The sequence below is a fragment of the Clostridium pabulibutyricum genome (assembly GCF_058242705.1).
This window is the reverse complement of sequence record NZ_JBZAYZ010000018.1, coordinates 1-57671: the sequence shown is the minus strand read 5'-3', so window position 1 is coordinate 57671 and position 57671 is coordinate 1. Positions and strand designations below refer to the sequence as shown.

At 34.1% G+C, this 57671-nt stretch carries 51 protein-coding genes, 6 tRNA genes and 1 rRNA gene (1 of these 58 running past the window's edge); 15 read left to right on the top strand and 43 right to left on the bottom strand.

What is annotated here, in order from left to right; translation table 11 throughout:
- The 37 genes from AC4CVH_RS14890 to purR form a co-directional block, all read right to left on the bottom strand.
- Nucleotides 1-1426: ribosomal RNA gene (locus AC4CVH_RS14890) — 16S ribosomal RNA — on the bottom strand; it reaches 85 nt to the left of the window's first position.
- 411 nt (nt 1427-1837) lie between these two features.
- Nucleotides 1838-1913 (bottom strand) — tRNA-Ala (locus AC4CVH_RS14885).
- A gap of 3 nt (nt 1914-1916) precedes the next feature.
- A tRNA-Ile gene (locus tag AC4CVH_RS14880) sits at nt 1917-1993 on the bottom strand.
- A gap of 156 nt (nt 1994-2149) precedes the next feature.
- Nucleotides 2150-3526, bottom strand: a complete 1377-nt coding sequence (gene murD / locus AC4CVH_RS14875) for a UDP-N-acetylmuramoyl-L-alanine--D-glutamate ligase (protein WP_490788524.1) — start codon at nt 3524-3526, stop codon at nt 2150-2152.
- A gap of 261 nt (nt 3527-3787) precedes the next feature.
- Nucleotides 3788-5176, bottom strand: coding sequence for a glycine--tRNA ligase (locus AC4CVH_RS14870; protein ID WP_490788523.1), 1389 nt, complete (start codon nt 5174-5176; stop codon nt 3788-3790).
- 259 nt (nt 5177-5435) lie between these two features.
- Nucleotides 5436-6938, bottom strand: a complete 1503-nt coding sequence (lysS, locus tag AC4CVH_RS14865; protein ID WP_490788522.1) for a lysine--tRNA ligase — start codon at nt 6936-6938, stop codon at nt 5436-5438.
- Between the two features lie 17 nt (nt 6939-6955).
- On the bottom strand, nt 6956-7426 hold the full coding sequence (gene greA / locus AC4CVH_RS14860) for a transcription elongation factor GreA (protein WP_490788521.1): 471 nt from the start codon (nt 7424-7426) through the stop codon (nt 6956-6958).
- Nucleotides 7427-7621: 195 nt separating this feature from the next.
- Nucleotides 7622-8587, bottom strand: a complete 966-nt coding sequence (gene dusB / locus AC4CVH_RS14855; protein ID WP_490788520.1) for a tRNA dihydrouridine synthase DusB — start codon at nt 8585-8587, stop codon at nt 7622-7624.
- Entirely contained in the window at nt 8578-9375 is a 798-nt protein-coding gene (locus AC4CVH_RS14850) for a type III pantothenate kinase (RefSeq protein ID WP_490788519.1), read from the bottom strand. Before AC4CVH_RS14850 ends, dusB begins: the two co-directional genes overlap by 10 nt.
- Before the next feature lie 211 nt (nt 9376-9586).
- Entirely contained in the window at nt 9587-9976 is a 390-nt protein-coding gene (locus tag AC4CVH_RS14845; protein ID WP_490788518.1) for a thioesterase family protein, read from the bottom strand.
- 179 nt (nt 9977-10155) lie between these two features.
- Entirely contained in the window at nt 10156-11958 is a 1803-nt protein-coding gene (gene ftsH, locus AC4CVH_RS14840) for an ATP-dependent zinc metalloprotease FtsH (protein ID WP_490788517.1), read from the bottom strand.
- A 78-nt stretch (nt 11959-12036) separates the two neighbouring features.
- Nucleotides 12037-12582, bottom strand: a complete 546-nt coding sequence (gene hpt / locus AC4CVH_RS14835; RefSeq protein WP_490788516.1) for a hypoxanthine phosphoribosyltransferase — start codon at nt 12580-12582, stop codon at nt 12037-12039.
- The gene (tilS, locus tag AC4CVH_RS14830; RefSeq protein ID WP_490788515.1) at nt 12583-13959 is read right to left on the bottom strand and encodes a tRNA lysidine(34) synthetase TilS; all 1377 of its coding nucleotides are present in this window, start codon (nt 13957-13959) and stop codon (nt 12583-12585) included.
- 108 nt (nt 13960-14067) lie between these two features.
- On the bottom strand, nt 14068-16455 hold the full coding sequence (gene spoIIE / locus AC4CVH_RS14825; RefSeq protein WP_490788514.1) for a stage II sporulation protein E: 2388 nt from the start codon (nt 16453-16455) through the stop codon (nt 14068-14070).
- Nucleotides 16456-16820: 365 nt separating this feature from the next.
- Nucleotides 16821-16896 (bottom strand) — tRNA-Met (locus AC4CVH_RS14820).
- 34 nt (nt 16897-16930) lie between these two features.
- Nucleotides 16931-17007 (bottom strand) — tRNA-Met (locus AC4CVH_RS14815).
- A 13-nt stretch (nt 17008-17020) separates the two neighbouring features.
- Nucleotides 17021-17096, bottom strand: a tRNA-Met gene (locus tag AC4CVH_RS14810).
- Nucleotides 17097-17101: 5 nt separating this feature from the next.
- Nucleotides 17102-17190, bottom strand: a tRNA-Leu gene (locus tag AC4CVH_RS14805).
- 127 nt (nt 17191-17317) lie between these two features.
- Complete coding sequence (locus AC4CVH_RS14800) at nt 17318-17728, bottom strand: S1 domain-containing RNA-binding protein (protein WP_490788513.1); 411 nt, start codon at nt 17726-17728, stop codon at nt 17318-17320.
- 56 nt (nt 17729-17784) lie between these two features.
- Complete coding sequence (locus tag AC4CVH_RS14795) at nt 17785-18060, bottom strand: FtsB family cell division protein (RefSeq protein ID WP_490788512.1); 276 nt, start codon at nt 18058-18060, stop codon at nt 17785-17787.
- Between the two features lie 105 nt (nt 18061-18165).
- On the bottom strand, nt 18166-18570 hold the full coding sequence (gene yabQ, locus AC4CVH_RS14790; protein WP_490788511.1) for a spore cortex biosynthesis protein YabQ: 405 nt from the start codon (nt 18568-18570) through the stop codon (nt 18166-18168).
- 29 nt (nt 18571-18599) lie between these two features.
- Nucleotides 18600-18890 carry a sporulation protein YabP gene (yabP, locus tag AC4CVH_RS14785; RefSeq protein ID WP_490788510.1) on the bottom strand — a complete coding sequence of 97 codons (291 nt, stop codon included), beginning with the start codon at nt 18888-18890 and terminating at the stop codon, nt 18600-18602.
- 50 nt (nt 18891-18940) lie between these two features.
- Complete coding sequence (locus tag AC4CVH_RS14780; protein WP_490788509.1) at nt 18941-19198, bottom strand: RNA-binding S4 domain-containing protein; 258 nt, start codon at nt 19196-19198, stop codon at nt 18941-18943.
- Nucleotides 19199-19263: 65 nt separating this feature from the next.
- Nucleotides 19264-19539: an HU family DNA-binding protein gene (locus tag AC4CVH_RS14775; RefSeq protein WP_490788508.1), complete on the bottom strand. Its 276-nt coding sequence runs from the start codon at nt 19537-19539 to the stop codon at nt 19264-19266.
- Nucleotides 19540-19625: 86 nt separating this feature from the next.
- Nucleotides 19626-21077, bottom strand: coding sequence for a bifunctional methyltransferase/pyrophosphohydrolase YabN (gene yabN / locus AC4CVH_RS14770; protein WP_490788507.1), 1452 nt, complete (start codon nt 21075-21077; stop codon nt 19626-19628).
- A gap of 14 nt (nt 21078-21091) precedes the next feature.
- Nucleotides 21092-22627: a putative polysaccharide biosynthesis protein gene (locus tag AC4CVH_RS14765; RefSeq protein ID WP_490788506.1), complete on the bottom strand. Its 1536-nt coding sequence runs from the start codon at nt 22625-22627 to the stop codon at nt 21092-21094.
- Between the two features lie 214 nt (nt 22628-22841).
- Nucleotides 22842-23387 (bottom strand): stage V sporulation protein T, encoded by a 546-nt coding sequence (spoVT, locus tag AC4CVH_RS14760; RefSeq protein ID WP_490788505.1) that lies wholly within the window; start codon nt 23385-23387, stop codon nt 22842-22844.
- A gap of 155 nt (nt 23388-23542) precedes the next feature.
- Complete coding sequence (locus tag AC4CVH_RS14755; protein WP_490788504.1) at nt 23543-24568, bottom strand: peptidylprolyl isomerase; 1026 nt, start codon at nt 24566-24568, stop codon at nt 23543-23545.
- A 148-nt stretch (nt 24569-24716) separates the two neighbouring features.
- On the bottom strand, nt 24717-28238 hold the full coding sequence (gene mfd, locus AC4CVH_RS14750) for a transcription-repair coupling factor (protein WP_490788503.1): 3522 nt from the start codon (nt 28236-28238) through the stop codon (nt 24717-24719).
- 88 nt (nt 28239-28326) lie between these two features.
- Nucleotides 28327-28890 (bottom strand): aminoacyl-tRNA hydrolase, encoded by a 564-nt coding sequence (gene pth, locus AC4CVH_RS14745; protein WP_490788502.1) that lies wholly within the window; start codon nt 28888-28890, stop codon nt 28327-28329.
- Between the two features lie 210 nt (nt 28891-29100).
- Entirely contained in the window at nt 29101-30300 is a 1200-nt protein-coding gene (locus AC4CVH_RS14740) for a S1C family serine protease (RefSeq protein ID WP_490788501.1), read from the bottom strand.
- Between the two features lie 83 nt (nt 30301-30383).
- Nucleotides 30384-31799 carry a sensor histidine kinase gene (locus AC4CVH_RS14735; protein ID WP_490788500.1) on the bottom strand — a complete coding sequence of 472 codons (1416 nt, stop codon included), beginning with the start codon at nt 31797-31799 and terminating at the stop codon, nt 30384-30386.
- A gap of 2 nt (nt 31800-31801) precedes the next feature.
- The gene (locus tag AC4CVH_RS14730) at nt 31802-32488 is read right to left on the bottom strand and encodes a response regulator transcription factor (protein ID WP_490788499.1); all 687 of its coding nucleotides are present in this window, start codon (nt 32486-32488) and stop codon (nt 31802-31804) included.
- A gap of 228 nt (nt 32489-32716) precedes the next feature.
- Nucleotides 32717-33676 carry a ribose-phosphate pyrophosphokinase gene (locus tag AC4CVH_RS14725; protein WP_490788498.1) on the bottom strand — a complete coding sequence of 320 codons (960 nt, stop codon included), beginning with the start codon at nt 33674-33676 and terminating at the stop codon, nt 32717-32719.
- A gap of 29 nt (nt 33677-33705) precedes the next feature.
- A complete protein-coding gene (glmU, locus tag AC4CVH_RS14720) occupies nt 33706-35082 on the bottom strand; it encodes a bifunctional UDP-N-acetylglucosamine diphosphorylase/glucosamine-1-phosphate N-acetyltransferase GlmU (protein ID WP_490788497.1) in 1377 nt (458 codons plus the stop codon).
- A gap of 133 nt (nt 35083-35215) precedes the next feature.
- The gene (gene spoVG / locus AC4CVH_RS14715; protein WP_490788496.1) at nt 35216-35506 is read right to left on the bottom strand and encodes a septation regulator SpoVG; all 291 of its coding nucleotides are present in this window, start codon (nt 35504-35506) and stop codon (nt 35216-35218) included.
- A gap of 99 nt (nt 35507-35605) precedes the next feature.
- A complete protein-coding gene (purR, locus tag AC4CVH_RS14710; protein WP_490788495.1) occupies nt 35606-36424 on the bottom strand; it encodes a pur operon repressor in 819 nt (272 codons plus the stop codon).
- Nucleotides 36425-36633: 209 nt separating this feature from the next.
- On the opposite strand from purR, the gene murC reads away from it, so the two are divergent.
- The 12 genes from murC to AC4CVH_RS14650 all read left to right on the top strand — a co-directional run bounded on the left by murC (nt 36634) and on the right by AC4CVH_RS14650 (nt 47465).
- The gene (murC, locus tag AC4CVH_RS14705; RefSeq protein ID WP_490788494.1) at nt 36634-38013 is read left to right on the top strand and encodes a UDP-N-acetylmuramate--L-alanine ligase; all 1380 of its coding nucleotides are present in this window, start codon (nt 36634-36636) and stop codon (nt 38011-38013) included.
- A gap of 82 nt (nt 38014-38095) precedes the next feature.
- Entirely contained in the window at nt 38096-38407 is a 312-nt protein-coding gene (locus tag AC4CVH_RS14700) for a hypothetical protein (RefSeq protein WP_490788493.1), read from the top strand.
- Between the two features lie 111 nt (nt 38408-38518).
- Nucleotides 38519-39865, top strand: coding sequence for a [Fe-Fe] hydrogenase large subunit C-terminal domain-containing protein (locus AC4CVH_RS14695; RefSeq protein ID WP_490788492.1), 1347 nt, complete (start codon nt 38519-38521; stop codon nt 39863-39865).
- A 207-nt stretch (nt 39866-40072) separates the two neighbouring features.
- Nucleotides 40073-40525 (top strand): PTS sugar transporter subunit IIA, encoded by a 453-nt coding sequence (locus AC4CVH_RS14690; protein WP_490788491.1) that lies wholly within the window; start codon nt 40073-40075, stop codon nt 40523-40525.
- A gap of 69 nt (nt 40526-40594) precedes the next feature.
- Nucleotides 40595-40903, top strand: coding sequence for a PTS sugar transporter subunit IIB (locus tag AC4CVH_RS14685; RefSeq protein ID WP_490788490.1), 309 nt, complete (start codon nt 40595-40597; stop codon nt 40901-40903).
- A 30-nt stretch (nt 40904-40933) separates the two neighbouring features.
- Complete coding sequence (locus AC4CVH_RS14680; RefSeq protein ID WP_490788489.1) at nt 40934-42223, top strand: PTS sugar transporter subunit IIC; 1290 nt, start codon at nt 40934-40936, stop codon at nt 42221-42223.
- A gap of 33 nt (nt 42224-42256) precedes the next feature.
- Nucleotides 42257-42652, top strand: a complete 396-nt coding sequence (locus AC4CVH_RS14675) for a hypothetical protein (protein ID WP_490788488.1) — start codon at nt 42257-42259, stop codon at nt 42650-42652.
- Nucleotides 42653-42696: 44 nt separating this feature from the next.
- Nucleotides 42697-43563 carry a class II fructose-bisphosphate aldolase gene (locus tag AC4CVH_RS14670; protein WP_490788487.1) on the top strand — a complete coding sequence of 289 codons (867 nt, stop codon included), beginning with the start codon at nt 42697-42699 and terminating at the stop codon, nt 43561-43563.
- 107 nt (nt 43564-43670) lie between these two features.
- Nucleotides 43671-44291 (top strand): P-loop nucleotide/nucleoside kinase family protein, encoded by a 621-nt coding sequence (locus tag AC4CVH_RS14665; RefSeq protein WP_490788486.1) that lies wholly within the window; start codon nt 43671-43673, stop codon nt 44289-44291.
- A 46-nt stretch (nt 44292-44337) separates the two neighbouring features.
- Nucleotides 44338-46479, top strand: a complete 2142-nt coding sequence (locus AC4CVH_RS14660; RefSeq protein WP_490788485.1) for a BglG family transcription antiterminator — start codon at nt 44338-44340, stop codon at nt 46477-46479.
- 90 nt (nt 46480-46569) lie between these two features.
- The gene (locus AC4CVH_RS14655; protein ID WP_490788484.1) at nt 46570-47244 is read left to right on the top strand and encodes an HAD family hydrolase; all 675 of its coding nucleotides are present in this window, start codon (nt 46570-46572) and stop codon (nt 47242-47244) included.
- Nucleotides 47245-47315: 71 nt separating this feature from the next.
- A complete protein-coding gene (locus AC4CVH_RS14650; protein ID WP_490788483.1) occupies nt 47316-47465 on the top strand; it encodes a septum formation initiator family protein in 150 nt (49 codons plus the stop codon).
- A 16-nt stretch (nt 47466-47481) separates the two neighbouring features.
- On the opposite strand, the gene mnmL is transcribed toward AC4CVH_RS14650, so the two are convergent.
- Together mnmL and AC4CVH_RS14640 are read right to left on the bottom strand one after the other, a co-directional pair.
- Entirely contained in the window at nt 47482-48405 is a 924-nt protein-coding gene (gene mnmL / locus AC4CVH_RS14645) for a tRNA modification radical SAM protein MnmL/YtqA (RefSeq protein WP_490788482.1), read from the bottom strand.
- Between the two features lie 51 nt (nt 48406-48456).
- Complete coding sequence (locus AC4CVH_RS14640; RefSeq protein WP_490788481.1) at nt 48457-49572, bottom strand: hypothetical protein; 1116 nt, start codon at nt 49570-49572, stop codon at nt 48457-48459.
- Nucleotides 49573-49698: 126 nt separating this feature from the next.
- Here AC4CVH_RS14640 and AC4CVH_RS14635 point away from each other — a divergent pair, with 126 nt between their 5' ends.
- Nucleotides 49699-50745, top strand: a complete 1047-nt coding sequence (locus AC4CVH_RS14635) for a YkvI family membrane protein (protein ID WP_490788480.1) — start codon at nt 49699-49701, stop codon at nt 50743-50745.
- A gap of 60 nt (nt 50746-50805) precedes the next feature.
- Nucleotides 50806-51705, top strand: coding sequence for a radical SAM protein (locus AC4CVH_RS14630; RefSeq protein ID WP_490788479.1), 900 nt, complete (start codon nt 50806-50808; stop codon nt 51703-51705).
- Nucleotides 51706-51747: 42 nt separating this feature from the next.
- On the opposite strand, the gene AC4CVH_RS14625 is transcribed toward AC4CVH_RS14630, so the two are convergent.
- The 4 genes from AC4CVH_RS14625 to murI are packed head-to-tail and all read right to left on the bottom strand — an operon-like array spanning nt 51748 to nt 55462.
- Nucleotides 51748-53547 carry a heme NO-binding domain-containing protein gene (locus AC4CVH_RS14625; RefSeq protein WP_490788478.1) on the bottom strand — a complete coding sequence of 600 codons (1800 nt, stop codon included), beginning with the start codon at nt 53545-53547 and terminating at the stop codon, nt 51748-51750.
- A 33-nt stretch (nt 53548-53580) separates the two neighbouring features.
- Nucleotides 53581-54252, bottom strand: a complete 672-nt coding sequence (locus AC4CVH_RS14620) for a S24 family peptidase (protein ID WP_490788477.1) — start codon at nt 54250-54252, stop codon at nt 53581-53583.
- A 5-nt stretch (nt 54253-54257) separates the two neighbouring features.
- Nucleotides 54258-54650, bottom strand: coding sequence for a DUF3783 domain-containing protein (locus AC4CVH_RS14615; protein ID WP_490788476.1), 393 nt, complete (start codon nt 54648-54650; stop codon nt 54258-54260).
- 26 nt (nt 54651-54676) lie between these two features.
- Nucleotides 54677-55462 carry a glutamate racemase gene (gene murI, locus AC4CVH_RS14610; RefSeq protein ID WP_490788475.1) on the bottom strand — a complete coding sequence of 262 codons (786 nt, stop codon included), beginning with the start codon at nt 55460-55462 and terminating at the stop codon, nt 54677-54679.
- Between the two features lie 263 nt (nt 55463-55725).
- Between murI and AC4CVH_RS14605 the strand changes: the two genes are divergently transcribed.
- Nucleotides 55726-57618, top strand: coding sequence for a glutamine synthetase (locus tag AC4CVH_RS14605; RefSeq protein WP_490788289.1), 1893 nt, complete (start codon nt 55726-55728; stop codon nt 57616-57618).
- Nucleotides 57619-57671: the final 53 nt, after the last annotated feature.

Below are 57671 nucleotides of genomic sequence, written 5' to 3'. Positions count from 1 at the left end.
CTCTTACGTTAGACTGCGGACTTCGGGTGTTGCCAGCTCTCATGGTGTGACGGGCGGTGTGTACAAGGCCCGGGAACGTATTCACCGCGACATTCTGATTCGCGATTACTAGCAACTCCAACTTCATGCAGGCGGGTTTCAGCCTGCAATCCGAACTGAGGGCAGTTTTCTAGTTTGGCTCCACCTCGCGGTTTCGCATCTCTCTGTTCTGCCCATTGTAGCACGTGTGTCGCCCTGGACATAAGGGGCATGATGATTTGACGTCATCCCCACCTTCCTCCGCGTTAACCGCGGCAGTCTCGTTAGAGTGCTCATCTTTACATGTTAGCAACTAACAACAAGGGTTGCGCTCGTTGCAGGACTTAACCTAACATCTCACGACACGAGCTGACGACAACCATGCACCACCTGTCTCCCTGCCCCGAAGGGCTTCGCCTGTCTCCAGGCTATGCAGGGGATGTCAAGTCCAGGTAAGGTTCTTCGCGTTGCTTCGAATTAAACCACATGCTCCGCTGCTTGTGCGGGCCCCCGTCAATTCCTTTGAGTTTTAATCTTGCGATCGTACTTCCCAGGCGGAGTACTTAATGTGTTAACTGCGGCACAGAAGGGGTCGATACCTCCTACACCTAGTACTCATCGTTTACGGCGTGGACTACCAGGGTATCTAATCCTGTTTGCTACCCACGCTTTCGTGCCTCAGCGTCAGTTACAGTCCAGAGAATCGCCTTCGCCACTGGTGTTCTTCCTAATCTCTACGCATTTCACCGCTACACTAGGAATTCCATTCTCCTCTCCTGCACTCCAGATGTCCAGTTTGAAATGCAGCCCCCGGGTTAAGCCCGGGTATTTCACATCTCACTTAAACATCCGCCTACGCACCCTTTACGCCCAGTAAATCCGGACAACGCTCGCCACCTACGTATTACCGCGGCTGCTGGCACGTAGTTAGCCGTGGCTTCCTCCTCTGGTACCGTCATTATCTTCCCAGAAGACAGAGCTTTACGATCCGAAAACCTTCATCACTCACGCGGCGTTGCTGCATCAGGCTTTCGCCCATTGTGCAATATTCCCCACTGCTGCCTCCCGTAGGAGTCTGGACCGTCTCTCAGTTCCAATGTGGCCGATCACCCTCTCAGGTCGGCTACGCATCGCTGCCTTGGTAGGCCTTTACCCCACCAACTAGCTAATGCGCCGCGGGTCCATCTCAAAGCGGATTTCTCCTTTCATCCCGGATCCATGTGAATCCAGGTCTTATGCGGTATTAATCTCCCTTTCGGGAGGCTATCCCCCTCTTTGAGGCAGGTTACCCACGTGTTACTCACCCGTCCGCCGCTAGATTGTCCCCGAAGGGACTCTCTCGCTCGACTTGCATGTGTTAGGCACGCCGCCAGCGTTCGTCCTGAGCCAGGATCAAACTCTCATATTAAAAGTTCTTTCTGCTCATTACTGTTTATTTCAAAAGAATTGCTGGTTTGTTTCTTCAAGTTTCTGCTTGCTTTTTACTCTGTTTAATTTTCAAAGATCAAACAACTCATTCATATTAGCATATTAAGTTTAATATGTCAACATAAATAATAAAGCTAATTTTGAAAACACCGAATGATAACTTACAAGTTCAAATTTCGCATGTCCTCAAAACGACAAGTGATATTGTATCATCATTATAAAATATATTTTATATCTATTTATACAAATATAGCAATTTATTTGATATTTGCTCCATAAATCTATATATTACTACATATATTTCATAACGATACACCTGGATTAGTTATCTATTATTTTATGATGAATTCCCAATAATATAAGAAAGTCCATGATAAATATCATGGACTTTTGGTGGAGATAAAGAGACTCGAACTCTTGACCCTCTGCGTGCAAGGCAGATGCTCTCCCAACTGAGCTATACCCCCATATGGTGGACCTTCAGGGACTCGAACCCCAGACCTACCGGTTATGAGCCGGTTGCTCTAACCAACTGAGCTAAAGATCCTCGTTTAAATTTTCCAAGCTCCTCAAAAGGCACTCTTGGCTGACTACATTTTTATATTATACGTGCTTTTTTTATAACTGTCAACACTTTTTTCACTCTCGAAAGACATTCCACGAAAGACTTTTTCGAGAGTGAAAAGATGTATTATAAAATTAATTACAATGCTCTAACAATTTCCTTAAACTTATTTCCACGTATCTCAAAATTATCAAACATGTCAAAGCTTGCACATGCAGGTGAAAGAGTTACAATATCACCACTTTTTGCTATATCACGTGCTTTAAGCACAGCTTCCTCAAGCGAATTGGCAATAACCATGGGTACTTTGACATTATTCAATGAACTTAACTTGTCAAAAGCAGCTTTTATTTTGTCTTTAGTCGCCCCGAGTAAAATCAAAGTCTTTATTTTAGAATATCCTTCCTGTGCGAGAACATCAAAAGGTATCTTCTTATCATACCCTCCTGCTATGAGTATGACTGGTTTTTCAAATGCATCAAGTCCTGCCAGTGTTCTAGTTGGACTCGATGCTATAGAGTCATTGTAATACTTAACATCATCTATAACCCTTACAAGCTCGCATCTATGTTCCACACCTTCAAATCCAACAGCTACCTTCTTCATATTTTCAATACTTACATCATCACATACAGCACAAAAAGCAGTCAGTAAATTGGCTACATTATGAATTCCCATAAGCTTTATATCATTTCTTTTACAAACCGCCTTACCATTTATAAAAAGTGTATCTCCACCTAGACATCCGCCAAAAGAAAGCTTTTCTTTCACACTGAATTGCCTTACCCTTCCATTAGCTTCTCCTGCCATATTATCAGTACACTCATTGTCTCTATTGAGCACTACTATATCCTGCTCTTCCTGATATTTGAAGATGTTTTTTTTAGCATCTATATACTCTTCCATATCCTTGTGAATGTCAAGATGATTTGGACTAATATTTGTAACTACCGCTACTTCTGGAGAAACCCGCATAGTCATAAGCTGAAAACTTGAAAGTTCAAGAACGACCTTGTCTTCCTGTGAAATGTTTTCTATCTCTGCAAATAATGGTGCGCCGATATTCCCTCCAACCCAGCTCTTATACCCTTCTTCTTTGAGCATATTATATATCAGGGTTGTTGTAGTTGTCTTTCCGTCACTTCCCGTAACTCCAAATATTTTAGCAGGGCAATATTTAACAAACTCCTCCATTTCAGATGTAATATATGCACCACTTTCTTTTGCTTTCAAAAGAGCAGGACTGTCTATTCTCATAGACGGAGTTTTGAATATTACATCAAAACCATTTAATTTATCCAAATATTTTTCGCCAAGTACAAGTTTTACACCCTTATCTCTCAATATATTTGCAATATCTCCCAGCGTGCTCTCATCTTTCCTGTCAAAAGCACTTACATTTGCACCCAACTTCAACAAAAAATCAATTAATGGTCTATTGCTTACTCCTATACCTACAACCGCAGTATTTTTATTTTTTATAAACTTTTTAAATTCACTAAAATTCTTTTTCATAGAAACCTCCACAACAAACTGCACATATAATATTCATATCAATTAATTATAGCACTTATATCAATTCATATTTAGTCAATTTAATATTTTTTTGTTCATGCTATTGAAAAATAATATTACTATATGCTATACTAAAATTGTGCCGTAAGGAAACATTAATATAATTCCCCAAGTTTTAATTAAACATATAACATATCCCCATGATTAAACCCTATTTACCGAATGCTAGGCATTCGGTAAATTTTTTGGTTAATTTATTATTTAAAATTGTGTCTTCTCTTTTAAGAAACCAGCAAGTTCATCAACTTTTATTCTGAATTGGTTCATCGTATCCCTGTCTCTTATAGTTACAGAATTATCTTCAAGTGTATCAAAATCAACTGTTATACAATATGGAGTACCTATTTCGTCTTCTCTTCTGTACCTTTTTCCAATACTTCCAGCTTCATCATAATCTATGTTAAATTGACTTCTCAAGGAATCATATATTTCAACAGATTTATCTGTAAGCTTTTTAGTAAGAGGAAGTACTGCTGCCTTAAATGGTGCTATAGCCGGATTAAAGTGCATAACTGTTCTGACCTCGCCTCCATCTAGTTCTTCTTCATCATAGGCATCTACAAGGAATGCAAGTACTGCCCTGTCGGCTCCAACTGATGGTTCAATACAATATGGTACATATTTCTCATGAGTGGTTGGATCCAAATAGCTCATATCTTTTCCTGAATGTTCCTGATGCTGCTTTAAATCATAGTCTGTTCTGTCTGCTATGCCCCAAAGTTCACCCCATCCAAATGGAAATTGATATTCTATGTCGGATGTGGCACTGCTGTAATGTGAAAGTTCTTCCTTGTCGTGATCCCTGAATCTCAAGTTATCTTCTTTTAATCCCAACTTTATAAGAAAACTCCAGCAATAGTCCTTCCAATATTTATGCCACTCTAAATCCGTACCTGGCTTACAAAAAAATTCAAGCTCCATTTGTTCAAATTCCCTGGTTCTAAAAGTAAAATTTCCCGGCGTTATTTCATTCCTGAATGATTTTCCTATCTGGGCTATCCCGAAAGGTATTTTTTTTCTACTTGTTCTTTGTACATTTCTAAAGTTTACAAATATTCCCTGAGCCGTTTCAGGTCTTAAATAAATTTCTGATTTAGTATCTTCTGTAACTCCCTGATACGTTTTAAACATTAAATTAAATTGTCTTATATCCGTAAAATTGCTTTTTCCACAGTTAGGACATACTATGCCATTATCCTTTATGTATTTCTCGAGCTTTTCATTGCCCCATCCATCTGCGCTTGCCTTTTCTACTCCTTTTGATACCATGTCTTCTTCAACAAGTTTATCAGCTCTAAATCTTGACTTGCAATCTTTGCAGTCCATAAGTGGATCCGAAAAATTCCCAACATGTCCGGAAGCTACCCATACCTCATTGTTCATGAGTATGGCACAATCTATACCAACATTGTACTTGCTTTCATGGACAAACTTCTGCCACCACGCCTTCTTTACATTGTTTTTAAGTTCAATCCCTACAGGCCCATAATCCCAGGTATTTGCAAGTCCTCCATATATATCTGAGCCAGGATATACAAATCCTCTGTTCTTTGCAAGTGCAACAACTTTTTCCATACTTATCTTACTCATATTTTTTATCTCCTTCTATATTTATTTTTAGAAATTATCGACATCTTTTAGTCAATAAAAAAAGAGCATATTAAAGGGACGGATTTTATCCGCGGTTCCACCCTTCTTAGCATATGCTCAACTTTGACTATCATGGTTCAAAAGTTCCCTTCATAATTCCATCCAGCCATTTCCCACCATATACGGCCTCTCTTTTGGATTTGGAACTATTACTATTCTTTATCATAACCTTAATATTAAATTTAAAAAAACTCGAATATTAAAGCGGCTTCATAGTAGGGAACAATATAACATCCCTTATTGAAGATGAATTCGTAAGGAACATTATAAGTCTGTCTACTCCTATTCCAAGTCCGCCAGTTGGAGGCATTCCAATTTCAAGAGCATTTATAAAATCTTCATCCATCATATATGCCTCATCATCACCAAGTTCTCTCTCTTTAAGCTGCTGCATGAATCTATCTCTCTGAACTATAGGATCATTCAACTCAGAATATGCATTACATATTTCTCTTCCATAAATAAATCCTTCAAATCTTTCAGTAAAGGCATCATTTCCCCTCTTTTTCTTTGTAAGAGGTGATACTTCAACAGGATAGTCCACTACGAAAGTCGGCTGTATGAATTTTTCTTCGCAGAATTCTTCAAAAAGCATATCAAGTATATAACCTTTTGTACAATCTTTTAACTCTTTCTTAAGTTTTATCTCTTTTTGTCTAGCTATATCCTGAGCCTCTTCATCTGTTTTTATTTCATTGAAATCTATTCCTGTAAATTTCTTCACGGCATCTACCATGGTAATTCTATTCCAAGGTGGTTTGAAATCTATCTCTGTATCTTCATAAACTACAGTTGTAGTTCCAAGTACCTTTTCACATATATATGCAACCATGTTTTCTGTAATTTCCATCATGTCATTATAATCTGCAAAAGCTTCATAAAGTTCCATTGAAGTAAATTCAGGGTTATGTCTTACATCCATTCCTTCATTTCTAAAGTTTTTACCTATTTCATAAACTTTTTCAAATCCACCTACAACAAGTCTTTTTAAATACAACTCAGTTGCAATTCTAAGATACATATCCATATCAAGAGAATTATGGTGTGTTATAAATGGCTTTGCTGCAGCTCCTCCAGCTATTGGAGACAATACAGGTGTTTCAACTTCAATAAAATTCCTATTATCTAAGAACTCTCTCATGCTTTTAATTATAGCGGTTCTCTTTAAAAATGTTTCTCTGACATTTTGATTTATTATTAAGTCTACATACCTCTGTCTGTATTTCAAATCAGGATCTTTAAGTCCATGCCACTTTTCAGGCAAAGGTCTAAGCGACTTGCATACAAGTTTAAAATCTTCAATACGTATTGTAATTTCTTCAGTTCTTGTTTTGAATACTTTACCTGTTACAGATAGTATGTCCCCTATATCATAGGTCTTGTATTCCTTTAGCTTTTCTTCTCCTACATCATCTATTTTTATATACAGCTGAATCTTACCATATCTGTCATTTAAATCTGAAAATCCGGCTTTTCCATGAACTCGCTTTGACATAAGTCTTCCTGCAATAGTTACAGTTTTATCTTCAAGCTCTTCATAGTTATCTTTTACCTGGCTTGATGTATGAGTCCTGTCAACTTTGTATACTTCAAAAGGATCATTACCATCTGACTTTAGCTGGGCAAATTTATCTAATCTCTCTTCTATAAGTGCATTAAACTTTTTCTCTTGTTTATTAAAATTATCCTTATCCTTTGTCATTAAATTCTGCCCTCCAATTATTTTCTTATACTGACTATTTCATATTTGCTAATTCCATCAGGAATTAACACTTCAACCGTGTCACCAACTTTTTTGCCCATGAGACTCCTGCCTACAGGTGATTCATTTGATATTCTATTGTTCATTGGATCCGCTTCAAGTGATCCCACTATATTGTATTCGACTTCTTCGTTGAAATCATAGTCCTTGATTTTAACGATGGATCCAACACTTACTATATCCGACGATATTTCATCCTCATCTACTATAGTAACATTTTTAAGTATATTTTCAAGTTGCACTATTCTGCCTTCAGTAAAGGCCTGCTCATTTTTGGCATCATCGTATTCTGAATTTTCGCTTAAATCTCCGAAAGAAAGTGCAGACTTTATTTTTTCCTTTATTTCTCTTCTCTTAACCGTTCTCAGAAATTCCAGTTCATCCTCAAGTTTTCTTACTCCTTCATACGTCATTACATGTCTATTCATTCATATTCTCCCCTTTAAACTATTTAATAAAACTCATATCCCTATAGTTTTATAAAAATACCCAAACAATTATTTAAGTTATTATAAGACAGGTACATTTTATTGTCAACTACTTGAAAAACATATCATGGCAAGCACATTTCCCCAAATCACTCACAATAATATATTATTTTCAAAGTTTAATTAACATACCTCTTATGAAAAAGAATTTTTATATTTATAAAGAATATCAAAAACTTCTCCGGCATCTCTTTCACAATTTACTTTATCTTTTACATCTTTGCTGTTTTGCATTCCTTTCAGATACCAACCCAAATGTTTTCTCATTTCAAGAACTGCCTTCAATTCTCCCTTGTATGCAATAGCTCTCCTATAATGTTCAAGGCACATGTCTATTTTTTCAATATTATTGGGGCAGAAGACTTCTTCCCCATGTAATTTCTGGCGTATTTGTTTAAATATCCATGGATTCCCGAATGACCCTCTTCCAATCATTACTCCATCACATCCTGAAGTTCTAAGCCTGAATTCCGCATCCTCAGCTGAAATTATATCTCCATTTCCTATAACGGGTATTGACAGCTGCTCTTTTACCTCTTTTATTAAACTCCAGTCTGCATTTCCCGTATACATCTGTTTGCTTGTCCTTCCATGTACTGTTATTGCATCAGCACCTGCCTGCTCCATTCTCTTTGCAAAGTCAAGCACATTTACATTTTCAGAATCAAAACCAGTCCTCATCTTTACAGTAACAGGTTTTGCTGACACTCTTTTTACACTTTTAACTATGTCTTCTGCAAGCCCAGGATTTTTCATAAGCGCGGAGCCATCACCATTTTTTATTATTTTAGGTGCGGGACATCCCATGTTTATATCTACAATACATATATTATCTTCATCATTAAAGGAGTCACATGCTTCCGACATTATATACGGATCATTGCCAAATATCTGAACTGCAGTAGGTGCTTCAATTTCAGATATTACAAACATATCTCTGGTTTTCTGGCTTCCATGAAAAAGTGCCTTTGAACTTATCATCTCAGTACAGGCCAAACCACATCCCTGTTCCCTGCACAGTTCTCTGAAAGCAATATCAGTAACCCCTGCCATAGGAGCTAAAAGTACATTGTTTTTCATCTTGAAGGATCCTATTTGCATTTTAATACATGCTCCTTATTTTTGTAGTATATTATCCTAAGCCCAGTAAGTGTTAATATAGGATCTACCATATCTATATAATCCGATTCAGCATTTATAAGCTTTGCAAGTCCTCCAGTCGCGACAACAAATGGTTCTTTTTCCCCTGCACTGATCATTTCATTTTTCATCTTTTTTATTATGTATTCAACTTGCCCGACATATCCATATATTATACCTGCCTGTATACTCGTAACCGTGTTTTTACATATTATATTTTGGGGTTTCACAAGCTCAACTCTTGGTAATTTTGCCGCCCTTTCGAACAACGCATCTGATGATATTTGAACCCCCGGGCAAATTGTTCCGCCAAGATAATCTCCTCCTGCAGTAAGTGCACAGAACGTAGTAGCTGTTCCAAAATCTATTATAATTGAAGCTCTCTTATATATTTCATGTGCCGCTACTGCATTTACTATTCTATCAGCTCCAACTTCCCTAGGATTATCATACTTTACATTTATTCCAGTCTTTACTCCAGGTCCCACTACAATAGGTGCAATTTTAAAATATTTCATTATCATATGTTCCAAAGAATACATAATATTTGGAACTACAGAAGAAATTATGGCGCCCTTAATATCCGACGGATTTAAATCGTTCTTTATAAATAATTGAATGGCTTGAATACCATATTCATCAGCAGTCCTCTTAGAATCAGTAGACAATCTCCACACAGATACCAAATCATCATTATCATAAATACCTACCACAATGTTAGTATTTCCCACATCCAAAACCAAAATCATAAAGCCAACACCGCCTTTAGAAAACTAATAGAATATTTTTAAATTGAAGTTACATAATTAAAGAGCAGCTCTAAGGCTGCTCCAATTTACAAGACTCTGTTAATTAATATCTTAATTGTATCAATAAAATATTATTTGTCAAGAGCTGCAATATTTGCATTATAAAATATAATAATAAGATAATTTACCTAGGAATATGTTAAAATTTTAGCTATTTTCTGTTGGTTTTTTCCATAAAATCATCTGAATTTACTATATATCTTATATGAGAACCTCTTCCTATGATATCATTGCCATCACTAGCCTCAACATCAAAAAACAACTTCTTTCTGTCGACTTTTGTGAGAGTTGCAGTACATTTTATATTTGCTCCAACCGGTGATGATTTAACATGTTTTACATTCATCTCTATACCAACTGTAGTATAACCTTCTGGAAGTGCTTTTATGACGGAGCTTTTAGCTGCATTCTCCATAAGCGCTATCATTGCCGGAGTTGCAAATACTTTCAAATCTCCAGATCCCATTTTTACTGCAGTATTGTTGTCCGTAACCTTGATTTCACTAGTGAACTGACATCCTTGTTTTAAATCAAATTCCATTAAAAATTTCACTTCCCTCTACTAAAATATTATTCATTGTAATCTTAAGTATAAAAGTATGTTAAAAATTAAATTTTTAACATACTTTTATACTACTAAAAATCAAGTAACTTTTCAAGTAAAAAAATATTAAAAGTCCCACTTACAAGCATGTGCCTTCAGTGAAACTTTTAATATCTTTAAGCTTCGTTAAATATTCTCAGAAAATCATCTGCATCCACTTTTTCTTTTTCTATAAGTTCTTTTGCCACAGCATGAAGTTTACCAATATTCTCCGTCAAAATCTTCTGGGCTTTCTTATAACTGTCATCAATAAGCTTTCTTATTTCCTTGTCTATTTCAAATGCAACTTCTTCACTGAAATTACGTCCTTTTCCAAGGTCTCTTCCAAGAAATACTTCATCATGTCCAGATCCAAAAGCTATTGGACCAAGATCACTCATTCCATAATCCATTACCATTTTTTTTGCTATTGTAGTAGCTCTTTCAATGTCATTTTTTGCTCCTGTACTTATGTCTCCGATTATAAGCTTTTCAGCTACCCTTCCACCAAGAAGGCCTACAATTTCCTCCTCAAGTTTTGTTCTTGACATATAGGAAGTGTCCTTCTCAGGCAAATGCATTGTATAACCTCCAGCCATTCCTCTAGGAATTATACTTATTTCGTGAACTGGATCTGCCGTTGGTAAAAGCTGCATTACAACTGCATGGCCGGCTTCATGATATGCCGTTAATTTTTTGTCTTCATCATCTATTACCCTACTCCTCTTTTCAGGTCCAGCAACAACTCTCGTAACTGCTTCTTCAAGATCATCCATTTCAATCTGAGCTTTGTTTTTCCTAACTGCAAGAAGTGCAGATTCATTCATTAAGTTTTCAAGATCAGCTCCTGTAAATCCAGGTGTTCTCTTCGCCAGAATGTCAAGTTTGACTTCATCTGCCAAATGCTTATTTCTCGAGTGAACTTTAAGTATTTCTTCTCTTCCCTTCACATCAGGTGCACCAACTAGTATACGCCTGTCAAACCTTCCAGGTCTTAAAAGTGCAGGGTCAAGTATGTCAGGTCTATTTGTAGCCGCAATCATAATTATTCCCTGATTTTGACCAAATCCATCCATTTCAACAAGAAGTTGATTCAATGTTTGCTCTCTTTCATCATGTCCTCCGCCAAGTCCTGCACCTCTCTGTCTTCCAACAGCATCTATTTCATCTATAAATACTATGCATGGTGAATTCTTCTTGGCCTGTTCAAACAAATCCCTGACTCTAGAAGCTCCCACTCCAACAAACATTTCTACAAAATCTGAACCTGATATACTGAAAAATGGTACTCCAGCCTCACCTGATATTGCCTTTGCAAGTAATGTTTTACCTGTACCCGGAGGTCCTACAAGCAATACACCTTTCGGTATCCTTGCTCCCATTTCTATGTATCTCTTAGGTTGTTTCAAGAAATCAACAATCTCTGCAAGCTCCTGTTTTTCCTCATCAGCCCCGGCAACATCATTAAATGTAATTTTCTGCTTGTCAGGTGTGGCCATTTTAGCACGACTCTTTCCAAAATTCATAACGCCGCGATTTCCTCCACCACCTTGGGACTGCTGCATAAACATAAACCAAACCGCCACTAAAACCAATATCAACAATACAGTAGGCAAATACTGAACCCACATAGGGATTGTAGCCGGCTTTACATATGTCTCCTGAACCTGACCATCTTTAGGATGCTGTCCGATAAATTGAAACAACCTCTCCGATGGAACTACTGTTTCATACTGAGTACCGTTCTTCAGGCTTCCCTGTATCGTCATTTTGTCTTCCCTAAGTTGAAAACTTTTTACATTATTGCTCAACCAGTATTTTTGAAAATCATTAAAACTTATAGCTGTTGAACTTTCATTTGTCCTTACAAGCAGTAACGCTGCCAGAATTACAAATATAATAATTACTGCCCAGGCCGTTGCATTTGAAAATTTTTTCATTAAAGGCCCCCCTCTCTTTGCAGTTTTATACTGTAAAATTGTATCATATGAAAATTTCCTTTACAATAAATTTTGACGTCATTTATAAATTTCCTCCTTTAATATACCCACATATGGAAAATTTCTATATTTTTCTGCATAGTCAAGTCCAAACCCAACTAAAAAATAATCAGGCACCTCAAAACCTATATACTTGGCATTGATTTTTACTTTCCTAGCCTCTTGTTTGTTTAATAGGCAAGCTATTTCTATACTTTTTGCCTTTCTTCCTTTTAAATAATCAACCAGATACGAAAGTGTAGTCCCTGAATCTATTATGTCTTCCACAAGTAATATATGTTTATTTTCAACTTCAAAATCAAGATCCTTCAATATCCTTACCACACCACTGCTTTCGCTTGAATTTCCATAGCTCGAAACAGCCATAAAATCCATAGTACACGGTATAGTTATTCTTCTAAGCAAATCTGCCATAAAAGGAACGGACCCTTTAAGTATTCCAACAAGCATAAGTTCTTTACCCTGGTAATCCCTACTTATTCTCATGCCAAGTTCACAGACTTTCTTTTCAATATCCTCCTTGCTAATGAGTATTTCCTTAATATCGTCGCTCATATTATGCATTTATAGTTCCTCTCTTTCAAAGCTTATTGCTAAAATATTTTTAGTATTCCTATCAACTTTAAAATCATCACTTATTCTATATCCAACTACCCAACCTATATCTTCTCCAAAACATATGAGCGGAATATTTTCCCTTTCACTTCTAGGTATTTTCAAATCCATAAAAAAGTCTTTAAGTTTTCTTTTCCCACTCATTCCAAGTGGTATAAACTTATCTCCTTTTTGCCTGTTTCTGATTGTTATACTTCCCTTTAATTTATCAAAATCAAAAAATTGTACAAACTTGTTATTTGTTCTACTGCATTTGCTTGTTTTTTTAATTTTTATGTTTAACTTTAATTTTTCGATATTATTTGTTCCAAAATCAAGTGCATAACTGTATTTACCCGATTTGTCAACGCTGTTATTTTTCTTCACAATTATATTTCCATACTGACTTAAAACTATTATATTATTTGGAAGCATTAACCGTTTTCCAGTTGAATGATTTTGCATTTGAATTATATCAACAATATGGACTTTTTCAAAATTCTTCAATGTTCCACATACTCTATGCAAAGCCATTCTCAAAATCCTTGATATTATTGATTTTTCCTCTAAAAATGCCTCCTTAGATATTATAACCTTTTCTGGCGTTATATCACAATATTTTTTAAATTTTTCTTTAGAAATGCTATTCAGGCAGCTGTTATCTGCCATTATTGTACTGGATAACCTATTTAAACTGCCTATAATGTCTTTATTGAAGTTTTTCTCCATATATGGTATAAGTTTAAGCCTTATTTTATTTCTAGAATATATCTGTTCAAAATTTGTTTTATCTATTCTCGGACACAAATCATTTTCAATACAATACTTCTCAATCTGTTTTCTTGTTACATTAATAAGAGGCCTTACAAATATGCCATCCCTTACAGCCTTTATTCCAGTCAATCCTTCAAGCCCAGTACCTCTCATGATTCTCATAAGCATTGTTTCTGCCTGATCATTTGCATTATGCGCAACAGCTATTTTCTGGGCAATAAACTCACATTTTAGTTTTTCAAAAAATTCATATCGTACTTTTCTCCCTGCAGTTTCACAAGATAAATTATATACTGCTGCCACCTTATTTATGTCTACCTTAATGCTTCTGAATACTACATTTATCTTTTTACAAAAGTTCTCCACAAACTTCTCATCTTCGTCAGATTCCTGGCCTCTCAAGCCATGATTTACATGAGCGACATACAGAGAAATTCCCAATTTGTCTTTAAGGCTGCACAATACATGGAGCATACAAAGTGAATCCGGCCCTCCCGAAACTGCCAATATTACCTTATCACCCTTATTAAACATCTTATTCTTATTTATGGTTTCAAGTACCGTTTCTATCAAGCTAAACACTTCCCGTAACAATTTATCTATAAATAATATTTATATTATAGCATACATGTATGATATTTGTAGGTAAACAAACTCCGTTGGATACTATTTACGGGACAACTAATAGATATTGTATATTTTCTCCACTATTACAGTCATGTCATCTTTTATCTTTTTGTCTGACAGTTCAACCGCCTTGTTTATGATAGCCTCACTCATTTTCTTAGGATCGCTGCATTTAAGCTCTTTCAAAAATTCTACAATCCATTCATAATTGCCAGCTTCCTCAGGTTTATAATCCACAACACCATCACTTACCATTATTATAAAATCTCCGTTTAAAATTCTCTTGTTTACTATCTCCACATCAGGCTTATCCAATATACCTATTGGCAGGGTTTTTGATTTTATAACATCAACATCATTTCCTCTTTTTATAAAGCTGGCTACAGCTCCTACTTTAACAAAATCTATATGACCTTCATACAAATCTATACTGCTCAAGTCGAGTGTGGAAAACTTTTCGTCCTCATTAAACTTAATACTCATTATTGAATTTACAGTATTTATGGCTGTGAGCTTGCTAAAGCCTGCTTCCGCAAACTTTTTTATAAGTTCCACCGTTGCACTGCTCTCTCTGCTCGCCTGAGGTCCAAAGCCCATTCCATCACTTATTATTGTCATATAACTTCCATCACTCAGATTTCCATAAGTAAAACTGTCACCATTATATTTTTCTCCTTCTCTGCATAATCTGTTTGCATACGCCGCCACGTGATATTTTGGAGTTTCTTCAAATGTTATGCTGCAGTCCTGTGTCTCCTTATCAACTTTACAGCCTTCTTCGCTGACACACATAAGCTTTCCTGTTGCCTTGTTGATCAGTGGCAGAACCTCCTTTATACACTTTTGTTCGCCTCCGCAGGCTTCCATAAGCATCTTTATAACAATATGGCCATTTTTATCATTAAAGCAAAACACATCACGATAATCAATCTTATACTTTGAGAGAATTCTTCTCAACTTGTTTTCTATAGTTGAATTAAACTTTATATCAATATTAAATTCAGTTACTATTTCATAAACTGATTTTGACATATTCCCTATTTGCCCTGCAAGAAGTCCTCTGCACTCGCTGAGTCTTTTTCTCCACATTTCATTTATAATATAATTGTTTACAATTTCCTGTGTATTATCCATAAGCATAGTCCTTTTTATACATTTTCTTTCAAGATCCTTAGGCATTTCCTTTTTATTTTCCTGATAATTCTGTATAATTTCTGAAAACATACTGTAGGTGTTATAACTTTCTCTCCTCCAACAGAGCATCTTCATAGAACAATTGCTGCATACCCTTCCTGCAAGGTTTTCAACTAATGCACTGCTCTTATTTTTCATTTCCAGCGTGTCATTATCAGCAAGTTTTTTTAGCACAAAGGACATCTTATCCAATACATCCCCGAAATTTTCGAGTTTTTCAACAAGTACAGATTTAATTTTTTCAGCATAGTTTTCTTTCTGACATTCCCTTTTCCTTTCCCAGTCAAGCTCATCTTCCATATCTGTATATATTTTTTTGGGTATAATCATAAACAGCGCACAGCTTATAAATATTTCTGGAATTCTAAACTGCATTCCTATATTGGAATATAATTTTAATATCATGAATACAACCATATATGAACATGCGCTCATAATTTTACCTGTTTCTCTAAAAACTCCAGATATAAGTCCGCAAAGTCCGTAAACTGCAATATATACAACCATGTTATTTGATGTAATCCCAACTATGGCACCCATGGCAACACCTGATGCGGCACCATAAGAACTTCCCTTGACATATCCAAATACAAGGACAAAAGTAAGCGCAATTATATTTCTAAATGAAACTCCATAAATGACAATTCCCCATGTTCCTGATACTATAAACGAAATCGTAACTGCCATACTTATGATTTCTTCGCTATTGTACAGATGACTTGTCTTTAATTCTTTAAAGCATATTATAGAGTAATCAATAATAAAATATAATGGGAAGATACATAAAGTTTCAAAGGAAGCATTAAAAATGGCCACTGTAAGAGAAAATTTAGCTATAAGCATTTTATAGAACAATATTTCTCCAAATATTGTTACAAAAAATACCGTCAGCTTTTTAAGTTTATCAATATTTCTCAATATACTGCTTGAAATTAAAATAGATACGCTTAATATGCAATACATTGGAATATATATCATATTGCCATACATGGACACATATCCTAAAATAGTTCCCGCTGCTACTAAAAATGTAATCTTCCTTTTTTCAGATACCGAAACTGCAGTAAGAAAAGCTATCCCAAAAGGAGCCATTAGATTCACCATCATAACTCTTCCAACTAAAAATGAAGATAGAAAGTAAAATATAAGTTTCAAAATTCCAGGTAATTTTTCAATCTTGCTTTTATTCTGTTCACCTTTAAGTTTTTCCGACCTTTCATAAGGTAATATTTCAACCCCATACTGCATATACACCACCCGCCTTATAAAATAACTGCCTATATTATATCAATAGTTGTTGGAAATATATGTCATATAGTGATATCTGTAATTATTTTTTTTAGGACATTTATTTCTAACTTTTTTTGTAATTTTTAATTTAGACAATTATATTTATAAAAGTAGTTATAAACATTTTTATATGTCGTATATTATATACTTATAATCCATATGCAAGTTATCAACATATCCATGTAATATTTATCCACAATGTGACTTGTTTTATTATAAAATTGTCAATAACTTTTGACAGTAAAAAACTGTACTCCTAAAAGTACAGCTAAATATTAAAAAAAGATCCATTTCTGGATCACAACATTTCCCATATAATAAACTGGTTGCGGGGACAGGACTTGAACCTATGACCTTCGGGTTATGAGCCCGACGAGCTACCAACTGCTCCACCCCGCGATATATAATTTTGCAATCATCAAAGATAAAAACATGGTAGCGGAAATAGGAATTGAACCTACGACACTTCGGGTATGAACCGAATGCTCTAGCCATCTGAGCTATTCCGCCACAGTATATTTCTTGGTTGCGGGGACAGGACTTGAACCTATGACCTTCGGGTTATGAGCCCGACGAGCTACCAACTGCTCCACCCCGCGATATATGGTGCTGAAGACCGGAATCGAACCGGTACGGGTTTTAAAGCCCGCAGGATTTTAAGTCCTGTGCGTCTGCCAGTTCCGCCACTCCAGCATCTTTTCATTGCTCAACTCAGCAACATAAGTTATTATATATTATAACCATCATACTTGTCAACTATTTTATTAATATTTTCTTTAAATATAATAAAGAGGCTTAAATAGCCTCTTAAAATCAAGAATTAATAATTTGAAGACTTTTTATATCCCCTGCCTTTAGAATCCTGATGTTTTTTAATATCTTGAAATCTTTCTTCACTATCTTTCAGGAATTTCGATAATCTATCCTCAAAATTTCCCTGTCCTTGTTTCTCCTGATTTTTCTGCCAATCTATTTCTACAGGCCTAGAACTTTTCTTTTTTGGACTTGCCTGTTTTATAGATAAACTTATTTTACCATTGTCATCAATAGAAATTACCTTCACATTTACTTTATCTTTCTCCTTAAGATAATCTCTTATATTTTTTACATAAGTGTCGGATATTTCAGATATGTGCACCAATCCAGTTTTACCATCAACTTCAACAAAGGCTCCAAAATTGGTTATATTAACTACTGTACCTTCTAGTATGCTTCCTGCCTTTAAGGTCATATTAAAAAGACTCCTCCTTAAAAATAATATATAAAATAAAATTTATAAACTAAGTATTAATTTTTAACATTTATTACAGGAGTTTCGCCTTGCTTAATAAAACCTAACTTCTCTCTTGCCAATTTTTCTATATACATGTCAGATGTAGACATTTTAACCTCATCCTGTAATTTGGTATTTTTTTCTTTTACTGTTTGCTCTTCAGCATATTTGTTACTTATCTGCTTTTTTATATTTGTCATGGTTATCTGCTGTTCTACAAATATATAGACTACATATAAAATCAATACTAAAACAATTATATTTTTAGCTTTAATCTTAACCTTTTTCATATTATCAATTCCCCTAATATAATAATCTACACATTCATAATTTTATATTCATTATAAATTACAGCATATAATTATATTGTAATTTGATTTCTAATTTTATTCAAGTTATTTTTTGTAACTTTTATTATTTTTTGATTTCAAACAATATATAATAATCTCAAAAGGGTAAAGAACAAAGTTGATTATTATTCTTAAACCCTTAACTATTACACCTAAAACTTTTTCTTCAAGCCCAATCAATTCACTGCTGGCAAATTTAAAATATAAAAATATACCTGTAATTATCAACAAATATACATACATATCAGTGTATGCATGATTTGCATAGAGCAGGAATAAAAAAACACTGATTCCTGCAAAGGTCCAAAAAAGCATGTCTTCTATAAACACTACAACTCTATTTATATTCGCAAAACCCCTTATAACCCTGTAAAAATCAAACAATACTCCTGTAATGATGCCCGCAGTTAAACTAAATATAACTAATCTTATTTGAGTACTTATCGACATGATCATATATATCACCCTAACCCATATAGCTATTTAAACATTTTTGAAATTATATTGTGCTTTCTTTTCTTTTTCTGGTTATTTGTATATATACATGAATTTATATTTCCAATAATTATTACCTGTCCATTTTGAACATCCAACTTATTCATCTTTAGTGAAGTGCCTTTTATGTCAAGTGTTCCAAGATTAGTATTCAAATTTATCTGATCTTCATTGAAGCTTATTACTTCTATAATACCTGTTACAATTAATTTTTTTCTATTTTCAAGACTCAAAGAGCTCTTTTTGTCTTCCATATTAATTTCTTTCTTTTCCATAAAACATCCCTCCACTTATAAATAAATATATGTAGAGGGATTATTATTTATTACTTATTATCTACATTAGGAAGTATTTCATACATATTTTGGGCATCCTGCTTGACTACATGCTGCTTTACATTTAATATTCTGGCCATAAGTGTACTCTTGGCATATCTTATTTCTATAATGTCACCTTCATTTACTTCCGTGCTTGGCTTGGCAACCTTTCCGTTTATTGTTACTCTCCCACCTTCACAAGCTTCTTTTGCAACAGTTCTCCTCTTTATTATTCTAGATACTTTAAGGTACTTATCCAATCTCATAAAATAACCCTCCCAAATATAACAAAAAACCTAGATTTTCACCCAGGTTCTTTGAAAAGCTTATGTTATTTATTTACCTTATCTTTGAATTCTTTACCAGCTTTAAATACTGGTACAGTTGATTCTGGTATGTTTATTTCTTCTTTTGTTCTTGGATTTCTTCCAACTCGTGCAGCTCTCTTTCTTGTTTCAAATGTACCAAATCCAACCAGCTGTACTTTATCTCCCTGCTCAAGTGTTTCTTCAACACTCTGTATAAAACCTTTTAAAGCTGCTTCTGCATCCTTTTTAGTCAAACTTGATTTTTCTGATATGCTTGCAATTAATTCTGATTTGTTCACCTTTTTTACCTCCTCAATAATTGGTATGCTTATACGTTAGCATATTCTTCATCTGTTTAAAAAATCCTTCTTTTTGCATATAAAAGCTAAATTCCCTTACTCTTAGATTCCTCCCAAAATTTGTTCATTTGATCTATTGTCATATTTTGAATACTTGTGTTGTTACATTTAGCTTTATTTTCTATATATGCAAATCGTTTTATAAATTTCTCTATAGTATAATTTAATGCAAATTCAGGGTTGATGTCAAGGAATCTAGCAACATTTACTACAGCAAATATCAAATCTCCTACTTCACCTACTATTTTTGCCCTTTGTTTGCTATTATATACACTTTTTAATTCGTAATATTCTTCAATTACTTTACTCAATGCATCTTCTTTATTGTCAAAATCAAAACCTATCCTCGCTGCTTTTCTCTGAACTTTATCCGCACGCATCAAAGCCGGCAATGTTTTCGCCACATGCTTAAGTTCATCGGTGTATGTTTTTAAACCCTGTTGATTCTTTTTGATCTCATCCCACTTTTCAATTACTTCTCTCGAACTTTCAATTTTTGTGTTTCCAAATACATGTGGATGCCTCTCTATCATTTTTTTGCAAATTCCATCTATAACATCACTTATGTTAAATAGAGCTTCCTCTTTTCCAAGCTGTGCGTGAAATATTACCTGGAAAAGTACATCTCCAAGTTCTTCTACAAGTCCGTCAAAGTTTTTGTCTTCTATTGCCTCCACAGTTTCATAAGCTTCTTCAATAAGACACTTTTTTATACTTTCATGATCCTGTTCTTTATCCCACGGACATCCATTATCTCCACGGAGGGTTTGCATTATTTGAAGTAAATCTACGAAGTCATACCCAGCCCTAGAATTTTGCGGAATATAAATCGATGTCAGAAAATCTATATCATCCTGTCTATCCAATTCGTAAAGTTTTATACGCCTTACGGATTCGATTTCTTTTATACCGGCAGCCCTTATAAAATAGATATCTATATCCGGCTCGTAATATTCCATAAGCTTAAGCTTGACTTCCGATGCAATAAGTCTGTCATACACCTGGGTTATAATCACTTTGCATCTTTTGTCAAGAAAATACGGGCTTATATCAAATGCATCTATTATCTTCAAATTCCCAGCCATGTCAATTTGAAGGCTCTCAAACAAGGCATCCATAAAACTTACTGCTGGAACTATCCTGTATTCAATTGAACCCTGCCTGCAGAGCTCTATTAAATTTGACACGGATTTTTCAGCCACAAGCGGATGCCCTGGAACTGCATATACTATATTACCATACTTTTTTTCCTGCAACACAAGAGTCTTTGCTATTTTTTCATATACACCTTCAAATTTTTGCTCGAAGTCATATATACTATCATACGTTTCAAACTTTATGCCCTGATCTACCAAATATTTCACTGTAGGATGATTCTTTGTTCTCAAATAAACTTTCTTTGAACTTTTAAGAATATTTACAGCACCAAGTGTAAGTGATTCCACAGAACCGGGACCCAATCCTACTATTTCAATCATGTCAATTTCTCCTTCTACTTTTTGAAAAACAATCTTTTTATATATCCATATTTGAATATCCCGAGAACAACTAGGAGAATAAAATATATAACTACCCCTAAAGATATGGAACAAAAGCACGCAAATCTACTACTTATGGTATAATTATAGACATTCATATAGATAATTACAACAGCTATTATCATTAATATGGATGCAAATATAGGTTTTATCATTGTTTCAAATCCATTTATACTTATATTCAATTTCTTCTTGAGCAAAATCACATTAAGAATCGCTGCTGTAGCATATCCAACTATACTCCCAAATATAGCTCCATAAATGTTTATATATGGTATTGGCACAAGTGTCATTGTAAATACAATTTTCAAAATACATCCTGCTGCAAGATTTAATACAGGAACAATATAATATCCCAGTCCTTGAAGTATAGCCGTGGACGTCTGGGCAATTATAATAAACGGAATTGATATTGCAGAATATTGAAGTATACTAAAACCTTGTGACTGTCCCGGAAAAAGCAAGTCCAAAATTGGGTGGGCCAAAGTATACAATCCAAGCATCGACGGTATCGCTATAACTGTGGACAGTTTGAATGCAAGTTCTACTTTTGACACAAGTTCGAATTTTTTATTAAGCACATGGTATTCGGCAATTATCGGAACAAGTGACGAGCATAATGCCACTGACAACGTAAGTGGTACATTTATAAGTATAAATGCCTTTCCTGTAAGCTGTCCATATAATATAGTGGATTGAACGTATGTGAATCCGGCTTGAAGAAGTTTCTGTGGAACAAGTGCAGAGTCTATAAGACTCATTATACTGCTCACAGCCGCTCCTATGGATACAGGAATTGCTATATATAAAAGGGTATTTAATATTTCCTGATTTTCTGGAAGGTTATGTACATGTATTTCCTTTCTAGTTACGAAATATTTTCTTACAAGATATATACCTCCAAAAAGCCCTCCTGCCGCTGCTCCCAAGGCCGCTCCTCCTGCTGAATATTCTATTCCCTTCGGAAGCAGAAGGTATGCACATCCAACTCCAACTACAACTCTTCCTATCTGTTCTATCACCTGCGAAATTGCCGTATAATTCATGTTTTGAAGTCCCTGAAAAAAGCCTCTAAATGCACTCATTATAGATATGAACATAGGTGCAAATGCAATAGCTATAAGTGAATAATATGATTTATTATCCCATTTCAAAAAATTTATTATAGGCTTTGAAAATATTAATAGAAGTGCAGTAAATCCGGTCCCAAGTATAAACATAAGTAAAAGTGCTTTTCTGAATATCTGAATTACACGCACATAATTTTTAGTTGCATAACTTTCAGATACCATTTTTGAAACTGCTACAGGTATTCCTGATGCCGCAGCTATAAAAAACATATACAATGGAAATGACATTTGGTAATATCCAACACCTTGGTCTCCAATTAACATCTGCAAGGGCCATCTGAAAAACAGGCCAAGAAATTTGCATATTATTCCTGACGCTCCTAAAATAAGTGTACCTTTCATAAGTGATTGTTTTATCATAAAAATACCCCCGAATATTCTTAATTGCAATCCTATTTAAAACAGCACATTAAAATACTTATAAACATACTGTATATGTTTATAAGTATTTTAATTCAGCAATTATTATTACTTCGAGTGAGTATTTTTTAAATTATTGTCAATAATCATTTAATGAGTATAAAGTCATGCTCATGGATAAAATAATATAATGGCAGTTTAAACTGCCATTATATTATTCCTCCATCTGTTTTCCAAGGAAGGATGCTGCAGTCTCGGCAAGTTTAGTTTCCACATCCCCAAAATCCACATCTTCTTTTGAAGCTATTACAACTGCCCCGATTGCATCTCCTCCTGATATAATAGGACATATCACCTGTTCCGTGTACTTTCCCTTCGCCTCTTCATCATCATACAGATCTACTATTTCATTTCCATTCAATCTTACAAGCTTCCTGTTTTCAATTATTCCTTCTATCTCATCACTTATCTTTTTGTCCATATATTCTTTTTTTGAAGCTCCACTTAGTGAAACTATACTATCCATATCACATATAATTATGATATTTCCTATAGTCTGCTCAAGAGATTCCGCATAACCCTTCGACACTTCACTCAATTCATCAATAGGTGAATACTTTTTTAAAATAACGCCTCCTTCCCTATCGGTAAATATCTCAAGTGGATCTCCTTCTCTTATTCTAAGAGTCCTTCTTATCTCCTTCGGTATAACAACTCTTCCCAAATCATCTATACGCCTAACAATTCCAGTTGCTTTCATATTTCTTATTCCTCCTTAAATTATATGAATTGTGTTATTATTATTTTTCTAAATATGAAATTTTATACACAATTGTTATTAAAACTAGAAAAAATTAAAAAATAGCCTTATTAGAATTATCTAATTAAGGCTATTTATATCATAAAATCTGTTTTTTACATTATATTTTTTTCTTTCTTTTCTATCTTTGCGGCTTTTTTCCACTCGGCAATTTTCTTTTCCACTATACTGCTTTTCTGACTTTTCTCAAGTGTTGCTTTTATTTCGCTTTTAACACTGGATAGCTTCTTCACAGGATATGTTGTTTTCTTTATGCATTTTATAATGTGCCATCCAAAACTGCTTTGAACAGGATCTGATATCTGTCCCTCCTTAAGTGCTTTTGCACCAGCCATAAACTTGGAATCATAATTAGTATCATTGGCACTTACATCTCCAAGATCTCCACCATTATTCTTAGTCGCAGTATCTGTAGAAACCTCTTTTGCAACTTTATAAAAACTTTCACCTTTGTCAAGTCTGGCTTTTACCTTCTTAGCCTCACTTTCAGTTTTTACAAGTATATGGGAAAGATGCATTTTCGTAGGATATTCTCTATAATTATCTTTATTCTTATTGTAATAATCTTCAATTTGTTTGTCTGTAATTTTTATATTTTTAGTAAGCTTATTTGATATGTTTTCCTGTATCTCTTCATTTCTGACCTGATCTACATACATATCATTCAAAGACTGTTCTGTGAGTCCCTGCTGGCTTAAAGCCTCCTTGAACTTTGTAGCATCATTGTTAAAATACTGTTTTTTCATTTTGCTTACTTGATCTTTTGCATCAGCCTTAACTTTCGAGTCACTTGGAAGAACTTTCAGCTCTTTTGCTTTTTGACTTAATATCTTCTCTGTTACCATTGTATCAAGTATTTGTTCTTTCTGCGACTTTATCGTACTAACTGCTTCATCATTTTCCGAATAATCTTTTCCATACTGCTGCTTCGCCTGCTGAATCAAGCTAAGTGTATATGGATTTTTATCGAGTTCCCCTCGTGTTATCTTTTCTCCATTAACTACAGCAACAGTACTATTTGCTATAGCCTGGGGAGTCTTTTCTATCATGCTGCATCCTGAAACGGAAATTGCAACTGCAACTCCTAAAACAGCACTTAAAAGTCTTTTCTTATTCAACATTTATTCCTCCACTCTTTTATGTATTAAAACCAATAAATCTCTATTAAATTTACGTTAACAACCGCTTTTAAAACACAAACTAATTTTATCATAAATACAATTCCATAACAAAATCATTTTTGTTAACATTTTTTCAAAATTGCTGAAACTATTCTTTACCTTTAAACCCTGCCATTGATTCCATTAACTCTTTTATAGCAACTATAAGCTTCTCTCTTTTTATATTTTTGACGCTATAACCAAAGCCAGGCTTCTTATCCATCTTAAGTATTATGTTGTCTGAATACTTTCTGATTACTGATTTTAAAATTTCTGAATCTATCTTTTCCTTGTTTTTAAACGTAAATACAACTTCTTTTCCAGTTTCCTTTATCTCTTCTATCCAGAGTGATTTTCCTATACTCCTTATATATGCTATATACATAAGATTATATACAGGTTCCGGAATATCTGAAAATCTGTCTTCAAGTTCTTCTTTTATATCCATCATGTCATCATAACACCCTATAGCAGCTATTCTTTTGTATATCTCTATCTTCTGGGATTCATTTTCTATATATTTATTTGGTATATATGCATCAACCCTCAATTCAACCGTTGTTTCTACAGGCTCATCTTCGACCTCTCCTTTTACTAGTCTAATCGTATCTTCAAGCATTTTACAGTAAAGGTCATAACCTATTGCAGCCATGTGTCCATGCTGAGAAGAACCCATCATGTTTCCTGCCCCTCTTATTTCAAGATCCTTAAGGGCTATCTTGAATCCAGAACCGAGCTCCGTAAAATCTTTTATGGCCTTGAGTCTCTTTTCTGCCACTTCCGTCAATATTTTATCTCTTCTATATGTTAAATAGCAATATGCTATTTTATCCGTCCTTCCTACTCTTCCCCTCAACTGATAGAGTTGAGAAAGTCCCATCTTATCGGCATCATAGATTATCATTGTATTGACATTCTGTATATCCATTCCGGTTTCTATTATAGTTGTGCAGACGAGAACATTGTATTCATTGTTCATAAAGGATATCATTATGTTCTCAAGTTCTCTTTCCTTCATTTGTCCATGTGCAACTGCAATTCTTGCCTCCGGTATGAGCTTTGAAATGTAAGATGCCATTTTACCTATACTTTCAACCCTGTTGTATACAAAGTATATCTGTCCTCCTCTGTTTATTTCCCTGAGAATGGCATCACGTATAAGCTGGTCGTTATATTCTACAACATAAGTCTGTATAGGTCTTCTCTGCTCAGGAGGAGTTTCTATTACACTTATATCCCTAACCCCTACAAGGGACATATGGAGCGTTCTTGGTATTGGAGTAGCACTTAGAGTTAAAACATCTACATTCTTTCTCATCTTTTTTATTTTTTCCTTGTGGGTAACTCCAAACCTCTGCTCCTCATCTATTATCAAAAGTCCCAAATCTTTAAATTGAACATCTTTCTGAAGTATTCTATGTGTTCCTATAAGTATATCCACATTACCGCTTTTTAACATTTTCATAGTTCTTTTTTGTTCAGAAACACTTCTAAACCTGCTCACCATATCTATTCTTACAGGGAAATCAGAAAATCTTTTTATAAAATTGTTATAGTGCTGCTGGGCAAGTATCGTTGTAGGCACCAGAAAAGCCACCTGTTTTCCATCCATTACTGCTTTGAACGCAGCCCTTACCGCGACTTCTGTTTTTCCATATCCCACATCTCCACACAAAAGTCTATCCATTACTTTGTCTGATTGCATATCTGTTTTTATTTCCTGTATAGCGGTTGCCTGATCTGGAGTTTCCTCATATGGAAATTCATCTTCAAACTGTTTTTGCCATATGGTATCTTTTGAATATTTATATCCCTTTACCGTAGAACGAACAGCATAAAGTTTAACGAGATCATCTGCTATCTCCTCTATTGACTTTTTAGCTTTTTTCTTTGCTTTTGACCACTCTGTAGTTCCAAGTTTATTTATTTTAGGAGATTTTCCTTCACTGCCTATGTACTTTTGAACCATATCAAGCTGTTCCACCGGTACATACAGTCTGTCGTCGCCTGAGTATGCAAGTTCCAGATAATCCTTCCTGTGACCTTGAACATCAAGCTGTTTTATGCCTTTATATACTCCTATTCCATGATTTACATGAACAACATAATCGCCAAGCTTCAGCTCTGTAAAACTTTTTATCTTGTTTATTCCTTTTTTAACAGTTTTCTTTCTTCTTTTTCTCTTTGAAACAGCAAGCATATCGCCGCCCGATATAACACATACCTTCAAATCCGTATACTCGAATCCGTTTAATAACTTTCCAAAAGTTATTACAACCTCCCCATTTTTTATTTCATCAACTTTATCCTTGTAGCTGCATTCTATGCCATTTTCCTTCATGGCACTTGCAAGCCTCTCCCCTCTCGGCCTTGTACCCGAAAGTATCAGCGTCTTAAATTGTTCCTTTTTTTTATCTTTCACTTCTTCTATAAGGAGGTCTGGTTTTTCAACATAATTGTTTAAAGTCTTCTGTGTAAACTCTACTATACTTCTAGGGCTTAGATACTCGCTTGATTTCGCGATTGCATCCATTGTAATAAGTTCGTGCGACATAAGCAGACTTATTACTTGTTCTTTGTTTACAAGCAATTTAACCTGTTTTGGAAGTACACTTCCCCTCTCTAAAAAACTTTTATAATTTTCTTCAAATTCAAAATAAACACTGTCAAGTTTTCCAATGCATCTTTTAGTATCGTCAACCATTATAAAATAATTTTTTGTATATTCCAGGAAAACAGCAGGAGTATCATAAAAATATGGAAGATATCCATCTATTGTTTCAAATCCCCAGTTCTCCCTCAGTGACTCAAGGTTTTTATTGATTACTTCCTCAAGTCTGTCAGCCGCCTCATAATTTTCGTTTTCACGAAGCTTCTGGAGTACTTCATCTTTATCCTTTTCTATACTGTCATATCCTTTTTTTATACTGTCATCATCAAGTATAACCTCTTTTGCAGGAAATATCTCTATTGATTTAACTTTTTCAATACTTCTCTGTGACTCAACATTAAAATTTCTTATAGATTCAATTTCATCGCCGAAAAATTCTATTCTATATGGTTCAGCAAGTATAGGAGAATATATATCCATTATTCCCCCTCTTATTGAAAACTGCCCCTTTGAGTCAACCATATCAACCCTTTCATATCCGCATTGGACAAGCTTTCTGCTGAAATCCTTTAAATCAATGCTCATACCTTCCATAAGCTTAAATGTATACTTTTTATATAAATCACGTGGAACATACAGGGACGTCAATGCTTCTATACACGTAACTATAATCTTTTTTCCACCTTTAAGCATCTGCCTGATTACTTTTAATCTTTCCCATCTAAGATCTCCAGAAATAGCATCTATATTGTAAAATACAACTTCTTTTGTAGGAAGATAGTACACATTATTATCATAAAAAGATAAATCATCATAAATTTTTCTCGCTTCAATATCACTATGCGTCAGCACTAAAACCGATTTATTTATTTTCTCATATGCCGAATCAACAAAATAACTTTTTCCTGAATCAGAAAGTCCAAAAACTCCAATCGGAAATTCATTACTGTTAATTGAATCCATTATATGTGAAAACTGAACACTATTTTTCATGAGTTCCATAAATCCATTCAATCTCATTTTAACAACCACCCTATAAAATTTTTCAATTACACATAAACGCAGAATAACCGCTAGTCTCCTGAAATCAGGCAACTGCGGCAAAACACTAAATACTAAGTCCGTTAAATTTGTTCATAGCATCATACGTGCCTTTGTCTACAATACACTCCACTGCATCTTTTACAACTTTAAAAACCTTTTCTATATGTTTCCTATCTTCCTCTTGAAATCTCCCGAGAACATAAGAAACTATATCTGTGTTAGGATGTCCAACACCTACTTTTACTCTTGTAAATTTATCAGTATTCAAATTGGATATTATATTTTTTATTCCATTATGTCCTCCATGACTTCCATTATGTCTTATTCTTATCTTTCCTACCGGAAGACTTATATCATCCTGAATTACAATTATATTACCACTTTCTATCTTGTAAAAATCTGATGCCTGCCGTACACTCTCACCACTTAAATTCATATAAGTACTCGGCTTTAACAACATGACTTTTTTATTTTGTATCATTCCATTTCCATAAGCACCGCTGAATTTACATTTATTTATATCTATATCGTACTCTTTAGCTATAAAATCAATGGCATCAAAACCTATGTTGTGTCTAGTACAATCATATTTGTCACCAATATTTCCTAGTCCAACTATCAAAAACATGTTTATTCTCCAATCTATTTAATTCAAACATACAATGCAAAATCTACTATTTTCTATATACAGTATAATTATCCATATGGTTTTACACGTACACACAAAAGTTTTAACTTAACAGAAAACTGCTAAATTAAAACTCAATAACCCCGATATGGAAATATGCTTATATTATATCATATATAAAAACTTGATGCCATATATACACATTTACATTTAATTGTTTTCCTGCTTTAGAAGTTCTACAGTTACATACAAAGCCTTTCCGTCTCTCCAAATTTTACACTTGACTTTATCTCCTACCTTGTGAGAATTTATAATGGTTTTCACATCGTCAAGCTGGGTTATTTTCTTTCCATCCAGCTCTGTCAAAACATCAGTCGGTTTTATACCGGCCTTGTATGCGCCGCTTGATTTTTGTACTTCTTGAATATATATACCTTGAATGTTGTTGTTTTCCATAATTACATCCTCACCGTATATTCCAAGATACGGCCTTGAAACCTTACCGTTTTCTATAAGCTGCTTTATCACACTCTTTATCTCGTTTATGGAGATTGCAAAGCCCATACCCTCCTTGGATCCCAGTTTGAAACTATTTATGCCTATTACCTCACCATTCTCATTACAAAGCGGTCCACCACTGTTTCCCGGATTTATCGCCGCATCTGTCTGTATAACTTTATTATACTCTGATCCGTCATATTCTATCTTTCTATTAACTGCACTTATTATTCCTGCCGTAACTGATCCTGCAAAATCCTCGCCGAGCGGATCCCCTATAGCTATAGCCGCATCACCAACCTTAACCTTTGAAGAATCTCCAAGAGTGGCCTGGGGGAGATTGTTCGCGTTCACCTTTATAACCGCAACATCAGTTTTCGGATCCTGACCCTGAAGCGACGCACTCAAAATCTTCCCGCTTGATAGTTTTACAGTAACCTTATCTGCATCTTTTATTACATGGTAATTAGTCAATATATACCCTTTTGAATTTATTATTATTCCAGAACCACTGTCTGTGTCTTGAATTCCAAAGTATCCCTGGCTTTTGTTGCTTATCCCCACTACAGTTGGCCCAACCGTCTCAGCTACCCTTGCTATTGAATTTCCACTTTTAGCCGAATTGCTGTTATAATACTTTTGTACATTAGATTCACTTTCCCCACTACTATCCTTGGATTGCATTAATGTCTGATTATTGGGCGTATACACCTTGTCGGATTCCTTTTTACCTGCCACATATGCTCCCGATATTCCACCGGAAACCGCGGCTATAAGTATAAAAGAACAAAACTTTATAATTTTCTTTATATTGGACTTTTTTCTGGTGTTTATGAATTTTATCTTTGCAGTATCTTCATTTACACTCTGCCATTTCACATCTTTTACGCCATCATTTCTTTTATCATCCATTAATTACACCCCATAACACTCTTATTTATCGCTATTATAATAAAATTTTTTTACACAAGTATGAACAATAACATAATGATTTGTTAAATCCTCTTAAGGGTAAATGTAAATTCTACTCCTCCGCCTTCTTTGTTTCTAGCCCATATATCCTCTCCAAGCTGCGTAAGTATACTTCTTACTATTGGAAGACCAAGACCCGTACTTACCTTTGAGGTTCTTGATTTATCACCTTTATAAAATCTATCCCATATATGATTCAAATCATTTTCGTTTATACCTTCTCCATCATTAAAGACAGATACAATAGCCTTCGTTCCTTTTGTTTTCGTGTCAATTTTTATGTTTCCTCCCGGAACTACATATTTGACAGCATTGTCTATAAGATTTGTTACAACCTGTATTATTCTATCTTTGTCTGCAGCCACATAAAGTTTGTCATCTTCCATCCGAACATCCACTTTTAACTTTTTATTATTTATCTGCTGCTCTAATTTTATTACACATAATCTTACTACTTCATTTATATCCACCTTGTCAATTCTAAGCTTAAACTGTCCTGCCTCTATGGATGACAGGTCAAGAAGGTCGTTGACAAGTCTTGTAAGTCTCTGTACCTCTGAATATGCAAGTGACAGATAATAATTCTGTTTCTGCGGTGGAATTACGCCATCGAGTATTCCCCCTATAAATCCTTTTACGGAAGTTATGGGAGATCGTATCTCATGAGAAACATTTGATATAAATTCCCTTCTGTTTTTTTCAACCTCTTGAAGTGAATCAGCCATGCTATTGAATGAATCTGCAAGAACTCCTATTTCATCATTTGAAGATATGTATACTCTTTTTTCAACTTCCCCTTTTGATATCTTGTCAGCTACATAGTTTATTTTCTCAAGGGGTCTTATTATGATTTTTTGGGAAAGATAATATATCACAATACAGGATACTATGATTGCAGATATTGCAGATATCCATATTATCTGATAGACACGCTTCAGGGCACTGTTCAATTCACTTATGGAAGTATGTATCATTATGGCTCCTTTAAATGATCCTTTTGAAAAAATAGGAACTTCAAAGGTATGAACCGGTGAAACAAACATATTTGAATAGTTTCCCGTTCTGTCTACTGTTTTGTTTTCTCTAAGTTCCTTGAGATCACTTGTGATTATCTGCTTCGAAGTTGCTACAAGGTCCTTGTGCTGACTCTTTGAAACAGAATAAACATATCCATAATTATCCACAAGCCATATATCTGCTGAAAGATAATTGCCTATATAGGTTATAGTATTACTTATCTCACTTGAACTTATATTTCCATCAAGATATTCTATTGTTCTCTCTTTTATGAATTCGGATTCACGAATAACCTCAGATTTTCTCTGATTGAAATAATAATTTTGGAACCAGTATGACAAAAACGCAAATGTCATTACAAAGCTAAGCGATATTATAACCGTAAATACTACTACAAGTTTAGAAAACAAACCCCTTTTCATATTTATTTCACCTCAAACTTGTATCCTACACCCCATACTGTTTCTATCCGCCAGTTGGATCCTCCCTGAAGTTTCTCCCTCAGTCTCTTTACATGAACATCCACTGTTCTAGAGTCTCCCGGGTAATCATAACCCCATACTTCACAGAGAAGCTGTTCTCTTGTAAATACCCTGTTTTTATTGCTGGACAAATAATAAAGCAGTTCAAATTCTTTCGGCGGCATCTTTACTTCTTTGCCCTTGTATACAACAGTATATGAATTTATATCTATAGTAAGATCTTCAAACTTTAAAATTTCCTTGTTTTCATTGTCAACACTATATCTCCTGAGTACAGCCTTTATCCTTGCCAGCATTTCCTTTGCTTCAAAGGGCTTTACTATGTAATCGTCAGCTCCAAGCTCAAGTCCCAGCACCTTGTCAAATGTTTCACCTTTTGCCGTCAGCATGATTACAGGTGTTTCAAAATCCTTTCTTATCCATTTGAGAACATCTATACCATCAATATTCGGAAGCATTATGTCAAGAAGTACCAAGTCGGGCTTATACTCAAGGAACATATCCTCTGCGGATTTTCCATCGTGGCTTACCTTTACCTCATACCCTGCACTTTCCACATACATTTTTATTACTTCGCATATATTCTCGTCATCATCTACGATTAATACCTTTCCAATAGAACCCTCCATAATTTATCTCTACCTCTCTTCTAATCAAAAATAACCATTCATATATCACATAAATCAAAATAAAATCCATCATTGTATTTTATATCAACAATATTAATTTAACATATAAAACGCACAATATAGTAGCAAATACTTAAAATGTAACAAATAAGTTACAAATACAAATCCACTCCTCATGCGCAAAAAAACATGTAGAATAGACTCCTACATGTTTTTTGTCGCACTATATTAATCCTCAAATAATTTGCTGACTGACATATCACCATATATTCTTTTTATTGCTTCTGCAAATACAGGTGCTATTGATAAAATAGTAAACTTATCAAGCATTTTTTCCTTGGAAAGGCTTATTGTATTAAGCATAACAAGTTCCTTTATAACGCTATTGTTTATTCTTTCAATTGCAGGACCTGACAATACGGCATGAGTACAGCAAGCATAAACTTCCTTTGCTCCTCTTTCTATAAGTGCATTCGCACCGTTTGTTATAGTGCCCGCCGTATCTATCATATCATCTACAAGAATTACTCTCTTGCCTTTAATATCACCGATTATGTTCATAACCTCAGAAACGTTAGGTTTTGGTCTTCTTTTATCTATTATTGCTATTTGTGTATGAAGCTTATCTGCAAACTTTCTAGCTCTAGTTACACTTCCAAGATCCGGTGAAACAACAACTACATCATCCTTGTTGCAGAAGCCTTTATCTACAAAATATTTTGCAAGTATCGGCGCTCCAAGAAGGTTATCAAGCGGTATGTTGAAATATCCCTGAATCTGCGATGCATGCAGATCCATAGTAAGAACCCTGTCTGCTCCAGCAGCTGTTAATAAATCTGCAACAAGCTTTGCAGTAATTGGATCCCTTGCTTTTGCTTTCCTGTCCTGCCTTGCATAACCATAATACGGAATTACAGCTGTAATTCTTCCTGCTGATGCTCTCTTGAAAGCATCTATCATGATTAAAAGTTCCATAAGGTTGTCATTTACGGGATCATTAGTGGATTGAATTATAAATAAATCTCTTCCCCTTACTGTTTCATTAATATCTACAGATATCTCTCCATCGCTAAAAGTGGAAACCTTTGAATCTCCCACCTGCATGTTAAGAATATCGGCTATTTCTCGAGCCAAATCCGGGTGAGAATTTCCTGTAAATATTTTAATGCTTTTTCCATGGGTTATCATTTTTTTAAGCCCTCCTAAATTTTATTTCCTCAGTCTTTTTTATCTAGTCCTTTTTTGTGCACCCAGCCTTGCTTGTTTACCTGTCTTGCCCTTGCTATAGCAAGTGATCCTTCTGGAACCTCATCTGTTATAGTAGAACCAGCAGCTATATATGTATTATCATTCACCTTAACCGGAGACACCAAATTTGCATTGCATCCTATAAATGAATTGTCTCCAATTATGGTCTTGTTTTTCTTTTTTCCATCGTAGTTTACAACTACCGTACCACAGCCAAAATTACAGCCGGACCCAACTTCTGCATCTCCTATATAAGTGAGGTGAGATACTTTTGTACCTTTTCCTATGGAAGTTTTTTTAATTTCCACAAAATCCCCTATTCTTACAGAATCTCCTATTGAGCTTTCCGGTCTTATATATGCAAATGGACCTACTGTTGTATTTTTACCAATTTTGCTTTCCAATATAACAGAACTTTGAATTTTAACATTCTGCTCTACAATACTTTTCTCTATTCTTGACCCAGGATATAAAATACAATTTTCTCCTATAACTGTACCTCTTTGAATTACATTCTGCGGATATATTATAGTATCTTTTCCTATTTCAACATCCAAATCTATGTACGTAGATGATGGGTCTATCAAAGTAACACCATTTTCCATGTGCTTTTCATTTATTCTTTTTCTCATTATTTCTTCTACCTTGGACAATTGAAGTCTTGAATTCACTCCCCTAGTTTCATCAAAAGGGATAGTGATTGCCCCTATTTTCTTTCCTGAGTTTTTCATGACCTCTATAACATCTGTGAGATAATATTCCCCCTGTGCATTATTGTTGTCTATCTTGTCCAAACTAAAGAGAAGCGATTTTATATCAAAGCAATACATGGAGGAGTTCACTTCATTGACTTTAAGTTCCTCTTTGGAACAATCTTTATGTTCGACTATTTTGGAAACATCACCACTGGTCTCCCTGACAATTCTTCCATAGCCATAAGGATCATCAACTATTGAGGTAAGTACAACCGCACTGTACCCCCCGTTACGCTTGAACTCAAGAAGTTTTTTAATACTTTTGGCTTGTATAAGTGGTGCATCGCCTGTAAATATGGCAACAGTACCATCTTTTCCCTCCAAAAAACTTTTAGCACAGACAACCGCATGCCCTGTGCCTAACTGTTCTTCCTGTACAGAAAAACCTATACCCTTGTCCGATGCAGCTTCTCTTACTTTTTCTGCACCTGTTCCTATAACTACATCTATGTCGTCTATTTGTGCTTTTCTAACTTCATCTATAACTACGTTTACCATTTCTTTTCCACAAACTTTGTGAAGTACCTTCGGGATGGATGACTTCATTCTGGTTCCCTGACCGGCCGCTAATATTATAGCACAATTATACATTTTAACACCTCTTTATAGCATTAACTACATTTTATAACGTATATTATATAAAAGATTCATTATTATTATATTTTATATGTTTACTATTTGCAACTGCTGCAATAATAAAAAGGAGTATTTCTACTCCCCTTTATTATTCCTCAGCATTGTCTTTAGCAACAGCTTCTTCTTTTTTTACCTTTTCATACTCGTCAAGAATAGCACTTTGGATTTTTTCCCTTGTTTGAGTATTAATTGGATGTGCAATATCTTTAAACTCCCCGTCAGGAGTTTTTCTACTAGGCATTGCAATAAAAAGTCCGTTTTGACCCTCTATGACTTTTATGTCATGGACAACGAATTCGTTATCAAAAGTCACGGAAACAATAGCCTTCATCTTACCCTCAGCAGCAATCTTTCTAACTCTAACGTCTGTAATTTGCATATAATCCACCTCCAAGATGCTTATGTATATACTATTCTCTAAAATTTATATTTTTCCTTCTTATTTTTTTAAAAACTAAGAAGTTTTTTGAGATTCCAGCTACTCAACCGCCTCAGACGGAAACAACTGCGCATCACCCTTGTCATCAATACCTTTGAAATCGACTATGGACACATAGTCCCGTACAAGTTTCTTTGGAGTCTCAACATTATCTATAAGAACTCCGATACCAAGAAGTTCACTGTCAAATTCCTTGAGAAGATTTATTATGCCAACCGCTGTTCCACCAGCTCTCATAAAGTCGTCTATAAATATACATTTGCTTCCGGATTTCATTGCTTTTTTTGAAAGCGACATGTTTTGAATTCTTCCTGTAGAGCCCGAAACATAATTGATTGTAATCGTTGACCCTTCTGTAAATTTGCTTTCTCTCCTGACAACAACCATTTGAACTCCCAGCATTTTGGCGACTTCATAGGCGAGCGGGATTCCTTTTGTTTCAACTGTAACCACATAATCAACAGCTTTGCCTATGAACTTTGAGGCCAGAATAACTCCTGCAGTATATATTATTCTAGGATTAAACATAATATCAGTCATATAAAGGAAATTGCCTGGTATTATTCTTTCTCTATTTTTTAAAATAATACATAATCCTTCAGCAAATTCCCTGCTTTTTTCCTTTGAAAGTCCACATACATATTTAACCCCACCTGCAGCACCGGATACGGTTTCTATATTTCCAACATCCAATTTTTCAAATGTATCTCTCACCATAACTATATCTTCACTTACAGTTGATTTAGCAGTATTAAACAATTCGGTAAAGTTTTTTAGACTAATTATCTTGTTTGGATTTTCAAGCAAGATCTTGGTTATAGCTGCTATTCTATGATTTCTACTGAGCTTGTTGTGCATTTTATCACCTATCTATTAAAAATTTGCGAATAATTTCTTTTATTTTTATCCTATTATTCATATTGTATTCTAAAATACAATATGAATCAACAGCCATTTTATGTAACCCTCTTACAGTAATTTTAACAATAATTTTTTTACCATGTTTTTTTGGTGAATTTTTGTATATAATTATTAAGTGATATGTACTAATATAAGGAGTGATTTTATTGTCATTTGATTTTATAAAAGATAAAAATAAAAGAATACACTTTATAGGAATAGGCGGTATCAGCATGAGTGGTCTTGCTGAAATTTCAATAAAAAAGGGATTTAACGTATCGGGTTCCGACATGAAAGCTTCCCCTTTAACAGAAAAGCTGGAATCCATGGGAGCAAAAATATATATAGGCCAGTCCGAAGAAAATATAACAGAAGACATAAACCTAGTTGTTTACACAGCTGCGCTTTCCGATAATAATCCCGAGCTTTTAAAAAGTCGTGAACTGAATATTCCTCTCATGATACGGGCTGAATTTCTAGGTCACATAATGAAAGGTCACAAATACAATATTGCTATTGCAGGTACCCACGGTAAAACAACCACTACTTCCATGATATCCACCATATGCCTTAAAGCCAATACAGATCCTACAATACTGGTTGGAGGCGAACTCGATCTTATAGATGGCAACGTAAGAGTTGGCCACAGTGATTACTTTATAACAGAAGCTTGTGAATACAAAGAATCCTTCTTAAAATTCTTTCCATATGTAGGAGTCATTTTGAACATAGACAAAGATCACCTTGATTACTACAAGGACATTTCACACATACAGGATGCATTCATAAAATTTGCAAAGCTGATTCCGAAAAACGGATACCTTGTATGCTGCAGTGATGACAAGAGAATGAAAAATGTAACCTCAGAGGTAAACTGCAATGTGGTGACCTATGGTATAGAAAGCGGAGATCTTACTGCAAGGAACATACAGTATGATGATACAGGCTGTGCCTCTTTTGATGTTTACAAACAAAACGACTTACTTGTACCTATAAAACTAAATATACCCGGGAAACACAATATACTCAATTCCCTTGCAAGCATAGCTTCCTCACTGATTATAAACATAACAAAATCAGATATAGCCAGCGGCTTATCCAGTTTCAAAGGCGCACACAGAAGGTTTGAAATAAAGGGAATCAAAAACGGCGTCACAGTAATAGATGATTACGCACATCATCCAACAGAAATCATGGCGACTCTTGATGCTGTACAAAACTACCCGCACAAAAAAATATATTGTGTTTTTCAGCCCCATACTTTTTCGAGAACACTAAATCTTTATGATGAATTCACAAAATCCTTTGACAAAGTTGATAGTCTTGTACTTGCAGACATATATGCTGCCAGGGAAAAAGATACCAAGCAGGTAAGTTCGGAAATGCTTGCCAAAAGTATATCAGACAGAGGAATACCATGTAAAAACCTGCATGAGTTTAAAGATATAGTAAACTTTCTGAAACAAACAGTTGAAAATGGTGATATCCTAATAACTGTAGGTGCTGGAGATGTATTCAAAGTCGGAGATATGTATCTTGAAAAATAAATAAATATAATGTTTAAAATCCTTCAATATAGTAAATACTAAGTAACAAAATATCTTACTATAGTTGGAGGTGCTTTTTATTTTGAAAAATTTCATTATATCAAGCTTAATAGATATTCTAGTAATATTCGCATCATATTTTTTGTTCCACTTTATTTTAAGTGGTTCTGTAAGACATAAAATATATGAGAAACTGTTTGACTCCTTTGCCAAATTTGTAATTTATGTTTTTCTCATAACAATATCCATAAACGGAATCATAGCATTCTTTCTTTATAGAAGTTACTATATATCATACATAAACATAATAACTCCTGCAGTTGTTTCTGTCTTGGTAGGTTTTTTGATGTCTACAGTACCTGTAAAAGGTATAGAAGACTCAAATAAAATATAAAATCTATTATTTCAACATTATATGTAAGCATAGTGCTTTTGCAATATTTAACCATTATAATTATGATATAATGAGCATTATAAAATAACAATTTTCAAGGAGTTAATCAAAATGAAGAAAGAATATAATAACTTATTTAAATCCATCGTAGAATCATATTACAACGGCACTTTCGACGAAAATATAGAACAAATCCTCAAAGAGGATTCAACCGACAAAGAAGAATTATGCTCTATAATATCTTCACTCTGTGGAACAAAATTAAATTATGGACCAAACTTCATATCTGACTTGAAAAATTGCATAAAATCATACAAAAGTAGTGCTAAAATCGTAAATAAAGTAAAAAGCTGTTCTCTTGAGTGTAAAGATGACAATGGAAAAACTCTATGCGAAAAATCATGTCCTTTTTCTGCAATAATAAAAGACGAAAAGAACAACACCACTATTATTGATGAAGAAAAATGCGTAGACTGCGGCATGTGTGTAGATGCCTGTCCTAAAGGTGGAATAATGGATACAGTTCAATTTCTTCCCCTGGCAAATATAATAAGAAGTAAGGCACCTGTAATAGCTGCTGTAGCCCCTGCAATCATCGGACAATTTGGCAGTACTGTAAAAATCGGACAGTTAAGATCCGCCTTTAAAAAGATGGGTTTTGCTGATATGGTTGAGGTTGCATTTTTTGCAGATATGCTTACTCTTAAAGAAGCCGTTGAATTCGATCATTACGTTAAAAATGAAAATGATCTTATGATAACTTCATGCTGCTGTCCAATGTGGGTTGGAATGTTAAAGCGGGTTTACAACGATCTCATAAAATACGTATCTCCTTCCGTATCCCCGATGATAGCTGCCGGAAGAGTAATAAAAAAATTGAATCCATCCTGTAAAGTCGTATTCATAGGACCTTGTATTGCTAAAAAAGCTGAAGCAAAAAACAATGATATAAAAGGAGATATAGATTTTGTCCTTACCTTTGAAGAAGTAAAAAATATTTTTGAATCCATGAATATAGATCCTTCACAGCTTGAAGATGACCAGTCTTCCGAATATGCTTCAAAAGGCGGAAGACTCTACGCCCGTACTGGAGGAGTATCCATTGCGGTAAATGATGCGGTAAAGAAACTTTTCCCTGAAAAACATAATCTTTTAAATGCAATTCAGGCCAACGGAATAAAAGAATGCAAAGCTATTCTTGAAAAGGCTCAAAACGGTCAGGTCAATGCCAACTTTATAGAAGGAATGGGATGTATTGGTGGATGCGTCGGTGGACCAAAATCAATAATTCCAAAAGAAGAGGGTCGAGAACACGTAAACAAATTCGCAGAAGCTTCAGACATAAAAGTCTCTGTAGACAGCATGTGTATGGACAAAATTTTGAATAAAATAGGAATAAACTCCATAGAGGATTTTAAAGACGAAAATAAAATAGATATATTTGAAAGAAATTTCTAAAATCAAGACATCAAATTACAACTTCAATATATACATAATGAAAAAATTCCTTTTTGCATATTGCTAAAGGAACTTTTTTCATAACTAATTAATATGTTTTTTCCGAATTAATTAGAAAAAATTTGATTTATAAACGTATTCAAAATAAACTATGGCTCAGTTATAATAAGTTTAATAAATAGTATTTAAACCTAACAGGAAAAGAGGATGAAAAATTTGCTAAGTGATTTACTAAATGAAGAAGTTATAAGAATAAATATAAAATGCACAGACTGGAAGGATGCCATAAGAAAAGGTGCGCAAATGCTTATAAATAAGGGATTTATAAAAGAAAGCTATACAAATTCCATAATAAATAATTTTGAAAAATTTGAAGCTTATATGGTTATTGCTCCTGGAATAGTCCTCTCACATGCACGACCTGAAGATGGCGTTAAAAAGATGTCTATGAGTTTAATGACTCTTGCAAATCCAATAGATTTTGGAAGTGAAATGAATGATCCCGTAAAACTTGTAATCACACTTGCTGCAATTGACAGTGACTCACATATGAAGATTATGAAAAAGCTTACGGAATTGCTTATGAATACTGAAGATCTGGATAAACTTATGAAGTCTACAAAAATCGAAGATGCAATTCAAATTATTGACAAATATTAATCAAATTGTACCTTTTACGGTAAATCAATTTGTATTGAAATATTAAAAATTAATAAAGGAGAGGATTTTATGAAAAAAGTTAGTATTTTATTTGTATGTGGTGCAGGTCTTGGAAGTAGTTTCGCGTGTCAGATGGCAGCAGAAGATGTACTGAATAAGCTAGGTGTTGATGCAAAACTGGATCATAGTGACATTTCATCTGCTGCATCAATCAAACCTGATATTATAGTTACTGCTCAAAATTTCCAATCACAATTTGAAAAATTTTCAATTGATCCTAAACAGACAACAATTGTATACCTAAAAAATATTGTTTCAAAAGTAGAAATTGAAGAAAAAATCACCCCCGCGTTAAAAGAGCGAGGTGCTCTGCAATAAAACTTAAAAGGAAGGAAATGGTGATTAAAAATGAGCGTTGTAAATTTTATTATTCAGAATATTTTGACTCAAGCGTCTATTACCATTGCTTTAATAGCGATGCTTGGATTAATACTACAAAAAAAATCATTGGGACAGATTATCTCAGGTTCATTAAAAACTATGTTGGGTTTTCTAGTTCTGTCAGCAGGTTCTAATATAATCGTCGGAAGTTTGGAGTATTTTGGCAAGATTTTTACAAAAGGCTTTCATATGCAAGGCATTATTCCATCAATTGAAGCTATTAACGGCCAGGCAATGAATCAATTGGGTTTGGGCAGTAGTATTGCTTTAACTTTTCTAGCTATATTTATCTGTAATATTATAATTGCAAGGTTCACAAAATGGAAATATATATTTTTAACTGGTCAGGCACTTCTTTGGATGTCAACTATGACAACAGTTTTTGGATATGTAGCTGGACTTCGTGGTGCTGCATTGATTATAGTAGGAGGCATTATCGGAGGTATATTTGCAGTAGCAATGCCAGCCATTGCACAACCATTTGTACGCAAAATTACTGGTATGGACGAAATAGCCTTGGGACATTTCTGTACTATAGGATATATATTTGAGGCAGGAGTTGCAAAATTATTTGGTGAAAAAGGTGAAAATAAAAAATCAATTGAGGATCTAAAATTACCTACTCAATTTGAATTTTTGCAGGATACGTATATATCCATGATGGTAGTTATGGTTCCATTATATGTGGTTACAGCTGCTTTTGCCGGTGCAAAATTCGGAGCCACATTATCAGGAAATACAAATTATTTAATGTTTGCATTTTTACAATCCATGCAGTTTGTAGTAGGTGTATATGTATTATTGTCAGGAGTTAGATTATTGCTTGGAGAAATTGTTCCAGCATTCAGAGGAATTGCAATGCGAATAGTCCCAAATTCAGTGCCAGCACTTGATTGTCCGGTATTATTTCCATACAGTCCCAATGCCGTAATTTTAGGTTTTGTAACAACAACTATAGGAACAATCGTTGCAATGTTCGTATTACCGGCCTTTGGCTTAGCCATGATTTTACCAGGCATGCTCACAAACTTTTTCGCAGGTGGTACTGCTGGTATATTTGGTAATTTAGTCGGCGGACGTCGAGGAGCAATTATAGGCGGTATAGCACATGGTTTCTTCATTACATTACTGCCGGCTCTGCTAGTAACTGTTTTCAATTCCATGGGATTTGTAAACGCTACAGCAACCGATGTAGACACTGTAACTGCAGCTTTGTTATATGCGTGGATTATAACTCCAATTTTAAAAATATTCTAAAATTTAAGAGGATAGTATTAGGAGGATTAAATAGTGTTTGGATTCAAAAAGAAAAAAAATAAAGATCAGATAAAGGATAGCTCAGAAAAGATTATATTAACTCAAGAACGTGAAAATGAATTATTAAGCGAAATTAATATCAAAAAAAATAAGCTTGAAGAGGCAGATACAAATGAACGCGCTAAAATCTATGAAGAAATTGGTATGGATTTTTATGAGCTTCAACAAGAAGAAAACGCTATTCAAGCATTAGAAGAAAGCCTTGAAATAAAAAAATCTATAGGCAATGGTTATAAAACTTTACTGAAGTTATATAACAAAAAACGTGCAGAAGCAGCCAATGCAAATGACGATGATGTTTTACAAATATATTTAAAAAAAATGGATAAAATGATGCAGATTTCTAAAGATGTAACACGAGGTTTGTAATAATTTTAAAATAAAAGTTAATATAAAAAGGAGTAAATTAAAACATGTATACAACATTAAAAGAAGTAACATCAACAGCAGAAAAATTAAATTACACAGTTGGAGCATTTAATACACATAATTTGGAGATGCTGCCTGACATGATACGTGCAGCAAAAGAAAAAGGTGCACCAATTATAATTCAGACTAGCGTGGATACTGCAAAATATATTGGTCATGAAAATTTGGTAGCTGTATGTAAATCCATGGCTGAAAAAGAAATGGTGGATGTAGTTTTGCATTTGGATCATGCGAGGGATTTTGATGATATCAAAGACGCCATAGATAAAGGTTATACGTCAGTAATGTTTGACGGCTCTTATCTCCCATTTAAAGAAAATATTATGAAAACCCGTGCAGTTGTAGAATATGCACATAGACACGGTGCTTCAGCAGAAGGCGAATTGGGAACAATCGGTGGTACTGAAGAAGGAGTACATGTAGATGAAGACGACAAAATTTACACTAATCCAAAGGATGCTGTAGAATTCGTAAAAGCAACAGGAGTAGATGTTCTGGCAATTGCAATAGGTACTAATCATGGACAGTATAAATCCAAAACTAAAGTCAATATACCTCTTTTAAAACAAATAAATTCAGTGGTTGATGTGCCTTTAGTCATCCACGGAGGTACTGGAGTTGATGAAAAGGATATTAAAGATTTAATAGACAATGGTATTCGTAAATTCAATGTTGGAACTGAACTGTTAGTAGCTTGGACTAAGACTGCTAAAGAAACTTTTGCAGATACTAAAGTAAATAAATCACTTCGTCACAATATTATTCCATGCAATGAAGCAGTAAAACAGATTATAAAGCACAAGATTGATATATTCATGAATAAGGAAGGTAGCTTTTATGAAGAAAAGTAAATATATCCCTTTTAATTAATGATTTATACAAAAATGGATACTATAGAAGAGTGCGGGATATTTCTTGTACTCTTTCTTTGGTAAATAAATTTTACAGGAGGATCAACATGGAAAAAAATTTAATCCTGTTAGCAGGACTCCCTGGAACGGGGAAAACATATTTAAGTAATATCATTATAGATAAATTAGGGCCATTCTGTGTAATTTCTCAAGATGAATTAAAAGAGCATTATTGTGACGTTTATGGATATAACTCCCTGAAAGAAAAACTTAAAATAGAGAAAATAGCCTGGGCAAAATACTATGAAAAAATGGAACAACAAATGAAACATGAAGCCAATATAATATCAGATTATCCTTTTAGCCAAAAACAAAAACCCAATATTGAGAAATTGGTGGATAAGTATTGCTATAGGGTTATTACTGTTAGATTGTCAGGAGACCTCAACGTGTTATTTGAACGCCAGAGAAAACGTGATCTAGATCCGTCAAGACATTTAAGCCATATTGTAACTAGTTATAAAAAAGGTGATAAATTATCTGACAGAAGTAAGGCCGATAATTTACTAACATATGAGGAATTTATAAAAAGATGCACTACAAGAGGCTACGATAAATTTGAACTTGGAAAATTGTACAAAATAGATGTAACCGATTATACAAAAATTGATTACTCAAAACTATTGGAAGACATCAAGCTTTATATTTATGGTGATAAATCCAAATAACATGATATATTAAATTATTTAATAAAATATAGAAGAGGAGGATTTTATGGAACTTAACAAAAGTTGTATAGAAATTCTTAAATACATACGGGAAAAAGGTGACTATGTTAAAATCCAAGACTTAGCAAAAATATACAAACTTACCGATAGGGCCATACGGTATAAGATTGATAAAATTGAAACATTTCTTGTTAAAAATGGATTTAAGTATTTAGAAAAACAGCATCTAAAAGGAGTCAAGCTTGTTATTGAACCAGGAATAAATGAATTTTTGGATTCTTTTTTAGGAGAATATACTCCTTATAAATATATTTATTCAAGAGATGAAAGATTTCAATTTATCACTATGAAAATATTACAATCTCAAAAAGCCATCAAAATTTCATATTTTGAAAATAAATTATGTGTGTCAAAAAATACAATTTTCAAAGAACTAAATCTAATAGAAAGATGGCTTAATGAAAGAGATTTAAAAGTCATAAGAAAATCGAGAATTGGTATCATTGTAGATGGAAAAGAAGAAAACAAGAGAAAAGCCATAAGAGAAATAGCACAAGAAACAATTTCTGCAGAAGATATTGTAAATTACATTAAGAAAGGGACTGTTAAATCAAAAATAAATAATCTTCAATTTGAAACTTTATTTTCCGATATAGATATAGATTTTATTGATGAATTAATAAAAAGTGCAGAATCGGAACTTAATAAAGAATTTAGTGATGAAGCCTACGGAAGCCTTATTACCCATATAACCATAATGATCAAGAGAGTTGAGCTTGATTCAAGTATCAGCATACCACAAATCAATCTAAAAAATCTAAAAAAAGGCAGAGAATATGAAACTGCAAAAAAAATTCTAAAAAAAATAGAGAATCATTATAAATTAAAAATTCCAGAAGAGGAAGTAAATTATATTACACTTCACCTTTTAGGTGCAAGAGTTCTTAAAAACAATGAAATATACAATATAAATGAGTATACTGCCGATAATCTCTATAGCATTTGTGAAAAGATGGTAGAAGAAATTGAAAAGATATACTTTGTAGATTTTGGTGGCAAAAAAGACACATTAATTGAAGGGCTTGTCTTACACTTGAGGCCAAGTATTTACAGGATTAAATTCAACTTGAAATTAGTAAATCCACTCTATGAAGAAATACGAATGAATTATAATGAATTATTTTTAAATACTAAACTGGCATGTATTTACCTTGAAGACTTTATAGGAAGTAAAATAGATGACAATGAAATAGCTTACATTTCTCTTCACTTTGGAGCTGCATTGAGAAATGTAAAAAAAGATGAAAAAAAGATATTAAAAGTCATTTTGGTTTGTGGAACAGGGCTTGGCACAGCAAGAATGGCAGCAGCACAAATTTTGGATAAATTTCACGTTGAAATAGTAGATATTATTCCCAGCAGGGCGGTTAGGGATTTAAAAAATATAGAATACGACTACATAATAAGTACTATAGACATTCCTTATATAAGCAGCAATTCATATATAAAAGTAAATCCGCTTATGCTTAAAAATGATTATGACAAGTTATCCAAATATCTTCAGGGAAAATATAAAAAAGAAGAAAGTTATGAAACTGAAATGCATCTTATAAATAGACTCCTCAAAGTAACTAATAAATACTGCACTATAAATGAGCTGGAACAACTCAAATACGAATTTATGTATGAAATAAAAAAAGAAAGGCACCAATATTCAAAGAAAAATTTTGAATATACATTGAAAGATCTATTAACTCCAGATTTTATAAGTCTGAATGTAGAATGCAGATACTGGGAAGAAGCCATTAGAAATGGCATGAAAGTATTAAGAGAAAAAAACTACGTTGAAGTAAGTTATGAAGAATCAATAATTAACAATATAAAAGAATTTGGACCCTACATGTCAATATCGCCAGGAGTTGTTCTTTCTCATGCAAAATCTGAAGATGGAGTAAACAAACTGTCCATGAGTCTTATGACAATTAAAAATCCTGTTAAATTTGGAAGTGACCTTAATGATCCAATAAAGCTCATAGTTACATTGGCTGCCAAAGATAAAGACTCTCATTTAAGGGCATTGTCACAATTAATGACTCTTTTTATGAAGAGTGATGACTTGAAAAATGTATTTAATGCAAAAACAAAAGACCAGGTTATAGATATAATAAATATATATTCTAACAAATAGTTTAATTTACTAAGACATTGACGTAAAAACATCATTAATATATAGTTATATAAATATTAAACATTTATATAACTATTGGAGATGAACCTTATGACTCACAACAATCATATAACAAAAAATATAGTATACAATGCCGAAGCACTCATTTTCGATATGGACGGTACGCTTCTCGATTCAATGGGTATGTGGGATAATATAGACCAAATTTACCTGAAACAGCTAAATTTAGATGTTCCCAATAATTTAAAAACTGAAATCGAGCACCTAAGCTTTCATCAAACTGCAAAGTATTTCAAAGAACGCTTCAATATATCTGATTCTGCATCAAAAATAGAACACGACTGGTATACAATGGCTTTGTCCATATACAAAAACAAAAAGATGATAAAGCCATACGTTAAAGATTTTCTTTCCATAGTCAAATCCCGCAAAATAAAAATCTGCCTGGCTACAAGCAATTATATAGAAACTGCAAGGACGGCATTGAAGACAAATAAAATATATAATTTCTTTGACAGTATTTCAGTTACAGATGAAGTTGAACATGACAAAGACTTTCCGGACGTATTCATTCTTTCTTCAAAAAAGCTTGGCATTGCTCCTGAAAACTGCGTCGTATTTGAAGATTCTCTTCCTGCAATAATGTCTGCAAAATCGGCAAACATGAAAGTAATTGCTGTAAAAGATTCTCATTCTATACACTCCTTGGAATCAATGCTTAAACATTGTGATGCAGGTATTTCAAGTTTTAAAGAACTAATATAAAACATATTTACACTCACTTTATTTGATATTATGAATAAAATATAATAGTAAAATTTTTAGGAGTATATTTTATGATAGTCTTCTTGTTCTTTGCAATTATTGCTTCATCTCTTGCAACTTTTTATCGGCTCAAAAATCAAATTGCATATCAAAGAAAACAGATACTACTTTTAAAATACGAAAATCATAAATTAAAGCATAAATTAAAGAATCAGAATTAATCCTTATTCTGATTCTTTAATTGTCCACACAATCTCCCTGACAAATTCCATTGTCTAAAAGATGTTTGTCTATTGAATTAAGTATCTCCCATTTTTTGAGACTCCATTTAGGTTCAATTAATGTATCTCTGGGAGCATCTCCCGTCAGCCTGTGTATAACAATATTTTTATCGGTCATAGCAATTGCCCTGCATATTAAATCTACATACTTCTCTTCTGTCATGAAATTTAATTTTCCACGATTATACATATTAACAAGAGGTGTATTTTTCATAAGATGCAGAAGATGAAACTTTACTCCGCTGACACCCATTGATGAAACATACTTTACAGTATTTATCATGTCTTCCTCGTTCTCTCCCGGCAATCCAAGTATAATATGAACTACAACGTCAATGTTTCTCTTTTTCAATTCCTGAACTGCCCTCTCAAAAGTATCAAGTTTATATCCTCTATTTATTGCGACAGCAGTAGCTTCATTTGAAGTTTGAAGTCCAAGTTCAACCCATGTATAAATCCTGCTATTAAAATCCTCTATCAAATCAAGCACATCTTCTCCAAGGCAATCCGGCCTTGTAGCTATTGCAAGACCAACAACATCATCCTCCTTCAAAGCTTCTTCATACTTCCTCCTCAGTACAGAAACAGGTGCATACGTGTTTGTATATGCCTGAAAATATGCTATATACCTCCCCTTTTTCCATTTCTTTTTCATCATTTCTTTGATATTTTGAAACTGGTCATGTATTGAAAAATTTCTATTTCCCGCAAAATCTCCAGATCCTCTTGAACTGCAAAATACACATCCACCACTGCTCAAAGTGCCGTCTCTATTCGGACATGAAAATCCAGCATCAAGACATATTTTAAAAACCTTGCATCCAAATTTCTGTCTCAAATAATAATTCAAGCTGTAATATCTTTTATCTCCCCACATCAAAATTACCAATCTCCCCTGCAATATGTTATTTATCTTTCAAAATAAATTATATCACATTCTCTCAGCTTTAAATTCCTTGAGGTCCATCCTCCATTTTCCTGTAATACGTGCTGTGGATTCATCCTCTGTATTTTTATTTCTTAGCACAACATCAAAGTTCAAAGTGTCTTGACCAAAAGAAGAAAACAATATTTTTACCTTGTCGAGTGGAAACTTTTTCTCAAATTTGAAGTCTATCATTTCTCCATCATCAACTTTGTATACCCTAATACAGTTCTCAACATTCTTACTTGAATATTGAACCATCAATAATTTTTCATCCTTAGAAAATTCCATTAAATTCACTTTGGAATTTTTTAAAAGGTCCAATGTAATCAGTTGTTTGCCAATAGGTTTTTCCAAAATATTTTGAGACCCTCCATTATCTCCAGAACTTCCTTCCTGACTATCCGAAGAACCTCCATTTTGGACCATTTGTCCTTGGGTCGCCATTGTTTGGTCTATTTTTACTATGCCTATATATGAATTAACATTATACGTTGTAACTGCAAGCATACTTCCTTCATACGAAAAATTAATTATATACGGATCATATTTCGGTACAGGAACTTTATCCAATTTTGTTTTGTCTTCCTTGGAAAAAACATAATTCGGAAGTGATTTAAGTTCAACAATCATATTTGTGTCAGCACTGTCCTTGTTTTTCATTCTTATTTTGTTTTTGTATACAAATGCCTCTTGCTGTACGGCGTTCTTTATATCAACTATTTTATATTCATTCTTTTCTTTAGTAATCTTTAATGTATATCGATCAAGGCTTGTAAAAGGTCTGTCAAGATAAGCCCTTGGAACATTTATCATAAAAATTGCAGAGTTTCCAACTTTACTTTTGTCAAATACATTATATCCCAATATCTTAAGCTTATCATTTTCTTCTTTCACAGGTGACTTTAAAAGTTCTTTTGAATACAAGCTTTTCATTCCATCGAAATCATTTTTAATCAAATAGTTCATGTATGTTTCAACTACATTTGAAGCAAGCTTCATGTTAAAAGAAGATTCATTACTGCCCATTTCGCTCTTCTTGTTTATTGCACATGCTGTAAACAACATAGTACACGCTAAAAAAGTTAAAATAATACATATTTTTTCATTCCTTTTCATCATTTGCCATCACCTCTCCGCATAATTCCATAATATATTTTCCCCTTAAATAAAAATTTAATTTATGATACATCTTTTTGATTTTGAGTTTATATATTTATATAGATATACTTTTCAGGAGGAAATTTTTTGAATAGGAAATTATCATTGTGTTTTCAAATAGCTGCTGTATTCATAGGTACAATAGTTGGAGCAGGTTTGGCTTCCGGGCAGGAAATAAGCCATTTCTTTACTACTTATGGTCCCAAAAGCTTTATTGGAATACTTCTATGTCTTGTACTGTACATGGTAGTTTCATCTTTTATAATAAATTTAAGTTTAAAATACAACCTAAGCTCATACGACAGCCTAATATCTCTTGTAACCCCGGGTTTTTTATCTGCCATAATAAACTCTCTCACTACTTTTTTTCTTATAGGAAGTTCATCTATAATACTCGCTGGAAGTGGTGAACTTATACAGCAATATTTCAAGATTTCAAAGTGGTTTGGCATATGCTTCATGATTTTTCTTTCTCTTTTCATACTGTTTAAAAATACAAATGGTCTTATAAAAATAAATTCTTTTATAGTGCCTTGTCTTGTTGCAGTGATATTTATTTTATTTTCATTATACTTGGTGCTGTACCATGGACTGGATATTCATGAAATAAAAAATATTCCTGTCTACAAAGACCATTGGACGCTTTCATCTATACTATATGGAGGTTTTAACATTTTATGCTGCAGTGGGGTACTTGTTCCATTATCAGGTCACATAAAAGAAAAAAAGATTTTAATACCAGGAGTAATTTTAGGGTGTATAGTCCTTACAGTTCTAACGCTTATTATTAATTTTCTTCTCATGGTCAATATTCCATATATTTTTGAATACGAAATTCCTCTTCTGTACATAGCAAACAGATTCGGCAAGATCATCCAAATTCTGCTTTTATTTGTAATCTGGCTCGAAATGTTTTCAACAGAAGTATCAAATATATACAGTATAGGCAAGACCCTGGAAGATGTGCTGAATATCTCTTATAATAAATGCATAATATTTATAGTTGCACTTACAATACCAATCTCACAGATAGGTTTCGCTAAACTTATATCTTGCCTCTACCCTGCTTTCGGTATAGTGAGTCTTATATTTATCATGAACTGTCTTGCATTTTATATAAAACATAGAAATTGATAAATCAAGACATAAAGTATATAATTAATATTTATAAAAATTCGGTAGGAGTGCTTTTAAATGTTACAGGAATTGGAAAAATGCAGATTATGTCCCAGAAACTGCAGTGTGAACAGGCTAAAAAATGAAACAGGATTTTGCAAATCCAAAAGGAACGTAAAAGTTGCCAAAGTTTCTCTCCATAAATGGGAGGAGCCCTGTATATCAGGTACTCGTGGTTCTGGAACAATCTTTTTCTCGAATTGTAATTTAAGATGTGTATTTTGCCAGAATTACGCTATAAGTTCAGACGCCAAAGGAAAAGAAATCAGCATAGAAAGACTTGGAAATATATTTCTCGAACAGCAAAAACGAGGTGCCCACAACATAAACCTTGTAACCCCGACACACTATATACCACAGATAAGGGAAGCCCTTGACATTGCAAAATCAAAGGGGCTGAGTATTCCCATATTGTTCAACACAAACAGTTATGCAAATTACGATTCCATAAAATCACTTAAGGGTTATATAGATGTTTATCTTCCAGACTTTAAATATTTTAGTGATAAATATTCAATAAGATATTCAAATGCTCCAAATTACTTCGAAACAGCTTCAAAAAATATAGCAGAGATGATACATCAGGTTGGAAAAGTAAAAATAGATGATAATGGACTAATAAAACGCGGAGTTATAATACGCCACTTGATGCTTCCCGGACTTTTATTCGATTCTAAAAAAATTATGGATTATATAAGAAAAAACTTTTCACACTCAGCTTACATAAGTTTAATGAATCAGTACACCCCAACATATATGGCATGTAAATTTCCAGAAATAAACAAACAATTAAATCCAAAGCATTATGATACACTAATAGATTATTGCCTTTCAATTGGCCTTGTAAATGGATTTATTCAGGACACCGGTACTTCATCCAGAGATTTCATCCCGGATTTTAATCTGGAAGGTGTATAAATAAAAAATAACGACAATCACCAGAATGTCGTTATTTTTTAATCACGTTCTATACTTTTGCAGATCCTTCTTGAAGGATTCAGTCATCTCTTTGAATTGCCCTATACCATCCACAAGTTTCTTTATTTCATTCGTATAAGTTGAAACATTGGCACTTACTTCTTCTGATGAAGCTGAATTCTCTTCTGCTATTGCAGCAAGGGATTCGATATTATTATATATCCCTCCAATGGAATTAGCTTCCTCTGTAAGCTTGTCTATAGTTTCTATCATTGATGATGCTACTGAGCCTATAGATTGAGTTGCCTCATAACTAACCTCTCTAACCCCTTCAAGTTTCTTTGTTTCTGCTTGAAGCACTCCAAACTGTGCTTCTATTTTTTCTACCAATCCCTTTATATTTACAACAAAATTAGCCAAATTTGAATTGATCTCCTGCACCGAGTCCTTTGACTGTTCCGCAAGCTTTCTTACTTCTTCGGCAACTACTGCAAATCCTTTTCCATGTTCACCTGCACGTGCAGCTTCTATGGATGCATTCAAGGCAAGCAAATTTGTCTGTTCGGAAATATCAGATACCATGGAAACTATACTTGTAATGTCCTTTGCCTTGGACTGAAGGTCAACTCCCCTGTCCCTTACTTCTCTGAACTGCTCAAGAGTACCAAGTATATTCTTGCTCGTATCATTTACATTTTCATAGCTGTTGTTTATCTTGTCTATAGCACTTTCAAGTTCTGCCTTATTCTCATTTTCATTGTTTACTATAGATTTAAGGCTGTTTATATTGTCATTCAATATGGAAGCCACATTTCCAGTACTTTCAGCCTGATTTACCGCACAATCAGCAACCTCTCCAACCACTCCCGATATATCATTTGACGTGTTGCTCATTGAAGTGGTTATGTTGTTGATTCTCTTTACAAAAGTACTCATCTCGTCAGTTACACCTTTAAATCCTACAAAATCTTTTCTTACGCCCTTTTTGTGGACTCCAAGTAGCTTGTACATATCTTCAAAAAAATCATTAGTTTCAATAGCCCCGTCTTCGAGGTAGCTATTTTTATTTATTTTCAAAATGCTGTCCTTTATTATGGATTGAGGTCTCATGAGAAGGGAACCTGATACAAAAGAGGCTGCAAATGCACCGATTGAAATTACAATGTTCTTTAGTATGCTTTCTGTTTCAAAGAGAGCAAAACATATTAACAATGTTACGATAAAGTTAAATACTCCAATTTTCGCACCTATATTCCTTATAAAGCCCAGAGAAAGGAATTTGTTGAATTTATATACTTTCTTGTAGTATATGTCTTTTTCAAATGTAAACTTTAATTTTACAACTGTTTTGGTTTTCTCCAGCTGTTTAACTTCAAGTTTTTCATTGAAAAATTTAGCACTCCCCTCTATCATACCCATAAGATAACTAAACATGCCTCTTTGAGATTTATACTCAAATATCGCTTCTCTCTTTGATATAGGGTTTATTGTTACAAGTGGAGGTTTTGCTCCTGGAAATCTCTTTGTCATTACAACATGAACATCAAACATGGATTTAAAAAATGAATATAAGTTCTCATGTTCAAAAAAAGCTGGATAATCATTATGAAATGCATTTATATTATCAAGTCCTATGCTTTTCCAAATTGAACTTTCCGATCTTTTGACCTTACTTGATATGTTCCCGATGACTTTTTTTACTGTCTTGTCATCTATATCTTCACCTGGCAGAAACACTTTCGAATGATTCCATCCAACGAATTCCATTGAATCATCCACAACTTCATCTCCATAAAGTTTTCTGCAAGTATTCATCCAAGTGGCAATAACTGTTCCTTTCATTCCATCACTCCCTAAATGGCACCTTTAACCAAGTCATGCCAAACTTATTTCAATCTTATCTAGTCTTAATATTGGCTTCACATCCTTTATACTCACAGTTTCTGTTCTTACACTTCCTCTATTACTGACAAGCAATATCTTGCTTCCATCCAATTTTTTTACTTGTCTTATAGCTCTGTTTCCATTGTATTCCAACAATAATATAGCATTATTATCTATGCTTTTGCTCATATGACCAAATACAAGATCTCCCTCCTGTATTCTGAACCCAATCATATCGTCATCTTCAACTTTTAAATACGCCACTTTGTCCTTCGGATGACCCTCTATTTTATTATTTACCACAGGGAGTTTTCTAACTCCAAAGCATTTACTCAGACTATAATCATAAATAGGTACATCCTTAAGTATGTCGGAAAAAGCATCGCTCCAAACCGAATTCACCTGGGCTGGCTTAGACGGAATTGAGTATTTGACTTTATTGTCTTCCTTATATGTTTCTGATTCTAATGCACTTGAAAGATCATTTATTTCCACACCTAATACTTTTGACAATCTGTCAATTATATTCTGATTTGCTATTTTTCGTCCAGTTTCAACATCGTTTATGAATTTTTCAGCAACCCCAAGCTTTCTCCCAAGCTGCTTCTGACTTAATCCTTTTGCTTCTCTTCCTAACTTTATCTTTTCTCCAACTCTGCTCATAGCTTTCATCCCCTCTTATTGTCCTGCTGCTTTGCAAACCACTCTTTTTCCTGAACAAGCTGGTCGATCAAATAGTCAAAAGTCCAATTGGCTGAAGTTTCTGTAACTACTGCAAAAATCGGTCTTACACGAAACCCGTCTTTTATAGTTTCCATGAGACCTGTAAGCTCATCTTTTTCTACATTGTCAAACAGTATTACTTTTTCCTCCGGAAGCTTTATTGAACTTGTTTTTGTCCTTTTCCCGCCTGCTATATCCTTTATTTTCATTCCTGTCATTGAATCATCAACTACAATATGTTCTATTGAAAACTCCTTTGATTCAATACTTTCTATAAATTGATTTTCTTTTTCATCAAGTCCAAATGTTATTAGAAGTTTTTTATCTTTTCCGCTCATGGCTCTCATCCCTTCTACTTTTTAATTCATGAATCCAGCAATTTATAACTCAAATCAATTATTTTATCATCATTCAGGGAATTAAACATATACACTTTTCCACATTTATCCGAGAGATTTAAAATATCATATTTCAAGAGCTGTCTTTTAAGCTGATTTACAGTTCCAACACTTCCATCTATTATATCCGAATTTTGATCCATATCTTTAAGCACTCCTGCAAGTGTCTTTTTTATAAAGGGATAATGTGTACATCCAAGAACCACCGCTGATATTTCTTCATTTTTAAGCGGTAAAAACTTTTTTCTTAGATACGCCTCAACTTTATCTCCGCATATAATTCCCTTTTCTATAAGTTCAACAAGTCCCGGGCATGGCATGGGAATAACATTATCCTCAAAATCATACTTTTTCACGAGATTTTCAAATTTGTCCTCAGATAGGGTAACAGGAGTAGCCATTATTATTATACTTCCATTTTTATTATATTTAACTGCCGGCTTCAAAGCAGGTTCTATTCCTATTATAGGCATCAAATCACTATACTTTGTTCTCAAGCCTTCTATGGCAACACTTGTCGCAGTATTACAGGCGACAACAAGAGCTTTTATATTTTTCTTCAACAAAAAATCCACATCATCAAAAACAAACTTTTTTATTTCACCAGACATCCTCGTTCCATAAGGAGCTCTAAGTGAATCTCCAAAGTATATAAAATTTTCATTCGGGAGTACTTTTACGGCCTGTTTTAGAACGCTTATTCCTCCCACTCCAGAATCAAAAAAACCAACTGGTTTATCTCTAAGATCCATTATACCACCCCGTATTATGTCTATATGAAATCAAGTTATTATTAACATAACCATCTCAACTTTATTCTTATTATATAATATACCAATAAACTATACAAACTCAATTTGGGCAAAGTATATTTATCAAATTATTAATTTTAATATAGGTTTATTTCTATTGACATATCAAGATATAAATTATAAAATCAAAAATATAATTTAGCTTACAATATATTAATAATATGCATAAAGAGTATAATTCTTTTATTATTAGGAGGTTTCCCATGTCAAAAGATTTAATTTATTCAATATCAAAAGATAGTCATAATGAAAAAAGTCTCAAGGAACTTTTAACGAAACATCCGGAGATAAAATTCGTATCAGCTGTAGGAGTTGACCTCTGCGGCAACAACACAGATGAAAAAATACCAATCAAAGTATTTTTAAGCGATATAGATGGTTTCCTTAAAGGTGCAGTACAGACAGACGGTTCTTCCATCATACTTCCTGGAATTGCAACTCTCGACGATGCGAAGGTTGATATGGTGCCTGATCTTGATGTCAACTGGTTTGTAGACTACAATAAAGACAACCTGGATGAAGCAACTGGAAAGCCTGTTGGAACCTTGAGAATTCCCTGCTTCCTGTACCACAATGGATCAGCAGTAGATTCAAGGTATGTGCTCAAACATTCAATAGAATATTTGAAATCAAATCTCACAGACCTTTTCAAAAAATACCCTGCTTCACTTTCCTCAATCGGAATAAAGATTGACGACATAGAGGATATCATAGGAACATCCGCAACAGAACTTGAATTCTGGGTAAGTACTCCAAACAACAAGACAGAAGTTGAGGACCTTTCAACTTCACAGGTTTTAAAGGAACAGTACTGGGCAAGAACAAAAGGTGCTGTAAAGACAGCTCTTGAACAATCCCTCGAGATAATGGAGATCTACGGATTTGAGCCTGAAATGGGACACAAGGAAGTCGGCGGAATCCAGGCCAAGATCGATGAAAACGGGAACTATGAAATAATGGAGCAGATGGAAGTTGACTGGAAATATTCAACATCAGTACAGTCAGTTGACAATGAAGCCTTCGTAAAGAATATAATAGAAGAAACTTTCAAGGAAAACGGACTCAATGTTACCTTCAAGGCAAAGCCTGTTGAGGGAATCGCAGGAAGCGGAGAACACACCCATATAGGGATAGCCCTTAAACTGAAAAATGGAAAAAGAGTAAATCTTTTCTCTTCGAAAAACAGCTTCCTAAGCATATTCGGATACGGATCAATCATGGGAATACTCAAGAACTATGAAGTATTGAATCCTTTTGTTTCATCAACTACAGATGCCTTGAGAAGATTGAAACCCGGCTTTGAAGCACCTGTATGTATAGTAACTTCAATAGGACGTTCGGTTGAAGTACCATCAAGGAACAGATCCGTACTCATAGGTGTTGTACGAGAAATGCAGAGTCCTCTTGCAACAAGATTCGAACTCCGTGCCCCAAATCCAGGAACAAATACTTACATTGCAGTAGGCGCACTCTACATAGCAATGGTTGACGGAATAGAATATGCAGTAAAGAACAACAAGTCTGAGGAAGACCTTTTGAAGGAACTTTCAAAGAAAAAGGGAGAATCTGCAGACTACTTTGACAAGGACAGAGAATACAGAAGTGAAATAGATGTATTTGAATGCTATTCCGATGAAGAAAGGGAAGACCTCTTTGGAAAGGCTCCAGCAACGGTATACGAAAACTTTGAAGCCCTCGACAAATATCCTGAGAAAAAAGCAGTACTTACAAAAGGCGGAGTTTTGAAAGAAAAATATATAGAAAGCTTCAAGACAGCTTATATAGAAAAATGGTTAATTGAACTGAGCCACAGAGTATTGAATCAGTATACAAAAGAAATAAGGAACGCAAAAATGCTTCACTCCATAGACAAAGCTCTTGATATAGACGTTGCAAACTGGATGAAGATAGACAACCTGAGACATGAACTTCTTAAGGATTCATACGACAAAAAGAGTCTCTTCACACAGATAAAAGAGGCTATAGATGCTGAAGATTACGGAACTGCATCAGATCTTCAGATAGACATAGAAAAGAAGATGTTCGATCTCAGAAATTTGTATTCCAACTACAAGAAAAACTTGCTCGACATATAACACCAGATAAAGAAGAACCACTGGAAATATTCTTTCCAGTGGTTCTTTTTTTC

Coding starts and splice junctions, on each gene's coding strand:
- murD (WP_490788524.1), bottom strand. CDS start 3,526: ATGAAAAAGAATTTTAGTGAATTTAAAAAGTTTATAAAAAATAAAAAT.
- AC4CVH_RS14870 (WP_490788523.1), bottom strand. CDS start 5,176: ATGAGTAAGATAAGTATGGAAAAAGTTGTTGCACTTGCAAAGAACAGA.
- lysS (WP_490788522.1), bottom strand. CDS start 6,938: ATGACAAAGGATAAGGATAATTTTAATAAACAAGAGAAAAAGTTTAAT.
- greA (WP_490788521.1), bottom strand. CDS start 7,426: ATGAATAGACATGTAATGACGTATGAAGGAGTAAGAAAACTTGAGGAT.
- dusB (WP_490788520.1), bottom strand. CDS start 8,587: ATGCAAATAGGATCCTTCAAGATGAAAAACAATGTACTTTTAGCTCCT.
- AC4CVH_RS14850 (WP_490788519.1), bottom strand. CDS start 9,375: ATGATTTTGGTTTTGGATGTGGGAAATACTAACATTGTGGTAGGTATT.
- AC4CVH_RS14845 (WP_490788518.1), bottom strand. CDS start 9,976: ATGGAATTTGATTTAAAACAAGGATGTCAGTTCACTAGTGAAATCAAG.
- ftsH (WP_490788517.1), bottom strand. CDS start 11,958: ATGAAAAAATTTTCAAATGCAACGGCCTGGGCAGTAATTATTATATTT.
- hpt (WP_490788516.1), bottom strand. CDS start 12,582: ATGCATAATATGAGCGACGATATTAAGGAAATACTCATTAGCAAGGAG.
- spoIIE (WP_490788514.1), bottom strand. CDS start 16,455: ATGCAGTATGGGGTTGAAATATTACCTTATGAAAGGTCGGAAAAACTT.
- AC4CVH_RS14800 (WP_490788513.1), bottom strand. CDS start 17,728: ATGACCTTAAAGGCAGGAAGCATACTAGAAGGTACAGTAGTTAATATA.
- AC4CVH_RS14795 (WP_490788512.1), bottom strand. CDS start 18,060: ATGAAAAAGGTTAAGATTAAAGCTAAAAATATAATTGTTTTAGTATTG.
- yabQ (WP_490788511.1), bottom strand. CDS start 18,570: ATGTCGATAAGTACTCAAATAAGATTAGTTATATTTAGTTTAACTGCG.
- yabP (WP_490788510.1), bottom strand. CDS start 18,890: ATGGAAAAGAAAGAAATTAATATGGAAGACAAAAAGAGCTCTTTGAGT.
- AC4CVH_RS14780 (WP_490788509.1), bottom strand. CDS start 19,198: ATGAGATTGGATAAGTACCTTAAAGTATCTAGAATAATAAAGAGGAGA.
- yabN (WP_490788507.1), bottom strand. CDS start 21,077: ATGATTGAAATAGTAGGATTGGGTCCCGGTTCTGTGGAATCACTTACA.
- AC4CVH_RS14765 (WP_490788506.1), bottom strand. CDS start 22,627: ATGATAAAACAATCACTTATGAAAGGTACACTTATTTTAGGAGCGTCA.
- spoVT (WP_490788505.1), bottom strand. CDS start 23,387: ATGAAAGCAACTGGAATTGTTAGGCGTATAGATGATTTGGGAAGAGTT.
- AC4CVH_RS14755 (WP_490788504.1), bottom strand. CDS start 24,568: ATGTTGAATAAGAAAAGACTTTTAAGTGCTGTTTTAGGAGTTGCAGTT.
- mfd (WP_490788503.1), bottom strand. CDS start 28,238: ATGAGATTGAATGGATTTATGGAACTCATGAAAAATAGTGTTCAGTTT.
- pth (WP_490788502.1), bottom strand. CDS start 28,890: ATGTTTTTGATAGTTGGACTAGGAAATATTGGTGACAAATATGATTGT.
- AC4CVH_RS14740 (WP_490788501.1), bottom strand. CDS start 30,300: ATGGATGATAAAAGAAATGATGGCGTAAAAGATGTGAAATGGCAGAGT.
- AC4CVH_RS14735 (WP_490788500.1), bottom strand. CDS start 31,799: ATGAAAAGGGGTTTGTTTTCTAAACTTGTAGTAGTATTTACGGTTATA.
- AC4CVH_RS14730 (WP_490788499.1), bottom strand. CDS start 32,488: ATGGAGGGTTCTATTGGAAAGGTATTAATCGTAGATGATGACGAGAAT.
- AC4CVH_RS14725 (WP_490788498.1), bottom strand. CDS start 33,676: ATGATAACCCATGGAAAAAGCATTAAAATATTTACAGGAAATTCTCAC.
- glmU (WP_490788497.1), bottom strand. CDS start 35,082: ATGTATAATTGTGCTATAATATTAGCGGCCGGTCAGGGAACCAGAATG.
- spoVG (WP_490788496.1), bottom strand. CDS start 35,506: ATGCAAATTACAGACGTTAGAGTTAGAAAGATTGCTGCTGAGGGTAAG.
- purR (WP_490788495.1), bottom strand. CDS start 36,424: ATGCACAACAAGCTCAGTAGAAATCATAGAATAGCAGCTATAACCAAG.
- AC4CVH_RS14695 (WP_490788492.1), top strand. CDS start 38,519: ATGAAGAAAGAATATAATAACTTATTTAAATCCATCGTAGAATCATAT.
- AC4CVH_RS14690 (WP_490788491.1), top strand. CDS start 40,073: ATGAAAAATTTGCTAAGTGATTTACTAAATGAAGAAGTTATAAGAATA.
- AC4CVH_RS14685 (WP_490788490.1), top strand. CDS start 40,595: ATGAAAAAAGTTAGTATTTTATTTGTATGTGGTGCAGGTCTTGGAAGT.
- AC4CVH_RS14680 (WP_490788489.1), top strand. CDS start 40,934: ATGAGCGTTGTAAATTTTATTATTCAGAATATTTTGACTCAAGCGTCT.
- AC4CVH_RS14670 (WP_490788487.1), top strand. CDS start 42,697: ATGTATACAACATTAAAAGAAGTAACATCAACAGCAGAAAAATTAAAT.
- AC4CVH_RS14665 (WP_490788486.1), top strand. CDS start 43,671: ATGGAAAAAAATTTAATCCTGTTAGCAGGACTCCCTGGAACGGGGAAA.
- AC4CVH_RS14660 (WP_490788485.1), top strand. CDS start 44,338: ATGGAACTTAACAAAAGTTGTATAGAAATTCTTAAATACATACGGGAA.
- AC4CVH_RS14655 (WP_490788484.1), top strand. CDS start 46,570: ATGACTCACAACAATCATATAACAAAAAATATAGTATACAATGCCGAA.
- AC4CVH_RS14650 (WP_490788483.1), top strand. CDS start 47,316: ATGATAGTCTTCTTGTTCTTTGCAATTATTGCTTCATCTCTTGCAACT.
- AC4CVH_RS14640 (WP_490788481.1), bottom strand. CDS start 49,572: ATGATGAAAAGGAATGAAAAAATATGTATTATTTTAACTTTTTTAGCG.
- AC4CVH_RS14630 (WP_490788479.1), top strand. CDS start 50,806: ATGTTACAGGAATTGGAAAAATGCAGATTATGTCCCAGAAACTGCAGT.
- AC4CVH_RS14625 (WP_490788478.1), bottom strand. CDS start 53,547: ATGAAAGGAACAGTTATTGCCACTTGGATGAATACTTGCAGAAAACTT.
- AC4CVH_RS14620 (WP_490788477.1), bottom strand. CDS start 54,252: ATGAGCAGAGTTGGAGAAAAGATAAAGTTAGGAAGAGAAGCAAAAGGA.
- AC4CVH_RS14615 (WP_490788476.1), bottom strand. CDS start 54,650: ATGAGCGGAAAAGATAAAAAACTTCTAATAACATTTGGACTTGATGAA.
- murI (WP_490788475.1), bottom strand. CDS start 55,462: ATGGATCTTAGAGATAAACCAGTTGGTTTTTTTGATTCTGGAGTGGGA.
- AC4CVH_RS14605 (WP_490788289.1), top strand. CDS start 55,726: ATGTCAAAAGATTTAATTTATTCAATATCAAAAGATAGTCATAATGAA.